This window comes from Kitasatospora saccharophila (assembly GCF_039529925.1).
Lineage (GTDB): Bacteria > Actinomycetota > Actinomycetes > Streptomycetales > Streptomycetaceae > Kitasatospora > Kitasatospora saccharophila.
Genome location: NZ_BAAANS010000041.1, coordinates 1 through 55310 on the forward strand (window position 1 = coordinate 1; position 55310 = coordinate 55310).

Consider the following 55310-nt stretch of genomic DNA (forward strand, 5'->3'; position numbering starts at 1 on the left):
GGAAAGTTGCACTCGCGTCACGGAACACGGTCTACCGGATCAGGCCGCGCCGCGAGGGCAACTTCCCAGAATGATCACAACAGAATACGAGCCCTAGCGTCACCTCCCGCAGCGGACGACGGCCCCGCCCCGGAGCCGCGCCCTCGCCCCGTCCTACTGGGGCTGGCCGGCGGGGGTGGACGCCCACTGGTGCACCGTGCCCTGGTGCAGGGCCGCGTGGACGCGGTCGCGCAGCAGGTTGGCGTCCGCGTCGGTGAGGGTGCGTTCCAGTGGGCGCAGGATGACCTTGACCAGCAGGTTGTGCTGGTCGGGGCGGGCGCCGAGCCGGGCCAGCGCCTGCGGCGGGAGGTCGCGGCAGGGGGTGGCGGAGAGGATCTCGACGCTCTCCACGCAGTCCGCGTCCGCACCGAGGGCGTCCCGGACCCGGTCGCCGAGGTCCTCGGCGAGGTCGGCGCCGTCCACCGCGACGGACAGGTCGCGGCGGACCGCGGGCAGCGCCGAGACCGGCCGGTACGGGGCCAGGTCGGTGAGTTGGGCGGTCACGGCGGGGTCGGCGGAGCGCAGCAGCCGGATGTCCGGGACGCCCTTGAGTAGCATCAGCACCCGGTCCAGGCCCATGCCGAGCGCCAGCCCGCTCCACTCCGGCCCCAGCCCGGCCCCGGCCAGCACCCCGGGGTGCGCGAGCCCGCACTCGGCGACCTCCACCCACGCGCCGTCGTCCCCGCCCGCCGCCACGTCCAGCTGGCGCCCCGCCAGGGTGTACGGATGGACGCGTTCCTCGGTGCGGTACCCGGCGCCCGGCAGCAGCGCGCCCGCGAGCGCGGCGATCATCCCGGTCAGGTCCTCCGGTCCGGCCGGGACCGGGCCGCGGGTCAGGTACCACAGGTCCAGCTGGTGCGGGGTGCCGCTGTGCAGCCGGTCGATGCTGTCGCGCCGGTACACCAAGCCGGGGCAGACCAGCAGCACGCGCTCCGGCGCCCCCGCCCCCTCGGCCGCCAGCGCCCGCAGCGCGCCCGGCACCAGCGCGCTGGAGTGGCTGCGCAGCATCCGCCGACCGTCGACGTAGCGGGTGTAGCGGGCGTCCCGAGTGACGTCGTCCGCACGGTAGTTGAGGTGGTCGTAGTTGTCGGCGACGCTCACCACCCGCTCGCCCCGGTGCACCCGCACCGGGCAGTCCCAGCGAGCGGCCAGCGCCGCCACCGCGCGCTCGACGACCAGTTGCAGGGCGTGCGGCCCGGCGGCCGGGTCGGTCAGGTCGCGGACGGCGAGGTCACGGGCGAGCTGCTCGGGGGAGAGGAGGCGGACGGCGGCGGCACCGGCGGCAGGAAGGACGGACATGGCGTGCTCCAGACGGGACGGATCGCGACGGGGTGGTAGAGGGGGACACCACACCCCCCGGCCCCTGGGCACGACCCGCCGCCGGGTCGACCCGATCCGCCGAACTCCCTACCGGCGCGACCGAACCCGCCCCCTGCGGCACCCATCGGGAGCCGGGGGGCCGGTAAATCGGCGAGAGATCGCGACGACGGCCATGCCCGGAGTCTAGGCACCCCACCCCGTCCACCCGCAACACGTTTTCGAGCCCGCCCGCAGCTGTGGTTGGCTGGGGCCTCCGGAACGCGGGCGCGGCGGTGACGGCGGGAGTGACGGCGGGGATGACGACAGGGACGGCGGGTGACGGGGCCGGGCCGACGCATGACGGGGCCGGGCCGACGCGCGGCGGCAGCGGCCCGGTGCGCGACGAGGTCGGACCGGCGTACGACGAGGTGGCGGAGCTGTACGCGACCCTCTTCAGGGGTGAACTCGCGGGCAAGGAAGCCGAGTTGGCGGCGATCCGGCAGCTGGTCGCGGCGCCCCCGGTGGCGGAGCGCGGCCTGCCGGTGGGCGACCTCGGCTGCGGCCCCGGAGAGGCGACCGAGCTGCTCGCCGGGCTCGGCGTCCGCGCGTTCGGGCTGGACCTCTCCGCCGGCATGCTGGCCCAGGCCCGCCTCGCCCGCACGCAACACCCCTTCCTGCGGGGCACGTTGACGGCGCTCCCGCTCGCCGACGGCAGCCTCGGCGCGATCCTCGCCCGCTACTCGCTGATCCACCTCCCGCCCGTGCAACTCCCCGCCGCAATCGCCGAGTTGCGCCGCGTCCTGGCCCCGGGCGGCCTGCTGCTGACCGGCTTCTTCGCCGCCGACCCCGCCCTCGGCGACACCGACCGCCCCGTCCCCTTCGACCACAAGGTCGCCACCGCCCACCGTTGGCCGGTGGACACCCTCGCCGGGCTCTTCCGCGCGGCCGGGCTCACCGAGACCGCCCGCACGCTGCGCGCCCCGCTCCCCGGCGAACGCTTCCCGCAGGCCACCCTGCTGCTCGGCTGAGCCCGCCGACCGGGCGCGGCCCCGCCGACCGGGCGCGGCCCCGCCGACCGGGCGCGGCCCCGCCGACCGGGCGCGGGCGGTCAGGCCCCCGGCCAGGGGGCGAACCGCTCGGCGGCCAGCGCGGCCACCGCCGGGGCGTCCCGGCTGCCGTCCACCTCGATGACGGGCAGGCCCGGTCGGCGGGCGGCGCGCACCGGGGCCTCGGCCACCAGTCGGTCGCGGGCGACCCGGTTGGCCTCCCCCCGGGCCGGACCGGGGCGCGCAGCGGGGCGTCCGGCGTTCCGGCCTCCGGCGCGGTGCGCAACTGGTGCTGCCGGAACTCCTCGGGCGGGACGAGGGCGACCATCCGCCGCGGCGAGCCGACCAGTGGCCCGACCAACTCGGGCCGCGGGCCCCGGCCTTCGGCGAGCACCGGGCGGGCGGCGAACAGGACGCGCGGGTCGTACGGAATCAGGGGGCGGACACGTCGCGCAGCAACTCGGCGATCAGGCGGTGCAGTTCGGCCGGCTGATCCAGGTGCACGTCGTGGCCGGCGGCCAGCAGGCTGACCGCCCGGACCTCCGGGCGCAGGGACAGCATCCGGTCCGTCTCGGCGGGCGGGATGATGCCGCGGCGGCCGAGCACCAGCAGGGTCGGGCAGGTCAGCGCGGCCCAGTCGTCCCAGTGGTCGCGGGCGGCGATCGGGGCCATCGAGTCGACCATCACCTCGGGGTCGAAGCGCGGCCACCAGCCGTCCGGTCGCTGCTCCAGGCCGTCCGCCCAGGCTTCGCCGGCCGGTCCGCCGCCGAAGAACCCGACTGCCGCGGACCGGTCCGGGAAGGGCAGCGGCCAGTCCCGCAGCAGGCCGCCGATCTGCTCGGGCGCGTCCGCGGAGCGTCCGGCGGCGGCCTCGACCAGCACCAGGGCGCCGAACCGGTCCGGGTGCGCGGCGGCGGCCAGCAGCGCGGTGTGGCCGCCGAGCGACTGCCCGACCAGCAGTGGCCGTTCCAGCCCGAGCCGGTCCGCGACGGCCAGCGCGTCGGCCACGTACGCCTCCCGCCGCACGCTCGCCGGGCGCCGGGTGGAACGTCCGTGCCCGCGCTGGTCCACCGCCACCACCCGGTGCCCGGGCGCCAGCGCCCCCGCCAGCGCGTCCCACTCACCCGCGTGCCCCGCCAGGCCGTGCAGCAGCAGCACCGGCCGCCCGGCCGGATCGCCCGCCCAGTCCCGGCAGTGCAGTTCGACGTCCTCCCGGACCACCGTCCGCGGCTCCCAGCCCGTACCCGTCACCCGTCCCCCTCGCCGGCTCCGGCCGCCGCGGGCGCGACGGCTCGACCGGAGAGGATCGCACGCGGACCGGATCATGATCAATACCCGGATCGGACCGGTCCGGCCTCGGCCCGCAGGGGTACGCCCGCCGCCCCGGATCCTCCCGTGGGCGGACGGAGCGGCCCGGCCGGTGCGACAGCATGGGGCTGATCACCGTACGCAGGAGGGGTTTTGAGAAGACGGACGTTGCTGGGGGTCGCACTGGCCGGGGCGGTCGGGGTCACCGTCGGGCCCCGGGCGGTCGGGGCCGCCCTCACGATGGCCCTGCCGAGCGGTTACGGGGCGCGCGAACGGGCGGAGAACGAGCGGCAGTTCGAGGAGACCGGTTCGAGCCTGGTCTCCACCGGCGTGCGCACCGACACCGAACCGATGGCCCGGCTGTTCGACCGGCTCGGGACGATCGAGGAGGCGCACTGGGTCCTGGAGGCCCCCGGCCCCGCGCACCCGGCGCTCCGGGCGCCCGGCGAGGCCATGGCCTACGCGCTGCTGCGGCTGCCCGCCGGGCAGGTCGCGCAACTGCTCCTCGGCAAGGAGGTCGTACCCTCCGGGCCGCCGCCCTTCCGCGACCACGACCGCCCCGTCGCCGACAGCCGCACCCCGCACGCGCTGGCCGCCTTCGCACCGGCCGGAGCGACCTGGGAGAGCACCCGGGACTACTCCTGGACGTCGAACGCCGAGGGTCACGGCGTCCGCTTCGACCGCTCCTCCGGCACCGTCCACGTCACCGCCCACCAGCCGCGGGTGCCGCTGATCTGACGGCCCGCCGCCACCCTCACTCGTGCGGGTGGCGCACCACCAGCACCGCCTCGACGTCCTGACCCACCGCCTCGTAGCAGTGCGACACGTCCGCCGCCCAGGTGTGGTGCCCGCCCGCGGTGACCGTGACGAGTGACGTCGCGGGACCGACCAGCGCGGTGCCCGAGAGGACGATCAGGTGCTCCACCGTCCCCGCCGGGTGCGCCGCCGACCGCCGCACCCCGCCGGGCCGGATCCGGATCCGGTACGTCTCCCACACCGCCGCCGCGTCCTCGTACTGCTCCAGCAGCACGGCGTCCAGCAGTTGCCCCGAGATCCCGGGCCCGCGCTCGGGCTCCTGCAGCGCGGTGCTCAGCGGCAGGCCCAGCGCGGTGGTCAGGGCGTACAGCGTCTCCAGGGTCGGATTGCGCGAACCCGACTCCAGCCCCGACAGGGTGGCCTTGCCGACGCCCGAGAGCCGGGCCAACTCGGAGAGGGAGAGGCCGCGGGTCGTGCGCAGCTCGCGCAGGCGCAGCCCGATCCGGGCGGAGAGCTCCCTGCTGGTCGGCGCCGGTTGATCTGTTGCTCGCATGCGGGCTATCGTTCCACAGGTGGAACGTTCCATATATGGAACAGGTCGTCCATGGAACGCGCGCAATCCGATGCCACCCCGAGGAGTCCCCGTGGAACCAGCAGCGTCCCCCGCCGTCACCCTCCCCGCCCGCAGCGCCCAGGTCGCCGCCGCCCTCGCCGCCGCCGGGATCCCCGGCACCGTCCGCGAGCTCTCCGACTCCACCCGCACCGCGGCCGAGGCTGCCGCCGCGCTCGGCTGCGAGGTCGGCGCGATCGCCAACAGCCTGGTCTTCCTCTCCGACGGCGAGCCCGTGCTCGTCCTCACCAGCGGCCGTCACCGGGTGGACACCGCGGCCCTCGCCGCCCGCTGGGGGCGCGGTCCGCTGCGCCGGGCCACCCCCGAGCAGGTGCGGGAGGCCACCGGTCAGGCCATCGGCGGCGTCGCCCCCACCGGCCACCCCCGCCCGCTGCCGACCGTGGTCGACCAGGCGCTCACCGACTACCCCCGGGTCTGGGCCGCGGCCGGCACCCCGCACACGGTGTTCCCCACCACCGCCGAGGAGTTGCTCCACCTCACCGGCGGCACCCTGCTCCCGGTCGGCCCCTGATCGCCTTCCCCGCTCCTGATCGCCGTCCCCGCTCCGGATCCGGGGTGCGCGCCGACGCGACGGGCGCCGTCGGCGGCATCTTCGGCGCAGGGGAGCCGCGCCGGGCTCAAGCGGCCGGCCCCGCCCGAGGGGGGTCGGTTCACTCCGGCTCGCGGCCGATCCGTCCGTGCAGGTCGGAGAGCAGGCGGTCGAGGAGGGTGGCGAGCGCGGTGCGTTCGGAGGGGGAGAGGCCGGTGACCAGTTGGGCCTCCCGGCCCAGGACGGCGTCCACCGAGTGTTCGACCAGGGCGTGGCCCTCGGCGGTCAGGGCGACCAGGACGGCCCGTCCGCCCTCCGGGGCGGGGGAGCGGCGCACCAGGCCCTCCCGTTCGGCCCGGGCCACCCGTTGCGAGATCGCTCCGGCGGTGACCAGCGTCCGGCGGGTCAGCTCGCGGGTGGTCAGTTCGTAGGGGGCCCCGGCGCGGCGCAGGACGGCCAGCAGGTCGAGCGTCGCCGCGTCGATCCCGGCCGCGCGCAGGACCCGGTTGCGGTCGTCCGCGAAGAGCTTGGCGAGCTGCCAGACGGGCGTGACGATCTCGATCGAGTCGGTCGGCGTCCCGGGCCGCTCCCGCTGCCAGGCGGCGGCGATCGCCGCCGCCGAGTGCGCCTCCGGCGCCCAACTCCCGCCCCCGGCCTCGCTCCCGGCCCCGGCCCTGCCCCCGGCCTCGCTCGCGCCGTCGCCCCCGCTCGCGCCGTCGCCCCCGCTCGCGCTGTCGTCCTCGTCCCCGCCGGTCGGTTCGGCCATGGGCTTGCCTCCTGCTGCTCCTCGACCGTGTTTAGTGCTAAACGTAGCAGTCGCAACCGCAGGAGGACGCAGTGACCCGTACCGTGCTCCTCACCGGAGGGGCCAGCGGCTCCGGTCGCGCCCGCGCGGCCCGAAACGCCGCGCTGTCGGCCGAGTCGGCGCCCCGCGGGGTCAGCCGCGACGTCATCGCGGCGGCCTGCGTCGAGGGCACCGGCCTCTTCGGCGGGGGCCTCCCCGCGGAGCGCCGCCGCGCCCTGATCGAGGAGACCCGTGGCGGCCGCCCCGGCACGGTCGAGGACGTCGCCGCCGCCGCGCACTTCCTCGCCCCGCCCGGGGCCCGCCACCTCACCGGTCAGACCCCGCACGTCAACGGCGGTGCGCACACCACGCGTTGACGTGCGGGGCGGTGTCAGGCGTCCCGCCCCAACTCCTTCTCGCGGTCGCGCAGCAGATCCGCGGCGTCTTCGAGATGGGTGCGTGCCGATCGGGTGAACCGGTTGTTGTACTGACGCTCGACGACGGTGTCCGCGAGTTCGTGCAACGACTCCACCAGGGCCGCCAGCGATCCCAGCAGGGAGTGCTCGTCAGCCTCCGGGAGCCTGCTCCGTCCGGCCCGCAGCGGGGCGACCACCTCGCCCCGGAGCTTGTCCCGCGTCTCGTCCAGCCCGGTGACGGCCTTCTGCACTTCGGCGTCCATGCCCGCTCCTCTCCGTCGCGGACGGCCGGACGCCGCCCCCGTCCGGACGATCTACCCGTTCCACCCGTTTCCGGATCATCGCATCCGGGGGAAAGGTCCCCCGCCGCCCCCGCGTCCCTCCCGGGCACCGCCCCCACCCGCCGTTAGCCTGGCCCGATGAGCAGCGGGCAGGGCGGTGGACAGAGCGGCGGACAGGCGGGCGGGCAGGGCGGACCGGGCTGGCAGGCGGACGGCCGGCGCGGCGCGCAGTACCCCGGCGCGCGCCGGAGGCCGCGCTACCGGGCCCTGTCGCCGCTGCGCGAGCACCTGCGCGAGGCGTTCTGGTTCGCCCCGCTGCTGACCTGCGTCGGGGCGGTGCTGCTCGCCGGGCTCACCGACCTGCTCGACCGGGAGATCTTCGCCGAGGCGTCCGCCGCGCAGACCGCCGACACCCTGCTGTCGTTCAGCTCGGCCGCCAAGAGCGTCGTCTCCACCGTCAGTTCGGCGATGCTGACCTTCATCGGCGTGGTGTTCTCCATCTCGCTGGTCTCGCTGCAGATGGCCGCGAGCCAGTTCAGCCCCCGGGTGCTGCGCCTGTACGTGCGCAGCCGCCTGATCAAGGCGACCTTCGCCACCTGCCTGGCCACCTTCGTCTACACCCTGCTGGTCCAGCTCGGCTACGACGACACCAGCGACCCGGCCCGCGCCGTCTCCGTCCCGATCGTCTCCACGATCGTCGCGCTCGCCATGGTGATGCTCAGCCTGGCGCTGTTCGTGCTGTACGTGCAGGCCACGATGCGCCTGCTGCGCGTCCCGCACGTGATCGACCGGGTCACCCGGGAGTCCCTGCAGGTGCTCCAGGACTACCGCTGGCTGGCCCCCGAGCTCGGCCCGACGCCCGGCGCGGTGCCCGAGGGGCCGACGCTGCTGCACGAGGGGCGCGGCGGCGTCCTGCGGGACGTCAACATCCGCTGGCTGATCCGGGTCGCCCGGCGGCACGACGCGGTGCTGTACCAGGTGCCGCGGATCGGCGACTTCATCGCGCCCGGCACCCCGACCGTGGTCGTGGTCGGCGGCAGCGCGCCCCGGCCGCGCCGGATCACCACCGCGCTGAACGTCGGCGTCGACCGCACCATGCACCAGGACCTCAGCTTCGGCTTCCGCCAGCTCGTCGACATCGCCATCCGGGCGCTCTCCCCGGCGATCAACGACCCCACCACCGCCGTCCAGGCCGTCGACCGGATCCACCAGCTGCTCGCCGTCCTCGCCCCCGTCCACCTCGGCGAGCTGCGCCACCGCGACAAGGACGGCGCGGTTCGGCTGGTCCAGCCGGTGCCGGGCTGGGAGGCCACCGTGGACCTGGCCTTCACCGAGGTCCGGATCTGCGGCGCCGGCCAGCCCCAGGTCACCCGCCGCCTCGCCGCCGCCCTCGACGACCTGCTGCGGATCACCCCCGAACGGCGCCGCGCCCCGCTGCTGCTGCAACGCGCGCTGCTCGAACGCGCCGTCGCCGAGTCCGTCCGCGACGAGGACAACCGCGCCTTCGCGCTGACCCCCGACCGCCAGGGCATCGGCTGACCGTCCCGCCCGGAGGCGAAACCCGCCCCGAACCCGCAACCCACCCGGGAACGCGCAACCGCCCGGAACGGGAGCCGTTCCGGGCGGTTCGCGGTTCGCGGTCGCCGTGCCGTACGGGACTACCCGGCGGTCCGGTTCGCGGTCTTGTCCAGCGAGGCCAGGTACTGGTTGTACGCCTCCAGCTCGGCGTCGCCGTCGCGGTCGGCGGCCCGGTCGCGGCGGCGGGCCTGGCGCTCCTCGGACTTGGCCCACTGCAGGGTGAGCGCGATCAGCACGATCGCGGTGGGGATCTCGCCGAACGCCCAGGTGATGCCGCCCGCCAGCTGCTGGTCGTCGTGCAGGTTGGTGCCCAGCGGGGCCATTTCGGAGGTGAAGGTGGAGACCAGCTGTCCGGAGGCCATCATCACCGCGACGCCGAAGAAGGCGTGGAACGGCATGCCCATGAACAGCTCGATGATCCGCATCACGAAGCCGGGGCGGTGCGGGCCCGGGTCGACGCCCATGATCGGCCAGAAGAACAGCAGGCCGACGGCGAGGAAGTGCAGCATCATCGCCAGGTGCCCGAGCCGGTACTGCATCAGGAAGTCGAACAGCGGCGTGAAGTACAGCACGTACAGGCTGGCGATGAACGCGGGGATGGTGAACGCCGGGTGCGAGATCACCCGCACGTAGGTGGAGTGCAGCAGGGCGACCAGCAGTTCGCGCGGGCCCTTGCCGCTGCCCTTGCGGGCCGGGCGCAGGGCGCGCAGCGCGAGGGTGATCGGGCCGCCCAGCAGCAGCAGGATCGGGGAGAGCATGGACAGCACCATGTGCTGCATCATGTGGGCGCTGAACAGCACCATGCCGTAGTCGTTCAGGCCGGTGTTGGTGACCAGCAGCACGGTGCCGACGCCGGCCGTCCAGGCGATCACCCGGCCGACCGGCCACTTGTCGCCGCGCCGCCACAGCCGGACGGCGCCCGCCAGGTACAGGCCGAGGGCGAGCGCGCAGAACACCAGGTAGGGCCAGTCCGGCGACCACTCCAGGGCGCGGGAGAAGGAGAAGGGTGGGAGTGGTCCGCCTCCGTGGTGGTGCATCCCCGTCATGCCGTCGCCCATCGGGCGGCCCCGCTTTCGTCCATGCCGAGCCTTCGTCCGCGCCGACCGGGGCCGCGCGAGCGGCGGTCCGGGTGCGGTCCGGGGGCGGCCCGGTCCGGTTTGGTCCGGTTTCGTTCGGGCCAAGCCTAGGCGGCGCTTACCGCGCGCCGGTGAGCGCCCCCGGCCCGGCGGGCCCGAACGGCCCGGACGCTCAGGCCGCGGCGGGCTCCCCGCGCTCGGCGCGGGCCACCAGCAGCCAGGCGAACGCGGAGCCGAGCACGTACACCGCGCCGATCAGCAGGAAGCCGACGCCCACGCCGGTGCCCCAGTCGGAGGTGGCCTGCAGCACCACCCCGACGGCGGCGATGCCGACCAGCGAGCCGATCTGCCGGTTGGCGTTGAGGACGGAGCCCGCGGTGTTGGCGTGCGCCGGGCCCGCGGCGTCCACCAGGGCGGCGGTCATGCCGGGCGAGACGATCCCGGAGCCGAGGTTGGCCAGGCCGATGCCGACGGCGATCAGCCAGTAGGGCGTCGAGGGCGAGATCGCGGTCATGACCAGCGAGGAGACGCCGGCGACCAGCAGGAACACGGTCAGCAGCGGGCCGTTGGCGAACCGGCCGGAGATCCGCGCGTACACCACGTTCGCCAGCGGCGACAGGACCGTGATCGGGAGCAGTTCCAGGCCCGCGACGAAGGGGCTCGCCCCCCGGGCGTGCTGGAAGAACAGCCCCAGCAGGAAGATGCTGCCGAACAGCGAGAAGTTGAAGCAGAAGCCCACCAGATTGGCGCCGGAGAAGCCGGGGGAGACGAACAGGCGCCACGGCATCACCGGGGTGCCGGTGCGCCGCTCCCGCAGCACCAGCGCCGCGGCGGCGACCGCGGCGACGGCGTACGCGGCGAGGACCGGGCCCGCCGCCCAGCCGAGCTGCGGGCCCTCGATCAGCGCGAAGCTCACCGCGGCCAGGCCGACGATCCAGAGCAGGTGGCCGGGCACGGTCACCTTCATCGGCTTGGGCCCGGTCGCCGCGATGAACCGGCGGGTCATCAGCATGCCCAGCACGCCGATCGGCAGGTTCAGCAGGAAGACGCTCTGCCAGCCGAGGGTGCTCACCATCAGGCCGCCGAGGGTCGGGCCGATGCCGGAGGAGGTGGCCACGATCGCCGACCAGAGGCCGAGCATCCGGGTGCGCTGCCGCTTCTCCGGGAAGGACGCGACGAGCAGCGAGAGCGAACTGGGCATGAAGAGTGCCGCGCCCGCCCCCTGGAGCATCCGGGCCGCGATCAGGAACCCCGCCGAGGGGGACAGGGCGCAGGCCAGCGAGGCGAGCACGAACAGGCCCATGCCCCAGGTGTAGACGGTCTTCGCGCCCCGGCGGTCGGCCAGGCCGCCGGCCAGCATCAGCAGCGAGGCGAAGGACAGGAGGTAGCCGTCCACGATCCAGGTCAGCTGGGTCAGGCCGGCGTGCAGCCGCTCCTGCAGCGTCGCCCCGGCGACGTTGACGATCGTGACGTCCAGGGTGGCCATCACGAAGCCGGCGGCCAGCGCGACGATCTTCAGGCCGCTCGACGCGTTCGGCGGGCCCGCCTCGGCGCCGGCGGCCGGCACCGTGCTGGTCTCGGCAGTTGCCATCGCTGATCGATCTCCTCGTGGAGGCCCGAGTGGGGCGGGGCGGGTACGGGGCCGGGCCGTGGGCGCACGACTGACGGAGCGTCACATCGCTGCGGAGAGGGCGAGTTGGCCGCCCCGCGTCTCCACTGAAGCCGATATGACGATGACTGTCAAACGTTGATGGTCATCGTCATAAGGAGCGGCCGTAGGATGGACCGCGAGTCGAACAGGGAGGCACGAAGTGGCCGCGCGGAGCAGCGAGGAACGCATCACCGACCACCCCGAGGCGCGGGACATCACCCTGCAGGGCGTCCTGGAGGCCCTGGCCGACCCGGTGCGGCGCAGCATCGTCCGCCAGATCGCGGGCGCGCCCGGCGAGAAGGCCTGCGGCACCTTCGACATCACGGTCACCCGCACCACCGGCACCCACCACTTCCGGGTGCTGCGGCAGTCCGGCGTCATCCGGCAGTACTACGAGGGCACTTCGAAGATCAACACGCTCCGCCGGGACGAACTGGAGCTGGCCTTCCCCGGCCTGCTCGACGCCGTCGTGCTGGCCGCCGACCGCGAGGCCGCCCGGGCCGCCGCCGTCCGGGACTGAGCCGCCGTCCGGGCTCGCGGACGGCGGCCCCGGCCGTCAGTCGTAGTGCTTGAGCAGCGGCCACAACTCCTCCCAGGAGTACTTCTGCCCGGTGCACACCAGGATCGGCAGGCCCTGCTCGATGTTGGGGACGCCCCGGCCGTTGTCGACGTGCCCGGCGACGACGCAGCTGTCCCAGTACGGTTGCAGGGCCTGCGGGCCGTAGCCGACGGCGATGGTGGTGCCGGAGACGCCGGTGGGCCGGCCGAAGTGGCGGTACCCGTTGTGGTCGGCGTAGACGGTGGGCAGGCCGAGGGCGGGACCGTAGTGGGCCAGGGCGCCGGCCTCGCCGTAGTTGACGGCGAGCAGGGTGGCGCCGGGGTGCCGGCGTTCCACCGCGGCCACGTCCCGGGCGAGCCGCTCCCAGCCGATGGAGTCGGCGTTGAAGGGGTTGACCGCGGTCAGGTGCCGGTAGACGGACACCGGCAGCAGCGGCGGCCCCAGCGCGAGGGTGACCGCCGCGGCGGCCGCGGCGGAGGCGGCGAACCACCGCCGCCCGGTCGGCCAGCGGTCGGCCAGCCGGACGGCCCCGGCGCCGAGCAGCAGCGGGTACCAGCCCATGGGGTAGTAGAAGTTGCCGCCGGAGACCACCACGATCGCCAGGGTCACCGCGTACCCGACGGCCAGCAGCCGGTAGCGGGCGTCCCGCCAGGTCAGCCGCCAGCCCACCACCCACAGCCAGCTGAGCGCGGTGGCGGCCTCCAGTTGCAGCGGCAGGGCGGTGAACCGCTTGGCCCAGGTGGACAGGTGGCCGGCCATCGTGAACTGCGGCCAGCCGTGCGCGGCCTGCCAGACCAGGTCCGGCGAGGCGATGACGAGGGCCAGCAGCACGGACAGCCAGACGGCGGGCTCGCGCAGCAGCCGGGCGCGGCCGGTGAGCGGCGCGGCGACCAGCAGCGACAGCGGCACCATCACGATGGTGTCGTTGTTGAGCATCCCGAGGCCCAGCACGGCGCCGAAGCCGTACCAGAGCCGGCGGTCGCCGGTGCGCAGGAACCGCAGCACCAGCCAGATCGCCGCCGACCAGAAGAACAGGCCGGAGGTGGCGGTGGTGAACAGGTGCCCCTCGACGAGCACCAGCACCGAGGCCGAGACGGCGATCGCGGCGATCTGCTGGGCCCGGTGCGAGCGCTCCTCGTCCGCCCCGGCCAGCTCCCTGGCGCACAGCACCGACATCAGCGCGGTGCCGACCGCGAACAGCATCGGCGCGATGCGCACGACCCGCACCGAGTCGCCGCCGAGCCAGGTCTCGGCGGCGACGATCAGCGGCACCAGGGGCGGCTGGTCGTCGTAGCCGGCGGCCAGGTGGCGCGCGGAGGCGAGCCAGTACAGCTCGTCGCGGAAGTAGCCGTACCGGCCGGCGGTGGCCAGCAGGACGGCGCAGGCGCACAGCAGCGGCGCCAGCACCCGCCGCCACGGGATCCCGGGCAGCGCGGGCGGCCCGGCCGGCCGGCGGCGCAGGTGGGCGCGGACGGCGACCGCGGTGTACAGCGCGCCGACGATCCAGCCGAGGTCGACCGCCCACATGACGCCGTCGGCGCCGTGCCGCACCCGCAGCAGGTACGACAGCGGCAGGCGCACGGCGACGAACGACACCAGGGTGCACACCAGCGGCACGACGGTGCGGCCGGCGCCGTTGAGCGCGCCGTGCACGACGGCCGTGACGGCGTACAGGGCGAAGCACGGGTAGGTGACCAGGACGTAGCGTTCCACCAGCTCCCGGGTGACGGGATCGGTGGTGGCGGCCGCGGCGATCACGGGGCGCAGCAGGACGACGGCGAGGCTGACGGCGAGCGCCAGCGCCAGCGTGAAGGGCAGCGCCCGGCGGACGGCGCGGCGGACCCGGTCGGGCCGTCCGGCGCCGAGGTTCTGGGCGACGAAGACGGTGAGCGCGCCGGACAGGTCGAGGAACGCGGTGGCGGCGAAGAACTCCAGCCGGCCCACGACGGTGACCGCCGCGAGCAGCGACGGGCCGAGCGGGGCGACGATCCGGATCAGCGCCACGATGCCCAGCGCGATCAGCAACTGCTGGGCGGCCCCGGGCAGGCCCAGGCGCAGCCCGGCCACCGCCTCGGCCCGCACGCCCGCCCGGCCGAGCGAGCGGCGCGGGGACAGCCCGCCCCGGCGGCGGAGCAGCAGCAGCCCGGTGACGGCGGTGCCGGTGGCGGCGGTGACCGTCGCGAGGCCCGCGCCGGCCACCCCCAGCTGGAGCACCACGACGTAGAACCAGGCCAGGACGGCGTTGGCCAGGCTGCTGCCGATCATCAGCCGCATCTGGGCGCGGGAGTCGCCCAGGCCGCGCAGCAGCGCGAAGACGGCGGAGACCGCGAACACGGACGGGAAGCCGTAGCCGAGCGTCGACAGCAGCACCCCGGCGTCGTGCAGGACCGCGCCGCGCGCCCCGGTCAGCCGCAGCAGGGTGTCGCCGGCGCCCTGGACCACCAGGAAGCACAGCGCCGCCCACACCGCCGTGGCCAGCGCCAGGGCGGTGGCGGCGGTCGCGGGGCCGCGCCGGGAGCGCTCGCCGGTGAAGCGCGCGAGGCGGATGGCGAAGCCGGTGGTCAGGCCCAGGAAGACGCCGTCCGCGAGGAGGTAGACCGGCTGGACGACACCGGCGGCGGCCAGGGCGTCGACGCCGACCCAGTGGCCGAGGACGGCGCCGTCGGCGAGCAGGTAGGTCTGCTGGAGGAGGTTGGACAGGGTGAGGGGCAGGGCGAAGCCGAGGACGGCGCGCAGCACGGGGCCGCGGGTGAGGTCCGGGCGGCCCCGGCCGGTCCCCCCGGCCGGAGGGGCGGCGTGGGCGTCGGCGTCGGTGTCGCCGTCGGCCCCGGCCGGAGGGGCCTGCGCGGTGCGGGCGCCGCCCGGGGGCGCGGTGCCCCCGGGCGGCCCGGTGCGGGTCATCTCGCTCATCCGGGCAGGCCGTCGCTGCCGCTGGTGCCGCTGGTGCCGCTGCCGGTGCCGTGGCCGCGCTCCTCGGCGATCTTGGCCTGGGCGGCGACCGTGCGGTCCACCAGCAGGTCGCTGCTCTGCATCTCGACGCCCAGGACCGAGGCGACGGTGGCCACCAGCGACATGCCGGTGATCGAGTCGACGCCGAGGTCGAAGAGGTCGGCGTCGACGTCGATGCTGGTGAACCCGAAGACGTGGGCCCAGCAGCGGGCGATCGTCAGCTCGGTGTCGGTGTACCGGCCGTCGGGGCGGCCGGTCAGCTCGACGGGCAGTTCCTCGATCTCCTTGCGGACCTGCCCGGCGGTCCGCTCGCGGTGCGCGGCGCGGCGGCGCGACGCCTCCGCCAGCTTGCCGGCGATCGTCGGTTCGAGGGCGATGTGGTAGCCCGGGAGGGCGTCCGCGTAGTCGCCCTCGTAGTGCAGTTCGCCGCCGAACACCCGGGCCCGGTCCGAACGCAGGCCGGTGTCCGCGATCGAGAGGCCGAGCGCGGTGGGCAGCGCCTTGAAGGTGGTGTCGACGTTGGCGTGGCTGCGGACGGCCATGCCGGTCTCCTTCCACGACACCCAGTCGAAGGTGATGACGTGGCAGTCGGGGTCGGTCTCCGACTCCGCCAGGGTGTCCAGGAACTGGTTGGCGGAGGCGTAGTCCGCCTGCCCGATGGCGGGGAACACGGCCGCGACGGAGGAGAAGTGGACGACGAAGTCCGGCCGGTCCCCGCGGGTCAGCAGGTCGAGGACGAACGCGCCGTGGACCTTGGGCCGCACCACCGACTCGAAGTCCGCCAGCGAGCGCTGGGTGATCACCTCCCCGCCGGGTATGCCCGCCGCGTGCACGATGCCGTCGATCCGGCCGAAGCGCTCCCGGACGGTGGCCACGGCCGCCGCCAGCGCCGAGGGGTCGCCCGCGTCGGCGGCCAGCACCAGCACCTCCGCCCCCAGGTCGCGCAGCTCCCGCAGCGCGGCCCGCAGCCGGGCCCCGGGCGAGTCGCCGTCGCCGGCCGGGTCCCCGTCCGCCTCGGCGCCGGCGGCACCGGAGCGGCTGAGCAGCACGAGGTTGATGCCGGGCCGGGCGGCCGCGAACTCGCGGCACAGGGCCAGGCCCAAACCGGCGGTGCCGCCGGTGACCAGGTAGGTGCCGCCGGGCTTGAGGTACTCGCCGCGGTCGGCGATCTCGGCGTCCGGCAGTTCGGCGAACGTCTCGTGCAGGCGGGCGCCCCCGCGCAGCGCGACGACGGCGGCCTCCGCGCCCAGGACCTCGTCGAGGACCGTGCGGGCGGGCGTGGCGCCGTCGGTGTCGACGACGGAGACGGTGAGGTAGGGGTACTCGCGGCTCACGCTCTTGGCCATGCCGGTCAGCGTGGAGTTCTCCACGACGACGCCGGGCTCGGCGCGGCGGGAGGCCAGCGCGGTGCGGGTGAGGACGGCCAGGTGGAGCTGGGCGCCCTCGCTGATCAGGGCCTTGGAGAGCCGGAAGAGGCCGTAGAGGTTCTTCTCCAGCCGGGCGTCGAGGGTGGCGACGTCCCGCGCCCGGTCGGCCTCGAAGCCGAGGGCGTGGACGAGGTGGGTGACGCCCTCGTCGACGGCGCGCAGGGCCAGGTCCTCGTAGAAGGCGTCGGCGTCCGGGCCGGTCAGGGCGTCGGGCAGGCGCACGAACTGCTCGTCCGTCAGCCCGGCCTCGCGCAGCAGCCCTTCGGCGCCGGTGGAGCCGTCGACCAGGGCGAGCACCCGCGCCCCGGGCTCGGCGGCGGGGGCCGGGCCGGCCGCGGGCCGGAAGACCACCTGGTGGGTGGCGGGCCCGGCGGACGCGGGCGCGCCGAGCGCGAGGGCCTCCCGCCAGTCGGTGGGGAAGTCGATCCAGGCGCGGCGCTCGTCGAACTGGTAGGGCGGGAGGTCGACCGGGCGCACGGCCGGACCGGCGTCCGGTGCCAGCTCGGCCCCGGCGACCCAGGCGGCGGCCCGGGCGTCGGCGTCCGGATCGGCCGCCCCGGCCGGGTCGGTCGCCCAGAACGCCCAGTCCGGGTGGCTGGAGCGGAACGGCGCGGCGTCCACCAGCCGGTTCGCGGCCAGCGCCGCCAACCGGGAGCGCAGCTCGTCGAGGTCGGTGACGACCAGGGCGAGCCGGTGGCGGTGCCCGGCCCGGGAGCGGCGGACGCCGGCGCACAGCTCCGCGAGGCCCACCCCGTCGAACAGGCCGCGCTCGAACCAGTCCGCGTAGGCGCGCAGCAGCAGCCGCAGCGACTCCTCGCTGTGCGCGCTGAGCGTGAACAACTGCGGCGCGGACCCGCCGGCGGCGGGCGCCGGGGCCGGCGCGGCGTACTCCTCCAGCACCACGTGGCAGTTGGTGCCGCCGAGCCCGAACGCGCTGACGCCGCACCGCAGCGGGCCGTGCTCGCTGCGCCACGGCTCGGCGGCGGTGGGCACCCGCACCGGCGAGTCGTCGAAGTCGATCCGGGTGTTGGGCCGCTCGAAGCCCGCCAGCGGCGGCAGTTCGCGGTGGCGCAGGACCAGCGCCGCCTTGATCAGGCCCATCACGCCGGAGCCCTCGAAGAGGTGCCCGATGTTGGCCTTGACCGTGCCCACCGCGCAGAACCCGCGGTCCCCGGTGTGCGGGGCGAACGCCCGCCGCAGGCCCTCGATCTCGATCGGGTCCCCCAACGTCGTGGCGGTGCCGTGCAGTTCGACGTAGCCGATGCTGCGCGGGTCGACCCCGGCGTTCGCCCAGGCGGTGTTCAGCAGGTCCGCCTGCGAGGCGGAGTCGGGCGTGGTGACCCCGCCGGCGACGCCGTCGTGGTTGACGGCGCTGCCCTTGATGACGGCGTACACCCGGTCGCCGTCGGCGAGGGCCCGGTCCAGGCGCTTGAGGACGACGGCGCCCGAGCCCTCGCCGTAGCCCGTCCCGTCGGCGCGCTCGTCCAGGGTGCGGGTGCGGCCGTCGGACGACTCGATGCCGATCCGGGTGTCCGGGTGGTCGATCGGCGCGCTGACGATCCGCGCCCCGGCGACCACCGCGGTGTCGCAGTCGCCCAGCAGCAGCGCGTTCTTGGCCTGGTGGACGGCCACCAGCGAGGCGGAGCAGGCGCTGTCCACCACCATGCTCGGGCCGCGCAGGTCCAGCAGGTGCGAGAGCCGGTTGGCCATCATGGTGGGCACGTTCCCGGTGAGCGCCGGCTGGATCAGCGACCGGTCGATCTTCGACAGGTACTCCAGGTACGCCGAGCCCGGGTTGACCGCGAAGCCGACGAAGACGCCGGTGCGGCTGCCGCGCAGCCGGGACGCCTGGTAGCCCGCGTCCTCCAGCGCCAGGTACATGGCGCGCACGGCGTGCCGCAGGTGCGGTTCGGTGGTCGCCGCCTGCTTCGGCGTCATCCCGAAGAACTCGGCGTCGAAGTGCTCCGGGTGCTCCAGGTAGGCGCCGTCGCGGTAGGCGATGGTGGCGTCCGCCGGGGAGCGCACGGTGGTGTCCATGACGTAGCGCAGGTAGTCCTCGATGCTCCGGGCCCGGTGCTCGGGGAAGCGGCCGGTGAGGTTCCTCCCCCCGGCGACGAGGTCCCAGAATCCGGGGACGTCCCGGACCCCGGGTACTTCCACCGACATGCCGACGATTGCGATGTCCGAGCTCAAGGTCTTCTCCTTCGGGGGCGGGCAGGCGGACGCGGCGCGGCGCGGCGCCGTCAGGCGATGGCGGGCAGCAGGGAGGTCAGCGTGGTGCCGTTGGCCTCGTCGAACCGGGTGACCCCGACGGCCCGCAGCGCGCGCACGGTGCGCACCCACTCCACCGGGGCGGTGATCTGCGCGGCCAGCAGCGCGGCGGCGCGGGCCGGGTCGAAGGGCGCCGCCGTGACGCCGGAGAACACCGGCACGGCCGGAGCCCGGAACTCCGCGCCCGCCAGGGCCGCCGTGAACGCCCGGGCCGCGGGCGCCATCAGCGGGGTGTGGAAGGGCCCGCTGACCGGCAGCGGGACCACCGCCCGGGCGCCCGCCCCCCGCAGCGCGGTGGCGGCCCCGGCCATCTCCTCCCGGTCGCCGGCGACGACGGTCTGCCGGTCGGAGTTCCGGTTGGCCACGTAGACGTTGCGCACCCGCGCCCGGCGCAGCACCGCCGCCACCTCGTCGGCGCCGATCCCCGCCACGGCCGCCATCGCCCCGCCGCGCACCGCGGCCATCGCCTCCGCCCGCGCCCGCACCAGGCGCAGGGCGTCCAGCAGGTCGAGGCAGCCGGCCGCGACCAGGGCGTTGTACTCGCCCAGGCTGTGGCCCGCGTAGTAGGCGACGGGCTCGGCCCCGTCGCCCTCCTGCGCCCGGCGCCGCCGGGCGTCGAGGGCGTTGACGAGGAGGACGGCGGGCTGCGCGTAGCGGGTGTCGCCCAGCCGTCCCTCCGGGTCGTGCAGGCACAGCTCCCGGACCGAGTAGCCGAGCACCGCGTCGGCCGCCTCGACCTCCTCCGGGAACAGGTCGAACAGTTCGGCGCCCATGCCGCGGCGTTGGACGCCCTGGCCGGGGAAAACGAGGCAGCGCACGGCGCGCCCTCCCTGAGTGTCGTGGTGTGAAGGTTCCGCGCCGCGCGGCGGCGCCCCGCCCGCGGGCGGTCAGAGCGAGGTGAAGCGCGCGGCCGAGCCGCTCTCGCGCAGCCGCGCGCGGGTCAGCGCGGCCGCGGAAGCGCCGGGGCCGAGGTCCAGGACCAGCTCCGGGTCCAGTTCCGCCATCGCGGCGTCGACGACCGCCGGCCAGTCGAAGGGGCGGCACATCTGCTGCTCGGCCACCTCGTACAGCACGTGGGGCGAGGAGCGCAGGTCGGCGGGCGTGCCGGTGCCGTAGACCGGCACGGTCAGCTCGTCGCCCTTGACGGGCTGCCAGTGGCGGTCGACGTCGCGGCCGATCAGCGGCATGGCGGGGGCCAGCACCGGGCTGTGGAAGGGCGCGGTGGCGCCCAGGTAGCTCCAGCGGGTGCCGGGCCGTTCGAACAGCCCGCCCTCGGCGAGCCGCAGCCGCATCAGCGCCTCGGCGCCGCCGGTGAGGACGTGGAAGGTGGGCGAGTTGACCAGGCCGATCCCGGCGCTCCCGCCCGGGCCGTCGCCGCTGCGCGAGATCGCCTCGTCGAGCGCCTCGCGCTGCGGGCCCACGACGGCGGCCATCGCCCCCGGCACGCCGGCCGCCGGCCCCAACTCGGCGTGCCGGCGCAGCAGTTCCGGATCCGGCTGCCGGGCCGCCGGAGCGACCTGGTGGCAGCGCAGCAGCGCCACGGTGACCTGGGCGACCGAGCGGCCCGCGGCCGCCGCGTACTCCCGGCGCCCTTCGACGGGCAGGGCCGCGAACATCGCCGCGTAGCTGCCCAGGCTGTGTCCGACCGCACCCACCGGTCGCAGTCCCCCCGCCCGGGCCAGCGGATTGCCGGGGCCGGGCTGCAGGACGCACAACTGGTAGAGGTGCAGCAGCACGCCCTCGGCCACCGAGCCGCCCGCGGCGGGCACCGGACGCTCGCCGGGGTCGGCCAGCCAGTCGCGCACCGGCAGCCCGCCGGGCAGGAAACGGGCGCACTCCTCGCGCCCCACGATCTCCAGCGCCGCCTCGACGCCGGCGAGGGCCGCGGCGAAGAAACGGGAATTGTGCTGCTGTCGGAACAGTTCGCGGAGCCTGCCCGTCAGCGGACCCCCGGGATCACCCAGCCCGCCGAAATGAAGTAACACCCGCACAGGTACGTCCTCACCGGTAGTAGGAGCGCGCCGCCCGGAGCGGCGCCCGCACCGCGGCCCGCCGGACGGCTGCGAATCCTGCCCGCGGCTGGTGGAAGTCCTGACCGGCCACTCGGGCAAGCAATATGCAACCGCCCGTGATTGCCGGTCAAAGCCCGATGAAACTTACATTCGGGCCCGTCCCGCCGGGCCGAGCGGTGTGCCCCCGGACGACTCGGGGCTCCTTGACGGTGTCCGCCCCTGAGGCCAAGATTCCCCACAGCCGCCTGTCTTCGTCCGCCATTGCCGTCGGGCGCTGAAACGGAGGACTGCCCCTGACCTGCACGTGTGAGGGAAGGAAAAACGGTGGCGCTCACCGACCGCGCGATCCGGATCCCGGACGCCGAACGGATCCGCAACCAGGATCCGAACAACCACCTGCATTGCCGGAAATCGCAACTCCTGGCCCACGTCGCGGCCAGGACCCCGTGGTCCGACCTCCTGATGTACCGGGCGCTGGGCTCGACCGCGGCCGTTTACCGCCACTGCCACCTGCGCGGAAAGGACCGCTGGGCGTTCGAGGCGCCCTATGTCACCGACGGCGATCTGCGCCTGCTCGGGTTCGAACTGCTCTCCGCCGGCACGGTGGACATCGACCGCTTCGAATCCGACCTGCCCGGGATCCTCGCCGTGGGACAACCGGTGTTCTTCTACGCGCCCCGGCACCATTTCCCGCACTGGGTGGAGTTCATGCAGCGGGTCGGCACCGTCCCCGAGGAGCGCCGGCTGCCGCACTCCTTCCTGGTGTGCGGGGCGGACGACACCGGGGTGGTGGTGCTCGACAACACCGCCGACGACCACGAGTACTTCCCGCTCGCGGTGGGCTGGGACGTGCTGCGCGAGGGGTACGCCCGGGAGCCGGAGCGCTGGTTCGTCGACTGCTCCACCGTGGTGCCCGGGACCGGGCCCGACCTGGACGGGTTCGAGTCCGCGTACCGCGCCTTCCTGGCCCGGTTCCGCGACGGCTTCCAGATCTACGACCTGATCGGCGAGAACCTGGCCGCCGAACGCGGCTCGGTCGACGCCGTGTACCGGGCGCCCGGCGTCAACAGCATCGCCCTGCTGGCCGGTTCGCGCACCCTGTTCCGCCGGTTCCTGGAGCTCACCCGGCACGGCGAACCGGTCCGGGCCGCGTACGCGGACGTCGCGCGGCTGGCCACCACGCTCTCGGAGCAGATCAACGCCTTCCACGCCGGGACGCCCACGCTGTCCGCGGACCGGATCCGCGCCGCCCTGGCCGAGTTGAGGACGCGCGAGCAGCGCGCGGCGGCGCTGCTCACCGACGAGGCGGCCCGGCTGCCGCGCATCCTGCCCACCGACCCCGACGGCCGCTGACCCCCGCCCGCGGGCGCGGGCCGACCGCCGTTCCCCGGCCGGACCGCGGTCCGACCGGCCGGGCCCGACCGGGCCCGGCACCCGCTACCCCGTGGAGGAGTCCGTGCCCTTACTCGCCGATGCCGTCGCCGACCGGCCCACCCTCGCCGACGTGGCCCTGCGCGCCGGAGTGTCGACCGCCACCGTGTCCCGGGTCCTCACCGGCTCGGCCCGGGTGAGCGAAGGCACCAACCGCCTGGTCCAGCAGGCCATCTCGGAACTCGGGTACGTGCGCCGCCGAGCGCCCTGGACGCACCGGCCGACCGGCGGATCGGTCGCCGCGATCGTCACCGAGTCCAGCGAGCGGTTCTTCTCCGACCCGTTCTTCGCCCGCCTGCTGCACGGCGCCTCGCGGGCCCTCGTCCCGGTCGGCTACCAACTGGCGTTCGTCGCGGTCCGCGACCGCAGCGAGTACGCGGCGGCGGCCCGCTTCGTGCGCCGCGGGGTCGACGGGGTGCTGCTGGTCTCCTCGCACGGCCCGGACCCGCTGATGCCCCTGCTGGACACGGCGGGCGTGCCCACCGTGCTGTGCGGCCGCCCGCTGGCCGAACACGGCGCGCCGTACGTGGACACCGACAACTACGGCGGCGCGCAGGCCGCCGTGCACCACCTGCTCGCGGCGGGCCGCCAGCGCCTCGGCACCATCGCGGGGCCGAGCGACATGGCCGCGAGCCAGGACCGGCTCAGGGGTTTCACCGAGACCCTGGCGGCCACCGGCCTGGAGCCCGTCGCCGAACTCGGGGACTTCTCCCTCGAATCCGGCGAACGCGCCATGACCAGGCTGCTCCGGCGCCGGCCCGACCTCGACGCGGTCTTCGTCGCCTCCGACCTGATGGCGGCCGGGGCCCTGCGCGCGCTGCGCCGGGCCGGGCGCCGGGTGCCCGACGACGTCGCGGTCATCGGCTTCGACGACGACCCGGTGGCCCAGCACACCCACCCCCCGCTCAGCACGGTCCGCCAGCCCGTGGAGGAGCAGGGGGCGACGATGGCCCGCCACGTGCTCGCGCTGATCGGGAACGGCACGGAACCGGGCCGCAGCACCCTGCTGCCCACCACCCTGGTCCGCCGCGAGTCGGCCTGAGCCGGCCCGGGCCGGCGGGCCGCCGCCGGTCAGCCGGCCGGGACGAGGGTGTTCTCGTTGGTGCGGCCGAGGGCGAAGTCGTCGATGTTGCGGGCGGTGGCGTCGATGATCTGGCCCACGGCGGTGCGGGTGAAGTACGCCTGGTGGGAGGTGACCAGGACCTGGGGGAAGCTGATCAGGCGGGCGAGGACGTCGTCGGTGATGCCCTGGGCGGAGCGGTCGGTGAAGAAGACGTCGGCCTCCTCCTCGTAGACGTCCAGGCCGACGCCGGCCAGCCGCCCGGCCCGCAGGGTCTCGACCAGGGCGCTGGCGTCGATCAGGCCGCCGCGGGAGGAGTTGACCAGGATCGCGTCGTCCTTCATCAGGGCGAGCGCGGCGCGGTCGATGACGTGGTGGGTGGAGTCGAGCAGCGGGACGTGCAGGGAGACCAGGTCGCTGTCGGCGAGCAGTTCGTCCTTGCCGACGTAGCGCATGCCCAGGGCCTCGCACTCGGGATTGGGGGCGACGTCCCAGCCGAGCAGGGTGGTGCCGAAGCCGGCGGCGATCCGGGCGAAGCACTCGCCGATCTTGCCGGTGCCGAGGACGCCGACGGTCAGGCCGTGGATGTCGCGGCCCATCAGGCCGTCGAGGCGGAAGTCGAACTCGCGGGAGCGGTTGACCGAGCGGATCAGCCGGCGGTTGACGGCGAGGGCCAGCGTCCAGGCGTGTTCGGCGACGGAGTAGGGCGAGTAGTAGGAGACCCGGGCCACGGTCAGCCCGAGCTTCGCGGCGGCGTTCAGGTCGATGTTGTTGAAGCCGGTGGAGCGCTGGGCGATCAGCTGGGTGCCGCCCTCGGCCAGGAGGGTGAGGACTTCCGAGTCCAGGGCGTCGTTGACGCTGCTGGAGACGACCGGGAAGCCGGCGGCGAGCGGGGCGGTGTCGGCGGTGAGGAAGACGTCCAGCATGCGCAGCTGGTGCCGCTCCATGGCGGCGTCGAGCAGCGGGCGCTCGTCGGACTGGACGCCGTACGCGAGGATCTCCATGCGGCGAGGCTATCGCCGGGCGCCGGACGGCGGGGGCATGACGCGCCCCCCGGGCGTGGTCCGGTCGCCACGGGGGGACGCCCGGGTCTTCGGTGCCTCGGGGGGCGGGGAGGTGCGCGGGGCGACCGGCCGTCAGATGACGGTCTCGGCCTCCCGGTAGCGCTCCGCCGGAACGGTCTTCAGCTCGGCCACGGCCTCGCCCAGCGGGACCAGCTTGATCTCGGTGCCCTGCAGGGCCGTGATGTGGCCGAAGGCGCCCTTGTGGGCGGCCTCCACCGCGTGCCAGCCGAAGCGGGTGGCCAGGACGCGGTCGTAGGCGGTCGGGGTGCCGCCGCGCTGGGTGTGGCCGAGGATGACCGGGCGGGCCTCCTTGCCGAGGCGGTGCTCCAGCTCGCGGGAGAGCTGGGTGGCGATGCCGGTGAACCGCTCGTGGCCGTACATGTCCTTGGTGCCCTCCTCCCACGGCATGGTGCCGGGCTCGGGCTTCGCGCCCTCGGCGCAGACCACGATCGCGAACTTCTTCTGCCGGTCGAAGCGCTCGCGCACGACCTCGGTCAGCTTGTCGATGTGGAACGGGCGCTCCGGCACGATGATGGCGTGCGCACCGGCCGCCATGCCCGCGTTCAGCGCGATCCAGCCGGTGTGCCGGCCCATCACCTCGACGACCATGACCCGCTGGTGCGACTCGGCGGTCGTCTTCAGCCGGTCCAGCGCCTCGGTGGCCACCGAGACGGCGGTGTCGAAGCCGAAGGTGACGTCGGTGCAGGCGATGTCGTTGTCGATGGTCTTCGGCACGCCGACGACCGGCAGGCCCGCGTCGCTCATCAGCTTCGCGGCCTTCAGGGTGCCCTCGCCGCCGATCGGGATCACCGCGTCGATGCCCAGGTCCGCACAGTGCTGCTTGGCGCGCTCCACGCCGTCCCGCAGGTGGCTGGGCTGCACCCGGGAGGAACCCAGGATCGTGCCGCCCTGGGCGAGGATCCCGCTCACCGAGTCGAGCGTCAGCGGACGGTGCACGCCCTCCAGAAGACCGCGCCAGCCGTCCTCGAAGCCGATGATCTCGTCGCCGTGGTCGACCACCCCCCGGTGGACCACGGAACGGATGACGGCGTTCAGGCCGGGGCAGTCACCGCCGCTGGTCAGGACACCAATACGCATTGCTTTGCCAACTCCCGAGCAGGATCGGACGGCCGGACTGGTGGGTGGGAATCGGACGAAACGCCCGAAACTGACCTGCTGCACAGCATACGGTTCCTGCGTCCGGCCGAGCCGAAACCGACGCGGGGGCGGCTTCCTCGACGCACCACGCGTAACTGCGACCCGACCGCCGAGGAGGGTGTTGCGCCCGGGCTCTCCTATTCTCCTACGAACTCGCCCCGCGACGGGAAGGCTGACCACATGGCGGTCAGCCGTCCACCGTCGTGACCTCGGATGACGTGCGGATGAACGCGAGCCGAGGCGGTGCGGGCCCGCTACGCGGGACGGGCCGCGGCGATCCGCTCCGCCCGCAGCGCGTCGTACCAGGTGGTGTCGGCCGGCGGCAGCGCGTTCACGTCCAGCGCCAGCTTGATCAGCAGGTCGGCGACGGCGGGGTTGCGGGCCATCACCGGGCCGTGCAGGTAGGTGCCGAACACGGTCTCGCGCCAGGCGCCCTCGGTGCCGTCGCCGGTGCCGTTGCCCCGGCCGACCTGCACGGTGGCGAACGGGCTGACGCCCTCGCCGAGGTGGGTGACGCCCTGGTGGTTCTCGAAGCCGGTCAGCTGCGGCAGGTTCAGCTGCGGGTTCACGTCCGCCAGCACGTCGCCGACGCAGCGCGCGCCCTCGCCGCGGACGGTCCACACGTCCAGCAGGCCCAGGCCCGGCTCGCGCTCGCCCAGGTCGTTGATGAACTCGTGGCCGAGGATCTGGAAGCCCGCGCAGACCGAGAAGATGATCGCGCCGTTCTCGGCCGCCCGGACCAGCCCGCCGTCGTTGCGCAGCCGCTCCGCCGCGAGGCGCTGCGGACGGTCCTCGCCGCCGCCGATCAGGTAGATGTCACCGCTGGTCGGCACCGACTGGTCCGAGCGCACGTCGATCCGCTGCACCCCGAGGCCGCGCTGCCGCGCCCGCCGCTCCACCACCAGCGCGTTGCCGCGGTCGCCGTACGTCGACAGCAGGTCCGGGTAGACCCAGACCACCCGCAGGCTGCTCTCGCTCATCCTCGAAGACCTCCCGAACTGCTGCTGGGGCGCGGGCTGCTGCGGAGCGTCCCCGCCGTACTGCTGCTGGTGCTGCTGCGGGTCGCCGTACGCCTGCTGCTGGTGCTGCTGGTGCGGCTGCTCGTACTGGCCGTACTGCTGCTGCTGCCCGTACTGCTGCTGGTGCTGCGGGTCGCCGTACTGCTGCTGGTCGTACTGCTGCCCGGGGTAGGGCTGCTGCTGTCCGTAGCCGCCCTGGTCGCCGAACTGCGGCTGCTGCCCGTAGTACTGGTCGCTCATCAGGCCACCACGGCCTTGCGCAGCTGCTGGAAGGCGGTGTAGTTGGCGATGGCCTCGATCCGGCCCGCCGGGGCTGCGTCCACCGCCTGGGCGAGCGAGTCGACCACCTGGAACTGCAGGTTGGCGACCTCCAGGCGGACCGCGAGGTCCAGCTTGCGCTGGCCCATCACGAAGATCGGGTGCCCGGACAGTCGCTCGTAGTCGACGTCCCACAGCCAGGAGGTGTCGGTGCCGTCGGCGTCCATCGCGTTCACCGACAGGACCACCGGCGCGGGCGGGCCGTCGATCAGCGAGAAGGTCTCCAGCCAGCCGGCCGGGTTCTTCGCCAGCAGCAGCCGGACGTCCCGGCCGCGGTACTGCACCACGTCGTAGCGGCCCGCCACCGCGGCCACCGACTGCATCCGCTGCAGCGCGACCTGCGGGGCCACCCCGAAGACCGCCGCGACGGCGGCCGAGCTGGTGGCGTTCGCCAGGTTGGCGCGGCCCGGCAGCTGGAGCTGGATCGGCCAGGCCCCGCGGTGCGGGTCGATCACGTGGGTGCCCTGGAGCGCCCAGTGCGGGTTCGGACGGCGGAAGCCGCACTCGCCGCAGAACCAGTCGTCACCGGGACGCTGCATCACGCCGCCGCAGGCCGGGCACGACCAGGCGTCCTCCTTCCACGCCTGCCCGGCGGCCACCCAGACCACCTTCTTGCAGGACGAGGCGGCCCAGGTCACCAGCGGGTCGTCCGCGTTGGCGATGATCACCGCGTCGGTGTCCTTGAGGCCCTCGCGCCACTTCTCGGCCATCATCCGGGTCTCCGCCGCGCGGTCCAGCTGGTCGCGGGAGAGGTTCAGCAGCGCTATGGCCTTCGGCCGGGTGTCCCGGGCGACCATCGGCAGGTACTTCTCGTCCACCTCGATCACGCCGAAGCGGGCGCTGGTGCTGTTGGCCAGCGCGCCCGTGATGCCGGCCGGCATGTTCGCGCCCAGCGCGTTGGAGACCACCGGGCCCGCCGCCCGCAGCGCCTCGGCGATCAGCCGGGTGGTGGTGGTCTTGCCGTTGGTGGCGCTGACCAGGACCACGTCCAGGTGCTCGGTGAGGGTCGCCAGCAGGTCCGGGTCGAGCTTGAGCGCGACCTTGCCGCCGATCACCGAGCCGCTGCCTCGGCCCGCCTTCTGGGACAGCGCGGCGGCCATCTTGCCCGCCGTCACGGCGATCTTCGCGCGGGCGGGCAGCGAGGCGTCGCGCGGGGCTTCCGAATCGGTGCCTGGCATGCTCAGGGGTTCCTCCTTGCTGCGGCACCGCCCTGGCCGTTCGACGACCCACGGGCGGCGGGGACGGGGCCAGCCTACCGACTCCCGCCCGCACACTTGAGCAGGGGCGACAACCTGCTGCGCGAGCTCAGCCCTTCGGCAGAGGAGGAGCACCGACAGGGGCTCGGGGAACGGCGAGCCCCGGTCTGCTGACGGTTCACTGCCGGAGCGCCCATCGGCTTCGGGTTCCTGTCACTGCACGCAGCAGCACGAACCTCCGATGGGCTCCGACCGTCAGCAGCACGGACTCGCCGTTCCCCGAGCCCCTGACGGGGCCGATGCGCAGCACGGACTCGCCGTTCCCCGAGCCCCTGAGGCGGCTCCCTAGCGGGTCGGCCAGGGGGCCGGGAGCTTCTCGGTGGCTTCGGCCAGGTGGGCGGTGATGACCAGGGTGCCGTCCTCGACCTGGTAGTCGAGGGGGGCGGAGAGGCGCCGCATGGTGGAGATCAGGCCGGTGTTGGCGGAGGTGGTGACGGCGTAGACGGTGCGCACGCCGGCCTCCAGGGCGAGGGCGGCCATCCGGCGGACCAGGTCGACGCCCAGGCCGCGGCGCTGCCAGGCGTCCTCGACCAGCAGGGCGATCTCGGCGCCCTCGTCGTCCCACATCAGGTGGGCGAGGGCGACCAGGCGGCCGTCGGCGGTCTCGACGGCGAGGGTCTGGCCGTGCCGGGGGTCGAGCAGGTGGTCGAGGTAGCGGTCGGCGTCCTTGACCGGGCCGTGGTAGCGGCGGCGCAGCGACTCCGCGGAGCAGCGGGCGTGCATGGCGAGGGCGGCGGGCTTGTCCTCGGGGGTGGCGCGGCGGACGGTGAGCTCGTCGTCCGGGTGGTCGATCCGGGCGGCGACGGCCGGGACGCGCGGGCCGAGGACGGTGTCGAGCTCGACCAGCGCGCGGGCGCGGGCGAACTCGGTCGGGGTGAAGGGCAGGTGGGGCCGGGAGAGTTCGAGCAGGTCGCCGCCCGGGAGGGGCAGTCGCATCAGGTGTCCTTCCAGGCCGGCCGGGGTGCTGTCGCCGCGGCCGGGGTACTGCCGGATGGTCGCGCGTCCGAACAACTGGCGCAGGGCGACCGGGAGTTCGGCGGCGTCGAGGGCGGTGCGGGTGGCCAGGGCGAGGACCTGGCGGGGGACGTCGACGAGTTCGTGGGCGTCGGCCCGGTCGGTCCAGATGTCCCAGCCGCCGCCGGCCGCGACGGCGGCGGCGAGGTCGGTGCGGGGGAGCGCCCCGGGGGCGCGGACGATGAACTCGTCGACGGTGCAGTCGGGCAGCGGGTGGGCCTGCATGGAGACGATGTTGACCCGCAGCTCGGCCAGTGCCGTGCACACCCGGGCCAGGCTGCCGGGGGCGTCGGAGACGCTGGTGCGCAGCCGCCACAGGACGGTCGGCTCCTCGGGGGCGCTCACCGCAGGCCCGCCCGGCGGTGCGGCCGGTTCGCCGGGCGGCCCGTGCTGGTGCCGGTGGGCGAGCCAGCCGCGGAACAGCGCGGTGGCGAGCATGGCCGCGGCGGAGGCGACCAGCAGCACCGGTCCGTCGTGGCCGTGCACGACGACGTTGGCGACCAGGTCGGCGGCCGCGACGGCGGCGAAGACCGCCGCGAGCTCGACCGTCTCCTTGCGCCAGCGGTGCCCCCGGCTCCGCCGGTCCTGCCGCTCGTCGGTGACTCTGCTGTGGGTGTACGCCATGTTGTCCATGCCTGCATGGTGGCGCTCCGCTGTTTCGCGATCACGAATCCCCCGTGACCTGACGGTAAATGTCTCCGCGGGCCCCCGTCGGATCGGCGCTGATCCGCTCCCGCGATCAGTTGGACGTACGGCACCGGTCCAGGAGTTCCGTGCCGGCGGACTTCACCTCGGCCAGCAGCAGCCGCAGGTCGGCCTCGGTGGTGGTGGCGTTCAGCAGGCAGGCCCGGAGCATCTCGCGGCCCCGGTACACGGCGCCGGTGACGAAGACCTCGCCGCGCTGCTGGACGGCCACCGGGAGCAGCGAGTTGAGCCGCTGGAGCCCGGCCTCGTCCAGGCCGGCCGGGCGGTGCCGGAAGGCGACGATGGAGGTCTCGACCGGTGCGACCAGCTCCAACTCCGGGTCCTGCTCGATCCATTCGCCCAGCTGCCGGGCCTGCTCGGTGCAGTGCGCGATGTCCCGGGCGACGCCGGAGCGGCCGCGGTGGGCGATGGACGCCCAGACCTTCAGCGAGCGGAACGGGCGGGTCTGCTCGGTGCCGTACTCGGAGAACCAGCCGAGGTCGCCGGCCGCGTCGTCGCGCAGGTAGGAGGGGACCAGGCTGAAGGTGCCGCGCAGCTCCTCGGCGTCGCGGACCAGGGCGCAGCCGCAGTCGACCGGCACGCCCAGCCACTTGTGCGGGTCGAGGGCGAGCGAGTCGGCCCGCTCCATGCCCGCGTAGCGGTGCGCGATCGCCGGGTCGAGGACGCCGAAGGCGCCGTACGCGCCGTCGACGTGGAACCACAGGCCCTCGCGCTCGGCCAGGTCGGCGATCGGTCCGAACGGGTCGACGGCGCCGGTGCCGACGGTGCCCGCGGAGGCGACCACCAGGAAGGGGAGCCGGCCGGCCGCCCGGTCCTCGGCGATCGCGGCCTCCAGCGCGTCCAGGACGAGGTGGCCGTCGGCGTCGGAGGCGACGGTGCGCAGGTGCTTGGAGCCGAGGCCGAGCAGTTCGGCGGCCTTGCGCACGCAGCTGTGCGCCTCGCCGGTGACGTAGCCGACCAGCGGGGGCATCCCGGCCAGGCCGTCCTCGCGGACGTCCCACCCGGCCCGGCGGGCGGCGCGGCCGCGGGCGGCGGCCAGGCAGACGATGGTGGCCATCGAGGTGCCGGAGGTGAGGACGCCGCCGCCGGGCGGGTGCGGGAAGCCGACCAGTTCGGCGATCCAGCGCACCACGGCGCGCTCCAGGTGGACGTCGGCGTGGTCGCCGCCGGCCGAGCTGGGGTTCATCGCGCTGGCGGCCAGGGTGGCGAGCACCCCGGCGGGCTGCGGGGCGGAGTTCACCCAGCCGAAGAAGCGCGGGCTCCCGTTGCCCATCGGGTGCGGCATGATCCGCTGCTCGACGGCCTTCAGCAGCTCCTCCAGCGGGGCGCCGTCCTCGGGCAGCGGGAGGTCGAGCAGGGCGGCCCGCTCCGCCGGGTCCATCGGCTGCCACACCGGGCGGTCGGGCACCGCTTCGAGGTAGTCGGCCACCAGGTCTGCGGCCGTCCGTGCGGCCCCGCGGAAGTCGTCGTTCACAGGGGCATCGTATGCGCAGGTGGGCCCGGTCCGACCGGGCCCACCTGGGGGAACGCAGCCGGGGGTCAGTCCAGGGTGCCGGACAGGCCGCCCGCCGAGCGGCAGTACCCCTGGATCTGCTGGTCGGTGATCTGGGCGCACAGGCGCCCGGCGGCGCCCGCGCTGGTGTCGTTGACGGTGTAGTAGCTGACCAGGCCCTGGGTGCAGGCCTGGCGCTGCCAGGTGTCCTTGGGGGTGGCGCACTGCTGGGCGGCCCAGTCCGGGCGGTCCAGGTTGTACTTCATGATGCGCGAGCCGGCGCCGCGCGAGCAGTCCTGGGCGCCGCCGCTGGCCTGCGCGTTCAGGCACCACTGGAGGGCCTGCGGGAACGCCTCGGGGTGGTTGGCGTAGTCGTGCGAGGAGAGGAAGAAGGTCGGCGCGTAGAAGAAGCAGGCCGACTGGTAGAGCGCGGGCTGCTCGGGGCACGGGTAGAGCGGTTCGGCGGCGAGCTTGTCGGCGGGGAGGTTGGCCTTGGCCTTCTCGTCCTCCTCGTCGGGCGCGAACAGCTGCATGAAGACGCCCTCGGAGCAGGTGATCCGGCGGCTCTGGCTGGGGAACTTGTCGCACAGCGCGCGGGCGGCCGGGATGTCCTGCTTGGTGACGAACATGATGCCGTGGCCGACGCCGTGGATGCACGGGCCGGTGTTGGCCGGCGCGCACAGGGTCAGGATGTCGCTCTGCGGGTCCTTGGAGTTGGCGAGCATCTCCTCGACCGCGCCGTGCAGGTAGCCCGCCGCGCAGGTCTCGTGCGGGAAGGAGATCACCTTCTGGAAGTCCTGGTGGTAGCGCTGCACCGCGGCGTGCCCGAGCTCGTGCGCGATCGGGTGGCAGAACCGCACCGTGTACGGCTTGTCCTTGGAGATCTTGTCGAGGTCGGCGAGGGCGACGCCGGGGTCGGTGGCGTCCATCTCGGCCATCAGCTTGTTGCGCAGCGTCGAGCGGGTCCACACCGCCGGGTCGCCGGTGGGGGAGGGGGAGGGGGACGCGGGGGTGTCGGGCACGGCGCCGGGGCGCTGGCCGCCCGCGTCGGCGGTGGCTGCGGCGGTGGCGGACTTCGGTGTCCAGTCGGTCACCAAGACCGACCCGAGGCCGAGCGCGGCCAGCAGGACGGCGGTGACGACGGCGAACACGCGCGGTTGCATGACGGACGTTCCCCCTGTGATCGACACGGACAGTACGCGGCCCATCCTGCGGGGTGACCGCCGGAAACCCGGCCAGGGACACCGCCGACGGGGTCAGATGCCCGCCACGATCACCCGAACACCGTCCGCCCACCGTCCTCCAACGACGGCCCCACATCATAGGTGGCGCTCAGGCCCGCCCGTGCCCCGCCGGGGCGCGCCGCCGGGCGGCCCCCCGTCCGGCCGCCACCGCTGGCAGTCCTGCCCGAATTCGGGCAGGATCTTTGGCAAATGCACCCTTCACGCCTAGGCTCCCCGATCGTGCCTGCCTCACCGCACCCTCATGACGACCTGCTCGCCCACCTCGCCAGGACCACCCCACTGGCCCCGGGGGAGGCCGCGCGGGTCGTCGCGGAAGTGCTGGCGTACTTCGCGGAGAGCACCGAGGAGTACGTCCGCCGCCGCCACGGTGAGCTGCAGGCCCGGGGGCTGACCAACGAGCAGATCTTCACCCGCCTCGGCGGGGAGCTGGCCGCCCGCCGGGTGGCCGCCCCGCAGCTGTCGGTGCGTCAACTGCGGCGGATGGTCTACGGCTGACCCGGCCCCCGGACCACCCACGACTGACAGAGGAGCCCACGTCATGTGCGGAATCGTGGCCTACATCGGCCCCAAGGACGCCTCGCCCTTCCTGCTGGAGGGGCTGCAGCGACTGGAGTACCGCGGGTACGACTCGGCGGGCGTCGCGGTGGTCGCGCCCGCCACCAAGTCCGCCCCCGCCAAGCTGCGGGTCTGCAAGGCCAAGGGCCGGGTCGCCGACCTGGCCGCCGCGCTGCCCGCCCGCTTCAAGGGCACCGCCGGCATCGGCCACACCCGCTGGGCCACCCACGGCGTCCCCTCCGACGCCAACGCCCACCCGCACACCGACAACGAGGGCCGGATCGCCGTCGTCCACAACGGCATCGTCGAGAACGCCGACGAACTGCGCGCCAAGCTCGCCGCCGACGGCGCCGTGTTCCGCTCCGAGACCGACACCGAGGTGCTCGCCCACCTGATCGCCGCGCACCGCGCCGACGGCGGCGGGCTGGAGGAGGCGGTGCGGGCCGCGCTCAAGCTGGTGGTCGGCACCTACGGCATCGCGGTGCTGGACGCCGAGCAGCCCGACCGGATCGTGGTCGCCCGCAACGGCAGCCCGATCGTGCTCGGCATCGGCGAGAAGGAGATGTTCGCCGCCTCCGACGTCTCCGCCCTGGTCCGCTACACCCGGCAGGTCGTCCACCTGGAGGACGGCGAGCTCGCCACCGTCCGCGCCGACGGCTTCCGCACCTTCACCGAGGACGCCCGCACCGTCACCCGCAAGCCCTCCACCGTCGACTGGGAGGTCGGCTCCTACGACACCGGCGGCTACGCGCACTTCCTGCTCAAGGAGATCCACGAGCAGCCCGGCGCCGTCGAGCGCACCCTCTCCGGGCGACTGAACGAGCGCTTCGCCACCGCGCACCTCGGCGGCCTCAACCTGGACGCCCGGGAGTTGCGCGAGATCCGCCGGGTGAAGATCCTCGGCTGCGGATCCGCCTACTACGCGGGCGAGATGGGCGCCCAGCTGATCGAGGAACTGGCCCGGATCCCGGCCCACTCCGAGCCCGCCTCCGAGTTCCGCTACCGCAACCCCGTCATCGAGGCCGACACCCTGTACGTCGCGGTCAGCCAGTCCGGCGAGACCTACGACACGCTGGCCGCCGTCCAGGAGGTCAAGCGCAAGGGCGGCCGCGTCCTCGGCGTGGTCAACACCGTCGGCTCGGCGATCGCCCGCGAGTGCGACGGCGGCCTCTACCTGCACGCCGGCCCGGAGATCTCGGTCGCCTCCACCAAGGCGTTCACCTCCACCGTGGTCGCCTTCGCGCTGCTCGCCCTGCACTTCGGCCGGATCCACGACCTCTCGCCCGCCGACGGACGCCGCATCGTCGCCGGTCTCAAGGCGCTGCCCGACCAGATCCGGAAGGTGCTGGAGCAGCAGCAGGAGATCGAGGCGCTGGCCGCCGAGTACGCCCACAGCCGGGGCATGATGTTCATCGGCCGGGTCCGCGGCTACCCGGTGGCCCGGGAGGGCGCGCAGAAGCTCAAGGAGATCTCCTACGTCCACGCCGAGGCGTACCCCGCCAGCGAGTTGAAGCACGGGCCGCTCGCGCTGATCTCCCCCGAACTGCCGACCGTCGCGCTGGTGCCCGACGACGAACTGCTCGACAAGAACCTCACCGCGCTCGGCGAGATCAAGGCCCGCGAGGGCCGGGTGCTGGCCGTCGCCCACCGCCCGGTGGAGGCCAAGCTCGCCGACCACTGCCTGGTCGTCCCGAAGAGCGAGCCCGAACTCGACCCGCTGCTGCTCAACATCCCGCTCCAACTCCTCGCCTACCACGCCGCGGTGGCCCTCGGCCGGGACGTCGACAAGCCGCGCAACCTGGCCAAGAGCGTCACCGTGGAGTAGCCGCGCGGAAGGCCCGGACCGCGCGCCGAGGCGCGGTCCGGGCCGGTGGGGTGCGGGTCAGACCCGGGAACGGGACCAGAACGGGGTGACCAGCAGGATCAGGACGGCGGCGGCGCCGATCTGGAAGAAGTGCCGGATCCAGTCGATGCCGTCGGTGTCGGCGACGCCGAACGCGCTCGCCAGGAAGTTGCCGATGATGCCGCCGACGATGCCCAGCAGGATGGTCAGCCATAGCGGGATCGGCTGACGGCCGGGGATGACCAGCTTCGCCAGCAGGCCGATGATCAGACCGGCGATGATCGCCCACAGGATCGACACGGGTTCCTCCTCGTCTCGCGGATGTCGCGGCCCCGGTGGCGCCGCACCACCCGCCTGCCCGGCGAACCGCCGGTAATGCCTGTCAGTTCCCTGAACGCCGCGCCGGACGCCGCGCCCGGCCCGCCCGGCATGGATCCCCGCCCCCCGGGCAACCGCCCCGGGCGGCCGGGGGCGGAACGTCCGCCCCGCCGGGGCCGCCCGAGCGGAAGGAACAGCGCATGAGCGAGCAGCGGCGCGACGTCGACGTCTGGACCTACCGGGACGCGTCCGGGCACCGGGTGGGCGTCGACCTGGTCGGGTTCCACGTGGAGGCCGAGGACGGGGCGATCGGCAAGGTGGACCGGATGGCCGAGGACTTCGGCCCGCAGTACCTGGTGGTCGACACCGCGCCCTGGATCTTCCACCACCGCGTCCTGCTCCCGGCCGTGACGGTCCGCGAGGTCGACCTGGAACGGCGCGCCGTCCGGGTCGACCGCACCAAGGAGGAGATCGGGGCCGCCCCGCCGCTGGTCGCGGCCGAACGGCACACCGACCTCGACCTGCGGGCCGAACTCGCCCTCTACTACGCCCCGTTCTACGGCAACCGACTGCCCTGAGCGGCCCGCTCCGGCCCGGGCCCGGCGGAGCCTGGTGGCCGTCGGGTCCGTCGGCTCCGTTTTCGAAAGATTCGAGAGTTTTTCCGAACGGACGGGGTCCGATCCCGTCCGAACTCGGTTACGCTACCGCCCGTCCGCAATGCAAACCCATGCCCGGCAGGGTTCGAAACTTTTCGATCCGGCCTCGTGGAACGCACGCCGCCCGGCTGGTACGGGGGCACCACGGCCGTGCCGGGCAGGACCGGGAGAGGGCCGTACGTGAAGACAACCGCACTGCGCCGCTGGACGACGAGCACGGTGGCCGTCGCCGCCACCGTGACCCTCACCGTGACGGCCGCCGCGTTCGGCGGGTCCCTGGCCGACCGCGCCGGAGCGGCGGCGCCCGCCGACGCGCGCCCCGCCGCCGCGGCGGACGCGGCGGGCCACGGGCACGAGCACTGGGTCGACACCTGGACCTCCATGCCGCAGCTGACCGAGCCGGGCAACATGCCGCCGGCCCCGTACACGCAGGACGGCGCCGTGTTCGCCGACACCACGCTGCGGCAGACCGTGCACGTCACGCTCGGCGGCCCCTCCCTGCGGCTGCACCTCTCCAACGCGTTCGGCGGCGCCGCCCTGCCGGTGACGGCCGTGTCCGTGGCTCGCCCGGTCGACGGCCGGTCGGGTGCGCGGGCGATCGTGCCCGGCAGCTCGCGACCGGTGACGTTCGGCGGACGGCCCGGGGTCACCGTGCCGGTCGGCGCGCAGATGGTCACCGACCCGCTGGACTTCCCCGTCGCCGCGGGCGAGACCCTCACCGTCACGGTCTACCTGGCCGCCGGCCAGCAGTCGACGAGCATCACCTCGCACCCCGGCTCGCGCACCACCTCGTACATGCTGCGCGGCGACCACCTCGACGACGCCGACCTGGACGGCGCGGCCCAGGTCAACCACTGGTACTTCCTGAGCGCCGTCGAGGTGCGGGCCGCGGCCGCCGACCGGGCGACCGTCGTCCTGGGCGACTCGCTCGCGGACGGCCGCGGCTCCACCGACAACGGCGACGACCGCTGGCCCGACCGGCTCCGGGCCCGGCTGGCCCAGCACGCCGACACCGCGGGCACCGCGGTGCTCAACCAGGCCGCGGGCGGCAACCGCGTCCTCAACGACGGGCTGGGCCCCAACGCCCTGTCCCGCCTGGACCGCGACGTGTTCGCGCAGCCCGGCGCCGGCTCGCTCGTCGTCTCCGAGGGCGTCAACGACATCGGCACCGCCGACGCCACCCCGGCGGCCCAGCAGGCCGTCACCGCGGACCTGATCAACGCGTACCGGCAGATCGTGCTCCGCGCCCACGCGCAGGGCCTCCCGGTCTACGGCGCCACCCTCACCCCCTTCGGCGGCAACCAGTACGACGACGCCGCGGGGCTGCGCGAGGCGTCGCGGCAGGCGGTCAACGACTGGATCCGCACCAGCGGGGAGTTCGACGCGGTGCTCGACTTCGACCGCGCCGCCCGCGACCCGCAGGCCCCCCGCCGGCTCCGCCCCGACCTGGACGTCGGCGACCACCTGCACTTCAACCCGGCCGGCTACCAGGCCCTCGCCGACTCCGTCCCGCTCCGCCTCTTCGGCCCCGGGGCCCGCTGACCCGTCGGCCGGGCACCGGAGCACGACCCGGGAGGGCGGCGCGGGCCGCTCCCCGGGTCAGGGGCTGACCGCGAGGACCAGGTACGCGCCGAGGATCGCCAGGTGGACGCCGCCCTGCAGCGGGGTGGCGCGCTTGGGGATGACGGTCAGGGTTCCGACGGCGACGGTTAGCGCGAGCAGGACCATGTGGTTGGCGCCCAGGCCGAGTTCGAGCGGGCCGGACAGCCAGGTGGAGGCGATCGCCACCGCCGGGATGGTCAGGCCGATCGAGGCCAGCGCGGAGCCGAGGGCCAGGTTGAGGCTGATCTGCACCCGGTTGCGGACCGCGGCCCGGACCGCGGCGATCGACTCCGGCAGCAGCACCAGCAGGGCGATCACCACGCCCACCACCGCGTTGGGCAGGTCGGCGGCGGCCACGCCGCGCTCGATGGTCGGGGAGACGCCCTTGGCCAGGCCGACCACCGAGACCAGGGCGACCGACAGCAGGGCGACGCTGACCAGCGTCTCCTTCATGGTCGGCGGCTCGGAGTGCTCGTCCATCGGGTCGACCACCTCACCCGCCGGGGTGACCGGCAGGAAGTAGTCCCGGTGGCGGACCGTCAGGGTCGAGACGAACAGGCCGTAGATGACGATCGAGGCGGTCGCGGCGAACACCAGCTGGGTGGTGGAGAACCGCGGCCCCGGCTCGGACGTGGTGAAGGTCGGCAGCACCAGGCTCAGCGTCGCCAGGGTGGCGATCGCGCCGAACGCCGCGCCGGTGCCCTCCGCGTTGAACACCGCGACCCGGTACTTCAGGGCGCCGACCAGGATGGACAGGCCGAGGATCCCGTTGCAGGTGATCATCACGGCGGCGAACACGGTGTCCCGGGCCAGCCCGGCGCTCTTGTCCCCGCCGTCCGCCATCAGCGTGACGATCAGCGCCACCTCGATGATCGTGACGGCCACCGCCAGCACCAGCGAGCCGTACGGTTCGCCGACCCGGTGCGCGATCAGTTCCGCGTGGTGCACGGCGGCCACCACCGACACCGCCAGGAAGCAGGCCACCAGCGTCACCACCGGCCACGGCAGGTCCCGGTGCCAGGTCGCCAGGAGCAGCAGGAACGCCAGCACCGGGGCGACGGTCGTCCACTGCAGGTAGTGCGGTCGAGGGGAGGAAGCCATACGGCCGAGCTTGGCAGATGGCACCGGCCCGGCCCGGAAGTGACACTCGTGGCGGTGGTCCCGGCGCACGGCGAGGAGCTGCGGAGATGGTCGGACGGCGGACGGTAGTGGCGGCGGCGCTCGGACTCGCGGCGGCGGCCTGCGCGGCGCCGCGGCGGGCGGCGCCTCCCGGAGCACCGGCGGGCCCGTCGGCCCCCGCCCCGGCCCCGTCCGGGGCGCCGGACCCGGCCCGGCCGCCCGCGCCGCCGTCCCGGGAGCAGGTGCTGGCCCGCCACGCCGGGCAGCTGCCGCAGCAGTGGGGCACCGACCTGCCGGGCGTGGTGGCGGACGTCCCGGGCGGGGCGCTGGCGCTGACCTTCGACGCCTGCGGCGGCCCGGGCGGGAACGGCTACGACGCCGCGCTGATCGGCACCCTGCGCCGGCTGCGGGTGCCCGCCACGCTGTTCCTCAACTCCCGCTGGGTGGACGCCAACCCGGGCCCGTTCGCGGAACTGGCCGCCGACCCGCTGTTCGAGCTGGGCAACCACGGCACCGCGCACCGCCCGCTGTCGGTGACCGGCCGTTCGGCGTACGGCATCACCGGGACGGCCGATCCGGCCGCCGCGTACCGGGAGGTGGCGGACAACCGGGCGAAGCTGGCCGGGCTGCTCGGGCGGGCACCGGGCTGGTTCCGCTCGGGGACGGCGCACTACGACGAGGTCGCGGTGGCGCTGGTGGGCGAACTCGGCGAGCGGGTCGCCGGGTTCGCGGTGAACGGGGACGGCGGGGCCACCTTCACCCCCGGGCAGGTGGCGGCGACCCTGGCCGCCGCCCCGCCCGGATCGATCGTGATCAGCCACTTCAACCACCCGGACGCCGGAACCGGCGAGGGCTACGCCCGGGCCCTGCCCGCGCTGCTCGACGCGGGGCGGCGCTTCGTCCGGCTGTCCGACTAGGGTCTATGCGCTCCGCCCGGCGGCCCGGAGCACCTCGTAGCCCGCTTGGACGAAGCGTCCGTTCAGGGTCGGGCCGGCGTTGGCGAGGGCGGCGACCGCGACCGGGCCGTCGGGGGAGAAGCCGACGAAGGCGGTGCAGCCCCGGGTGCCGCCGGAGTGGAAGTAGACGTTCCGTCCGGCGGAGCGGCGGCGGTTCCAGACCAGGCAGAGCAGGTCCTCGGAGCCGGGCAGGCGCAGCCGGGGGCGTTGGACGTCGCGCAGGGCGGCGGCGAGTTCGGCGGGGGCGGGGTCGAGGTGGGCGCGCAGGTAGCGCAGCAGGTCGGCGCCGCCGGCCCGGACCGCGCCCGCGGCCGGGAGGGCGGGGATCCGCCAGGGCGGGAGCGGGCGGCCGTGCCGGTGGCCGGTCGCCCGCCGGGGCCCGTCCGGGGCGCAGGTGGTGGCGGTGAGGCCGAGCGGGGACAGGACCCGGTCGGCGAGCAGGTCGCCGTAGGGCAGGCCGGCGCGTTCGGCGAGGGCCCGGCCGAGCAGGCCGACGCCGTAGTTGGAGTAGCGGTAGTGGCGGCCGGGGGCGGTGCGCACGGTGGTCGCGACCAGGGCGGCGGGCAGCCGCTCCTCGCCGAAGGCCGCGTACGGGTTGCTGTTCCAGGCCGGGAGGGCGCTGGCGAGCAGGCCGGGCGGGAGCCGGGGGAGGCCGGAGGTGTGGGTGGCCAGGTGCAGCAGCCGGACCGGGCCGGCCCCGGCGGGGCGGACGGCCGGGGCGGGCCAGTCGGCGGGCAGCAGGTCGTCCACCGGTTCGGTCAGGGAGAGTTCGCCGCGGGCCGCCATCGCGGCGAGCAGCAGGGCGGTGAACGTCTTGCTGACGGAGCCGAGTTCGAAGACGGTGTCCGGGGTGCAGGCGGGCGCGTCCCGCCCCCGGCCGGTCCGGCCGGAGCAGCGGACCTCCGCCCGGTCGCCGGTCAGCACGGCCACCGTGACGGCGGTCGCGGCGGACTCCCGGGCCGCCCGCACCGCCGCCGCGAGCGCGGCCTCCAGCCCGCTCACCCGGCGGCCGTCGCCCGCAGGGCCCGGGCGAGCGTGACGTCGCCGGCCACCACCGCGACGACGGCGGTGTGCTGGTGGTCCAGGAAGACCCGCTCGCGGTCCCCGTCGACCGGGTCGCTGTCGCGCGGCAGCAGCCCGTCCTCGTGCTGGACGGCGGCCAGCGCGTCCCAGCCCTGGCGGCCGGTGGTCGGTTCGCCGCAGCAGGCGTCGACCACCAGCAGTTCCGCGACCAGGTCCCACTGGCCGACCTCGGCCCACACGTCGAGCCAGACCGGCAGCCAGTCCCGGACGTAGTCGCGCATCGGCTCGGGGAGGCCGTCCGGGCGGGCGCCCCAGTCGGTGAGGTGGAAGACGGTGTGGGTGATGTCGTACCCGGTCATCCAGTTCACCGCCCAGGGCTCGGGCCGGGCGCCGAGCCAGGTGCCGAGGGCGAGCGCCTCCCAGTCGGGCCGGTGGTCGAGGCCGACGACCCGGCGGGCGTTGGCGACGCCGAGGCGGCGGTTGGGGCGGATCTCCTCGGCGTGGGCGGCCCGCAGTCGGGCGAGCGAGTCGAGCAGTTCCTCCAGCCGCGGGTGCCGGTAGCCGGCCCGGGCGAAGTGGCCGTAGGTCTCCAGCGGGTCGGTCATGGTGAAGTGGTGCAGCTGGCGCTCGTACAGCAGGTCGCCCTCGCGCAGCTGGGCCCAGCAGCCGTCGAGCAGTTCGCGCGCGGTCCGGGTGTCGGCGGGGCCGCTGACGCCGTCGCGCAGCACGAGGGAGGCGGCGAGGGCGACCTCGCCGAGCGGCTTGTAGGCGTTGTCGGCGTCGGCGAAGTCGATCAGGGTGTTGTCCGGGATCCGGCCGAGGCCGTCGCGGTGCGCGGCGTGCAGCCAGGACAGCGCGCGGGAGCCGAGCCGCTGGGCGGTGCCGAGGACGTGGGTGTCGGTCATGCCGTGCGCCTTCCGGGGCCGGGGGCCGTGCGCGGGTGCGGGCGGCGGGCGGGGACGAGGGGCGGCGTGCCGGTCACGGCGCGGGCCTCCCCCCGCCGGGGGCCGCGAGCAGGCGGTGGGCGATGGCGAGGCCCAGCGCGGTGCGGGCGCTGCCGTCGCCGGCCAGCCGGATCCGGTCGAGCACGGGGGCGACCTCCAGGCGCGGGGCGAGGCCCTCGGCGTCGGTCCAGGCGAGCCAGCGGGCCAGCCGGGCCGCGGTGGTCTGGTCGCGGCGGAGCAGGGCGCGGACGGTGCCGCGGGCGAGGGACAGCGCGTGGGTGCGGGCGCTGTCGTGCACCGGCCCGTCGAGGCCGGGCAGCGCGAGCCCGGACAGCTGGGACATCCGCACCGACCAGGTCTGCCAGCCGCTCTCCCCGGGGGCGGGCGGCGCGGGCGGCATCGGCGCGCCGTCCCCGTACGGGGTGCGGGCGAGGAGCCGTCCGGCGGCCCAGTCCTGCCAGGCGATCACCAGGGCGGCGCCCGCGGACGGGGCGGCGGGGGGCGGGAGGGTGCGGCGGGCCTCGGCGAGCAGGGCGGCGGTGGGGCCGTCGGGTCCGGCGCCGGCCAGCAGCCGGGGGGCGAAGAGGTCCGGGCCGAGGACGCGGGCCGCGGCCAGCAGCGGCCGGTCGGCTCCGGGGGCCTCCGGGGGCGGGGCGGCGTCGTCGTGGAGGGCGTCGAGGGTGCGGCGCGCCAGGTGCTCGACGGCGGCGGCGTACTCGTCGCGCAGCGGGGTCTCGGCGAACGGCATGGCGGGGGCTCCTCCTGGTGCGGGGCCGGGCCGGTCCGCGGGGGCGGACCGGCCCGGTCGTCAGGCCGTCCCGGTCACCGGGTCGGCTTGGCTTCCTTCGGGGGCTTGGGCGAGAGCAGCAGCCCCAGCACCAGGAGCCCGGCTCCCACCGCCTCGGGCGAGTACGTGGGCGCGTCGGACACGGCGGCCTCGTCCTCCACCATCAGGCTCGCCAACGCGGCGGCTTCGGTCGACGTCGCCGTGCGTGACGGCGGCGCCGTTTCGGTCCGGAACTGAGTAAGCATCAGGTGTGCCTCCTCGTCTGGATTTCATCGCCCGTTCGGGTGACGCCCCCCTTTCGACGGTACGAGCACGAACGGACCTTTGCACCCGCAGCGGGGTTCAGGCGGCGAGGTCGGTCAGGTCGCGGGCGCCGCGCAGCCGGGAGGAGAGCAGCAGGACGGGGGAGAGCACGGTCAGCGCGCAGGCCAGGGCGAGCGCGGTGCGCGGGCCCCAGAACGAGGCGGCGCCGCCCGCGGCCAGCGCGCCGACCGGGATGGCGCCCCAGGAGACGAAGCGGACGGTGGCCATCACCCGGGGCAGCAGCGCGGCCGGGGTGGTGGTCTGCCGGTAGGTGCGGGTCAGGATGCTGAGCACCACCACGGAGGCGCCGAACCCGGCGTTGCCGAGCGCGAACAGCAGCAGGCCGGCGCCGCCGGGGGCCAGCGCCATCAGCGGGGCGGTCAGCACGCCGAACAGCGAGCCGATGACCAGGGTGCGGGCGGTGCCGAAGCGGGCCGCCAGTCGGGGGGTGAACGCCGCGCCGACCAGGCTGCCGGCGCCCTCGGCGGCCATCAGCACGCCGACCAGCCCGGCCGGGGCGTGCACGGCGCGCACCAGGAACACCGGGACCACGGCCATCAGCGCGCCGCAGACGAAGTTGCAGGCGGTCGCCTCGGCCAGGCACGGGCCCACCACCGGGTGCCGGGTCGCGTACCGCCAGCCCTCGCGGATCTGGGCCCGGAAGGACGGCCGGTCGCCGTTCGGCGCGGGGCGCTCGGCGGCGGCCCGGGGCAGGGTGCGCAGCAGCGCGGCCGAGCAGAGGAAGCTGACCGCGTCGGTCACCAGCGCCGTCGCGGCGCCCAGCAGTTGGACCAGCAGGCCGCCGAGCGAGGGCCCGGCGAGCTGGTTGGCCGCGTGGGTGGCGGAGGTCAGGCTGTTGCGGGCGGTGAGCTGCCCGGGCGGCACCACGGCGGGCAGGAAGGTGGAGTTGCCGACGTCGAACACCACGCTCGCGAAGCTGACCACCAGCGCCGCCGCGACCAGGTGCGGCAGGCCGAGCACGCCGAACGCGGCGGCCAGCGGGACGGAGGCGATGGCGGCGGCGCGCAGCAGGTCCATCGCGATCTGGGTGCCGCGCAGCGGCAGGCGCTGCACCAGGACGCCGGCCGGCAGGCCGATCACCAGCCAGGCCACGTACCCGGCGGCGGTGACCAGGCCGACCTGGAAGCCGCTCGCGTGCAGCACGGTGACGGCGGTCAGCGGCAGGGCGACGGCGGTGACGGCGTCGCCGAGGCCGCTGACGGTGGTGGCCGTCCAGTAGCGCCAGAAGGAGCTCGCCGGGGCGGTGGCGGGTGCCCGCAGTGGTCGGTCGGTGCTGGTGGTGCCGGTGGTGCTCATGCGGTGTCGTCCCTGGTGGCAGCTAGTGAGTTCCTTTGGGGAACTCACTATAGGCGGTGCGGGTCCGGCAGTGGCAAGGTGGTCGCATGCGCTACACCGACGTCGGCGACACCGACTGCTCCATCGCCCAGGCGCTGTCCGTGGTCGGCGACTGGTGGACCCTGCTGCTGGTGCGCGACCTCGCGGGCGGCACCCACCAGTTCGACGCCCTGCACGAGTCGCTCGGCATCAGCCGCAAGGTGCTCACCGCCCGGCTGCGCGCCCTGGTCGAGGACGGCGTGGTCGAGAAGCGCCTCTACCACGCCCACCCGCCGCGCTACGCCTACCACTTGACCGACAAGGGCTGGGGGCTGCTGCCCGTGCTGGTCGCCCTGCAGGACTGGGGCGGCCGCCACCTGCTCGGCGACGGGACGCTCACCGCCACCGCCCGCCCCGACTCCGCCGAGGCCCGCCGGGTGCACGCCCTGGTCGGCACCCGGATCCCCGAACTCGCCCTGCCCGCCGCCTCGGAGGGCACCCGTCCGCCGCTCACCGACCCGGTCGCCCGCACCCCCTGGACGGTGCTGTACTGCTTCCCCGGCGCCTACGCCCCCGGCAGCCAGGGCTACCCGCCCGGCTGGGACGACATCCCCGGCACCGCCGGCTGCACCCTCGAATCCTGCACCTACCGCGACCGGTCGGACGCCTTCGCCGAGCGCGGCGCCACCGTGCACGGCGTCTCCACCCAGCGCCCCGACCAGCAGGCCGCGTTCGCCGCCCACCAGCGCATCCCGTTCCCGCTGCTCTCGGACGCCGCGCTGCGGCTGGCCGGGGCCCTGCGGCTGCCCACCTTCCGGGCCGGCGGCGCCGACCGGCTCAAGCGGCTCACCCTGGTGGTCGACGCCGCCCGCACCGTGCGCGCGGTGCTCTACCCGGTGCCCGACCCGGGCGGTTCGGTTGCCGAAGTCCTGGCGCTGATCGACCAGTTGAAGTCCGACCAGCGGTAGAGCAGCACCGAGGCGAGGGCGGCCAGCGCGCACCAGGTGGAGACGAACGCCAGCCGCCACAGCAGGCCGCACAGCAGCGCGCCCAGCCCGGCGACCCCGCCCAGCAGCCGCAGGTACCGGTCGCCCGAGCACAGCAGCGCGCCCAGCACCGCCACCAGGTACCCGGCCAGCAGCAGCCCGGGCACCGGCACGCCGACCGCGTACCCCAGGGTGTGGCCGTGCCGGACCACCGCCACCGGGCGGCCGGCCAGCGCGAGCGCCAGCGGCCCGGCCACCGCCGCGCCCAGCAGGGTGAACCACCCGGCGCCGCGGCGGCGGGTCGCGCACCACACCGCGGCCGGGACGTACAGCGGCAGCAGCGGCAGCGCGATCACCGCCCAGGCCGTCCGGGCCCAGGCCCAGCCCGACCAGACGCCCGCCTCCAGCAGCTGGTGCGCGCCCAGCAGCAGCGGCAGCGCGGCCAGCGGCAGCCGCCGGGTCGGCCCGGCGCGCAGCACCGCGCCGACGCCGACCGCCGCCACGACGGCCCCGGCGGCCAGGTCGGCCTCCGCGCTCCAGCACATCCGGCCAGCGTACGAGCCCACGGGCAGTCAGTACGACTGGAACTCGATCAGTCGGCCCTCCGGGTCGCGCAGGTGGGCGGTGCGCGTCTTCTCGCCCCACTCCGGCCGGTCGGTGGGCGGCAGCACCGCCGCGGCCCCGTTGCGGACGGCCAGCTCGTAGGCGGCGTCCACGTCCGGGACCCGGCAGACGAACGCGTCGCCGCCGGGCGGGCCCGGGTCCGCCCCGAGCGTGCGGGCCATCACGGCCCGGTCGAACAGCACCAGCACGGCCTCGGTGCCGACGTCCCAGTGCGCGTACGGGCCCCGCGCGGAGCCCTGGACGCGGTGGGCGCCGAGCAGCGGCGGCAGGACGGCGTCGTAGAAGGCGAAGCAGGCGGGGAAGTCGGCGACGAGCAGGCGGGGGTGCAGTGCGTCCACGGGGGCCTCCAAAACAGTGGGTTCGCACCCACTATAGGGCCGAACCTATGATTGCTCCATGGCCGATCCCACCGAAACCCCGCCCTCGCTCCGCGAACTGACGACCTATCTGCTCTCCCGCACCGGCAAGGACGCCCGCACCCGCCTCGCCGAGAGCCTCGCCGCCGACGGGCTGCGGCTGTACCACCACGCCGCCCTCGCCGCCCTCGCCGACCTCGGCCCGCACACCCAGCGCGAACTCGCCGCGCGCCTGCGCCTGGACCCCAGCGACCTCGCCAAGGCCGCCGACCTGCTCGCCGCCCGCGGCTGGATCGACCGCACCCGCGACCCCGCCGACCGCCGCCGGCTCACCCTCACCCTCACCGCCGCCGGCCGCACCCGGCTCGCCGGCCTCCAGGCCGAGGCCCGCGCCCTCCAGGACGCCTTCCTCGCCCCGCTCGACCCCGCCGAACGCGCCGTCCTGCACGGACTGCTGCTGCGCCTGCACGCCGGCGCGGCGCCGCAGTAGCGCGGCGGCCGGCACCGGCGCGAGCCGAACGGGGGTGGGGACGACGGGCGACGGCGGAACGGACCGCCGGAGGGCTCAGGAACCCTCCGCCGGGGCGTCGGCCCCCGGTGCCCGGCCGGCCTGCAGGCGCAGGCCGGCCAGGGTCAGGTCGAGGGCGGCGAGGAACTGCGCCTTGTCGTCGTGGCCGTCGAACTCGTCGACGACGTCGTGCAGGAACGGGTACTCCCCGGGGTCGAGCGCGCGCCAGACGGTGGCGTAGCGGCCCAGGTACTCCTCGCGCTCCACCAGGCCGTCCACCACCGCCTGCGGCGGCTCCTGGCCCAGGTCGGCGGCGGCGCTGACCACCACGCCGAGCACCGCCGTCACGGCGTGGAAGCGCTGCAGCGGGGTGAGGTCGAGCCGCAGCAGCTGCCGCCCCAGCTCCTCGTAGAGCCGCAGCGAGTTGCCCTCCGCGTCGATGCCGCGCATGAAGCGCGAGCCCAGCCAGGGGCGGTCCACCACCGCCTCGAACAGCGTGACGGCCATCGCGCGCAGCTCGTCCACCGGGTCGCCGGTGCGGGGGTGCCGCTCGAACTCGGCCAGCACCCCGCCGAGCACGTGGTCGACCGCGCGGTCCAGCAGGTCGTCCCGGCCCGACACGTACCAGTAGACGCTGCCGACGCCGGTACCGAGCCGGCTCGCCAGGCCGCGGATGGTCAGGGCGGGCTCGCCCGCCTCGTCCAGCAGTTCCACCGCGGCGCCGAGGACGGCCTCGATGGAGTGCGAGGCGCGCCGGCGCTCCCGGGACGGGCGGTCGGCGGGGCGCTGGCGCGGAGGTGTCATGCCCTTCATCCAACCACATTTGCCAGATTATCGAACGTGGTTCTAGTATCGAACTCGGTTCGATAATGTGTGACACCCGCCCCGAGAGGAGGCCGCCATGAACGGCACCGCAACCACCGCCGCCGCCCCAGCGGCACCGCGCACCTATCCGTCGCTGCGCGCGGCATGGATCCCGATGGCCGCGCTCTGCCTGGCCTTCTTCGTCGAGATGGTCGACAACACGCTGCTGTCCATCGCCCTGCCCACCATCGGCCGCGACCTCGGCAGCGGCACCACCGCGCTGCAGTGGGTCACCGGCGCGTACTCGCTGACCTTCGGCGGCCTGCTGCTGACCGCCGGATCGACGGCCGACCGGCTCGGCCGCCGCCGCGTCCTGCTGGCCGGCCTCGCCGTGTTCGGCCTGCTCAGCCTGGGCGTGGCCCTGGTCACCGGCGCCGGGCAGCTGATCGCCCTGCGGGCCGGCCTGGGCGTCGCCGCCGCCGCGATGGCGCCGATCACCAACTCGCTGGTGTTCCGGCTCTTCGACGACGCGGCGCTGCGGATGCGCGCGATGACCGTGATGATCGTCGTCGGCATGTCCGGCTTCGTCCTCGGCCCGCTGCTCGGCGGCACCGCGCTGGCCCACGTCAAGTGGCAGTGGCTGCTGCTGGTCAACGCCCCGATCGCGCTGATCGCCGCCATCGGCGTGCGCCTCGGCGTCCCCGCCGACCGGCCCGAGGACCTCACCCGCGACCGGCTCGACCTGCCCGGCGCCGTGCTGAGCGTCGCCACCATCGGCCTCGCCTGCTACTCGCTCACCAGCGGCGTCGACCACGGCTGGACCTCCGCCGCCACCATCGGCTCGATCCTCGGCGCCCTGCTGGCAGGTGTGGTGTTCGTCCGGCACGAGCGCCGCACCGCCGCCCCCATGCTCGACCTGAAGCTCTTCACCAGCGGCACCGTCCGGGGCGCCGCCATCGCCCAGATCGGCACCGCCATCGCGATGGCCGCCGTCATGTTCGGCCTGATCCTGCACTTCCAGTACGCCTACGGCTGGAGCCCCGTCAAGGCCGGCCTGGCCAACCTGCCGATCATCGTCACCATGCTCGCCGCCACCCCGCTGTCCGAATGGCTCGCCAAGCGCTTCGGCCACCGCGTCGCCTGCCTGGTCGGCGCCGCCTGCCTGGCCGGCTCCCTGGCCGGCCTCGCCTGGGGCGTCTCGCACGGCTACGCCGTCATCGCGCTCTGCATGGTCGTGATGACCATCGGCCTGCGCACCGTCATGACCATCTGCGCGATCGCCCTGGTCGAGGCCGTGCCGGAGAACCGCACCTCGATCGGCACCGCCCTCAACGACACCGCCCAGGAGGTCGGCAGCAGCGTCGGCACCGCCGTCGTCGGCACCCTGATCGCCGCCCTGGTCACCACCCAGCTGCCCGCCGGCACCTGGGACAGCGGCCTGGTCAGCTCCTTCTTCCACGGCGAGCGGATCACCTACGCCGTGCTGGCGGTCATCGTCGGCCTGGTCACCGCGGGCGGCGCGCTCACCCTCACCGACTCGCACAGCACCGAGGAGCACCCCTCCTAGAGCCCGGCTACCGTGGAGGGGAGAAGGGGCCGCCGGCAGCGGGAGGGGACGGCGGTCCCGCGGAGTTGATCACCCGTCAGGGCGCCCTCTTGTAGGGTGCGTTCGAATCGACGACGAGTCGACGATCTGACGCGGGGACGGAGCAGGCGGATGCGGATCGGAATCATCGGCACCGGAACGGTCGGGCAGACCCTGGGCGGCAAGCTGGTCGCCCTCGGTCACGAGGTCACCCTCGGCTCGCGCAGCAAGGGCAACGCCGCGGCGGAGGACTGGGCGGCCCGCTCCGGCCCGCTCGCCCGCCCGGGGACGTTCGCGGAGGCCGCCGCCTTCGGCGAACTCGTCGTCAACGCCACCGGCGGCACCGTCGCCCTCGCCGCGGTCGAACTCGCCGGGGCGGAGAACCTGGCCGGCAAGACCCTGCTGGACGTCTCCAACCCACTGGTGTTCTCCCCGACCGGCGAGGTCACCCTCGACCCGGTCAACGACGACAGCGTCGGCGAGCGCCTGCAGCGCGCACTGCCCGCCACCCGGGTGGTCAAGGCGCTCAACACCGTCAACTGCGAGGTCATGGTCGACCCCGGCCGGGTCCCCGGCGAGCACCAGCTGTTCGTCGCGGGCGACGACGCCGGGGGCAAGGCCGAGGTGGTCGCCCTGCTCACCGAGTTCGGCTGGCCCGCCGCCGACATCCTCGACCTCGGCGGGATCGACGCCGCCCGCGGCCTGGAGATGCTGATGCCGTTCTGGCTGCGGCTGATGCGCCACTACGGCCACGCCGACTTCAACTACGCCATCCGCACCGCGCGCTGACCCCGCCCGGCAGCCGGGGGGCGGGGCCCGAACGAAAGGCAGCACACCATGAGCGACCGCACCGACCGGGCCCCGCTCCCGTACCAGCCGCTCGACGAGGACTGGGACACCGCGCTCGCCGTCGTCGCCCACCCGGACGACATGGAGTACGGCGCGGCCGCCGCCGTCGCCCGCTGGACCGGCCAGGGCAAGCGGATCAGCTACCTGATGGTCACCAGCGGCGAAGCGGGCATCGACGGCACGGAGCCGGAGCTGTGCCGCCCCGTCCGCGAACGCGAACAGGTCGAGTCCGCCCGGATCGTCGGCGTCGACACCGTCGAGTTCCTCGGCCACCCCGACGGCACCGTCGAGTACGGGCTGCCGCTGCGCCGCGACCTGGCCCGGGCGATCCGCCGGCACCGCCCCGACATCGTCATCACCACCAACTTCCGCGACACCTACGGCGGCGTCCTCCCCAACCAGGCCGACCACATCGCCGTCGGCCGGGCCGCCCTCGACGCGGTGCGCGACGCCGGGAACCGCTGGGTCTTCCGCGAGCTCACCGCCGAGGGCCACCAGCCCTGGAACGGCGTCCGCCAGCTCTGGGCCGCCGGGTCCCCCGACGGGCTGCACGCCGCCGACACCACCGACACCTTCGCGGCCGGCGTCGCCTCGCTGGAGGCCCACCGCGCCTACCTCGACGGCCTCGGCGGCGACATGGCCAACGCCGCCGAGTTCCTGGAGGGCATGGGCCGGGCCGCCGGGGCCCGGCTCGGCACCCGCTTCGCGGCCGCCTTCGAGGTGGTGAACTTCCGCTGACCGGCGCCCGGCCCGCCGGGGCCCGGACCGGCTGCCCCGGACCCTCAGGGCCGGCCGTTCCCGTCGGTGTCGGGGTCGGCGTCGGCATCCGTGTGGGCGTCGCTGCCGGTGCCGGGGTCGGGGTCGGGGTCGGCGCCGTCCGGGTCGGCCTGGTGCGGGATGCGGCCGGCGGCGGCGTCCCGGGGCGGGCGCCGGCGGCGGCGCAGCCAGGTGCGGGCGACCAGCAGCAGGACCAGGACGGCCAGCACCGCGAACAGCAGGACCTGGTAGCGGACGGCCTGCCGGTAGAGGGCGTCGATGTTGCTGCCCGCGAAGTAGCCGACCGCCGTCCACACGCCCGCCCACAGCGCCGCGCCCAGCGCGTTGGCCGGCAGGAAGCGGCGCCAGGGCATCTCGGTGGTGCCCGCGATCAGCCCGTTGGTCTGGCGCAGCACGTCGACGAACCGGGCGCCGGTGACCACCAGCGCGCCGCGGCGGCGGAAGAAGGACTCGGCGCGCTCCATCCGCTCGGGGGTGAGGCGGACGTACCGGCCCCAGCGGTGGACGACGGCCAGGCCGCCGGTGCGGCCCAGCACGTACGCGAGGGTGTTGCCTGCGGTCGAGGCCAGGAAGGCGACCAGCAGCAGCACCGGCAGCGAGAGCTGCCCGGCGCCCGCGTACACCGCGGCCAGCACCAGGATGGTCTGGCCGGGCACCGGGACCACGCAGCTGTCGAGGAACACCAGCACCCCGACCGCCAGGTAGCCGTAGTCGTCGAGCAGCGGGGCGAGGTGGGCCAGCGGGCCGGGCAGGGGCGGCGACAAGGTCGGGCACTCCTCCTACCGGGCCCGGCGGGGCCCGGGGGTCAGCGCTGCTCCTCGCCGAGGCGGTGCTCGACGACGCAGTCGGGGCCGGGGTAGACGAGTCCGGCGTGGCCGTCCTCGAAGCGGACCAGGTACGGCGGTTCGCCGTCGGTGCCGCGCACCTCGACGATCTCACCCCTGCGGTCGGTCATGCCGACCGACCTGCTGTACATGTGGACGTGGTCACCCACCGTGGCTTGCATCGGACACTCCCGCGGGCGGACGGACAGGGCACTGAGCTTCCCCCTCCACTGTGCGGCGGGCACCCGGACGGCGCAAAGGCGGGCGGCGCGGCGGCGGGCGGCGGGCGCGCTCAGGGCGGGGGCGCGGGCGGGGCGTCGGCCAGGTAGCCGTGCAGCAGCCGCTTGCACTCGGCGATCAGCACCGGGTCGCCCGCCGGGTCGGCCCGGAAGGCCAGCTTGAGCACCGCGTCCGCGCACTCCATCGCCACCCGCAGCACCAGCGCGTACCCGGGGGCCGCGAACAGTTCGCCGCCGATCGTGCGCAGCCGGGCGGCGACCGCCGCGTTGTTGTCCAGTTCGGCGTCGAGCAGGTGCAGGTCGTCGACCTCGGCGGGGACGGCGTCGACCAGGCCGAAGTCCAGGTGCCCGAAGCCCGTCACGGCGCGCTTCATCGCCACGAACTCGTCCACCGCGTGGTCGGCGAAGGCGGCCGGGCCCGGCGCGCCCGGACCGGCGGCGACCCGGCGGGCCAGGCCGTCCAGGAAGCGGGCCAGGTTGCGTTCGGCGAGGGCGGCCAGCAGGCCCTCCTTGCCCGCGAAGAACTGGTAGAGGGTGCCGATCGGCACCTCGGCGCGCAGCGCCACCTCCTTGGTGGTCAGCCCGGCCGGGCCCACCTCGTCCAGCAGCCCCGCGCAGGCGTCCAGCAGCCGCTCGTACCGCTCCTGGCTGCGCTGCTGCACCGGTCGGCGGCGGGCCCCGGCGGCCGGGGCGGCCGGCGCGCGGGAGGCGGGGGCGGCGGACGCGGCGCGCTGCGGGGTCATGGCGCCACTCTGCCGCATCCGGTCGGACCGGGGCGAATCCCGACCGGACCGGTGTGGTTGGGTGGCGGACCATGAACGAGCAGCAGGTGGTCAGGGTCCAGCGGGCGGGGCGGATCGAGGACGGGGCCTGCCGGCACCTGCTGGTCTGGCGGGCCGGTCCGGGCTGGCGGATGGCCGGTTCGGGCGTCCTCGGCGGCGGGCTCGGCGAACGCCACTGGGTGCTCAACGCGCAGGTGCGGGCCGGGTACGGGCGGATGGACCCGGCCGAGCACCTGGCCGAACTCGCCGCCGCGCAGGGCCTGTCCGGGCCCGGCACGGGACTGATGACGGCCGCCGAGGTGGACGCCTGCACCTGGGCCGAGGACGGCGGCGCCACCGCCGTGGTCACCACCGGCATCGGCGTCCCGACCTGGGCCGCCGCGCCCGACCTCCCGTCCGGGTACGTGCCCGGCACCATCAACATCCTGGCGGTCGTCCCCGCGCCGGTCTCCGACGCCGGGCTGGTCAACCTGCTCACCACCGCCACCGAGGCCAAGGTCCAGGCCCTGCTGGAGGCCGGGTACGACTGCTCCGGCACCCCCTCCGACGCGCTCTGCGTCGCCGTCCGCACCGCCCTCCCGGGCCGGGACCCCGAGCCGTTCGGCGGCCCCCGCTCGCCGTGGGGCTCCCGGCTGGCCCGGGCCGTCCACCGCGCCGTGCTGGCCGGGGCCCGCGCCGACCGGGAGCGCCGGGCCGGGTGGGACGGTCCGCCGACCCACCCGGCGACGCTGCCGGGCTGCGCGTGCGGGGACGTGCTGACGGCCGGGACGATGGCGGTGGCCTGACGCGCCCTCAGGTGCCCGGCAGCCGGTCCTGGTCGATGGCGTAGACCCGGGTCGGGGCGGGGGCGTCGGCGCAGTGGCGGCCGAGCTCCTCCCAGCGGGACTCCGGGTTGCGCAGCGGGCGGTGGCAGCGGCGGCAGCGGACCACGGGGGCCGGGCGGCGCTCGACGGCCGTGCCGGGGATCGGGGGTTCGCTGCTGCGGGGCTGGTCGCTCACCGTCCCAGTTCACCACCGGGCGGTAGCGGCCGCGACAGGGGGGTGCCCGGCCGGGCCCGGTGAGCGGCCGGCCGGGCTCGGCGAGCGGCCGGTCGGGCCCGGTGAGTGCCCAGGGACCTCCAGCTTTCGTCCAGGCGATCTTCACCGGTCCGTCCGGTCGGATCGTACGACTGTTCACCGGTTGTCTGCGGGCGAGTCATCTCCGGGGATGAACCTCCATCAGGCGAAGGCGAGGTTCCGCTTCCGCACCACCAGAGACCAGCTAAGGGGAAATCCCGTGGACCTTCCCGGCTTCCGGGTGTCGCGCCGCCGGGCCGACGAGATGACCATCGCCGAGCAGTACGAGTACTGGCAGGACGTCCGCAGGGGCCTGTCGCGGCGCAGCGTGCTGCGGGCCGGCATCTTCGGTGCCGCGGCCGCCGCCGCCGGGCCGATGCTGCTCAGCCGCACCGCGTACGCCGACACGCCCGGCTCGGCCGTGGTGCCGTTCGGCCGGCACCTGGCGTTCGGCAACGACCCGGCCACCCAGATGCGGGTGGGCTGGCAGGTGCCGTCCGCCGTCGCCAACCCCGTCCTGCGGGTGGGCACTTCGCCCACCGACCTGAGCCAGACCGTGCAGGCCGAGATCCGCAACCTGCACAGCGACTACGGCACCGGCGCCCCGCTGGAGCAGTACTACGGGCACGCCGCGCTCGACAAGCTCTCGCCGGACACCACCTACTACTACGCGGTGGGCCACGACGGCCTGGAGGCCGCGTCCGGCCCGGTGAACTCCTTCACCACCGGCCCCGCGGGCAGCGGCTCCGCGCTGAAGCCGTTCACCTTCACCGCGATGGGCGACCAGGGCGCCAGCAGCCAGGCCGCGCTGGAGAACGCGCAGATCACCGCGCAGAACCCGGTCTTCCACCTGCTCGCCGGCGACATCTGCTACGCCGACTCCAGCGGCCAGGGCAAGTTGACCGACAGCTACAACCCCGGGGTGTGGGACAGCTACCTGAAGCAGATCGAGCCGGTCGCCCGGTCCGTGCCGTGGATGGTCGCCACCGGCAACCACGACATGGAGTCCTGGTACTCGCCCAACGGCTACGGCGGCCACGCCAAGCGCCTGGACCTGCCCACCAGCGGCCCCACCGGCTGCCCCAGCGTGTACGCCTTCACCTACGGCAACGTCGCGGTGCTGTCGCTGGACGCCAACGACGTCTCCTACGAGATCCCCGCCAACCGCGGCTACTCGGGCGGCGCCCAGACCAGCTGGCTGGAGAAGACCCTCGCCGACCTGCGGGCCACCCCGACGATCGACTTCGTCATCGTCTTCTTCCACCACTGCGCCTACGCGGTGACCACCAACCACGTCTCCGACGGCGGCGTCCGGGAGAAGTGGGCCCCGCTGTTCGACACGTACGCGGTCGACCTGGTCATCAACGGCCACAACCACATGTACGAGCGCACCGACCCGATCCGCGGCGGCAAGCCGACCCGCACCGCGGCCGTCGGCGACAGCGTCGACCCCGTCACCGACGGCACCACGTACATCGTGGCGGGCGGCGGCGGCGCCAGCCTGTACAGCCTGCCCGCGAACGGCGCGGAGAGCTACGCGGGCAACGTCAAGGACGTCTCCGGCGTCACCGCCGGGTACTTCGGCTCCGGCGGCAAGGTCACCGAGGCGGTCGACTGGTCCCGGGTGCGCTACCGCGGGCACAACCTGCTCGCCGTGGACGTCAAGCCCGCCGCCCCCGGCGGCACCGCCACGCTCACCGTGCGCGGCATCTCGGTGGAGGGCGCCAAGGCCGGCACCGAGATCGACCGGATCACCATCACCCGCACCGCCGCCACCGTCGACACCCCCGCCTTCGGCTCCGGCGCGCTGCTCGCCGGCGCCGCGCTCGCGGCCGGCGCCGGGTACGCGGGCTACGCCGCCTGGCAGAAGCACCGCAGTGGCCTCGACCTCCCCGTCGCCTGACGGATCGGACCGGCTGACCAACCGATGAACGCCGCACACCGGCGGACCCCGGCCGGGACCACCCGTCCCGGCCGGGCCCCGCAGCTCACCGTCTTCGCCGGCACCCGCCCCGAGATCGTCAAACTCGCCCCCGTCGTGCACGCCCTGCGCACCGCCGGGGCCGGCGTCCGGGTGATCGCCACCGGCCAGCACCACGACCGGCG

The 55310-nt window shown here is 74.9% G+C and carries 54 protein-coding genes (1 of these 54 running past the window's edge); 21 read left to right on the forward strand and 33 right to left on the reverse strand.

Annotated elements, in window-relative coordinates; all coding sequences use genetic code 11:
• Positions 1–153: 153 nt before the first annotated feature.
• Complete coding sequence (gene srmL, locus ABD345_RS26590) at positions 154–1338, reverse strand: PheS-related mystery ligase SrmL (RefSeq protein WP_344555366.1); 1185 nt, start codon at positions 1336–1338, stop codon at positions 154–156.
• A 317-nt stretch (positions 1339–1655) separates the two neighbouring features.
• On the opposite strand from srmL, the gene ABD345_RS26595 reads away from it, so the two are divergent.
• A complete protein-coding gene (locus ABD345_RS26595) occupies positions 1656–2366 on the forward strand; it encodes a class I SAM-dependent methyltransferase (protein ID WP_344555368.1) in 711 nt (236 codons plus the stop codon).
• Between the two features lie 80 nt (positions 2367–2446).
• Here ABD345_RS26595 and ABD345_RS26600 read toward each other — a convergent pair whose 3' ends face one another.
• A complete protein-coding gene (locus tag ABD345_RS26600) occupies positions 2447–2575 on the reverse strand; it encodes a hypothetical protein (protein WP_344555370.1) in 129 nt (42 codons plus the stop codon).
• A gap of 241 nt (positions 2576–2816) precedes the next feature.
• Positions 2817–3635, reverse strand: a complete 819-nt coding sequence (locus ABD345_RS26605) for an alpha/beta fold hydrolase (protein WP_344555372.1) — start codon at positions 3633–3635, stop codon at positions 2817–2819.
• Between the two features lie 225 nt (positions 3636–3860).
• Between ABD345_RS26605 and ABD345_RS26610 the strand changes: the two genes are divergently transcribed.
• Entirely contained in the window at positions 3861–4430 is a 570-nt protein-coding gene (locus tag ABD345_RS26610; protein WP_344555374.1) for a hypothetical protein, read from the forward strand.
• A gap of 16 nt (positions 4431–4446) precedes the next feature.
• Here the strand turns inward: ABD345_RS26610 and ABD345_RS26615 are convergent, their stop codons facing one another.
• Complete coding sequence (locus tag ABD345_RS26615; RefSeq protein ID WP_344555376.1) at positions 4447–5001, reverse strand: helix-turn-helix domain-containing protein; 555 nt, start codon at positions 4999–5001, stop codon at positions 4447–4449.
• Between the two features lie 91 nt (positions 5002–5092).
• Here ABD345_RS26615 and ABD345_RS26620 point away from each other — a divergent pair, with 91 nt between their 5' ends.
• Entirely contained in the window at positions 5093–5590 is a 498-nt protein-coding gene (locus tag ABD345_RS26620; RefSeq protein ID WP_344555378.1) for a YbaK/EbsC family protein, read from the forward strand.
• A 139-nt stretch (positions 5591–5729) separates the two neighbouring features.
• Here the strand turns inward: ABD345_RS26620 and ABD345_RS26625 are convergent, their stop codons facing one another.
• Entirely contained in the window at positions 5730–6374 is a 645-nt protein-coding gene (locus ABD345_RS26625) for a MarR family winged helix-turn-helix transcriptional regulator (RefSeq protein ID WP_344555380.1), read from the reverse strand.
• 71 nt (positions 6375–6445) lie between these two features.
• Here ABD345_RS26625 and ABD345_RS26630 point away from each other — a divergent pair, with 71 nt between their 5' ends.
• Entirely contained in the window at positions 6446–6769 is a 324-nt protein-coding gene (locus ABD345_RS26630) for an SDR family oxidoreductase (protein WP_344555382.1), read from the forward strand.
• Positions 6770–6783: 14 nt separating this feature from the next.
• On the opposite strand, the gene ABD345_RS26635 is transcribed toward ABD345_RS26630, so the two are convergent.
• Positions 6784–7071: a hypothetical protein gene (locus ABD345_RS26635; protein WP_344555384.1), complete on the reverse strand. Its 288-nt coding sequence runs from the start codon at positions 7069–7071 to the stop codon at positions 6784–6786.
• Between the two features lie 156 nt (positions 7072–7227).
• Between ABD345_RS26635 and ABD345_RS26640 the strand changes: the two genes are divergently transcribed.
• A complete protein-coding gene (locus tag ABD345_RS26640) occupies positions 7228–8628 on the forward strand; it encodes a DUF2254 domain-containing protein (protein ID WP_344555385.1) in 1401 nt (466 codons plus the stop codon).
• 119 nt (positions 8629–8747) lie between these two features.
• Here the strand turns inward: ABD345_RS26640 and ABD345_RS26645 are convergent, their stop codons facing one another.
• Together ABD345_RS26645 and ABD345_RS26650 are read right to left on the reverse strand one after the other, a co-directional pair.
• Positions 8748–9704: a cytochrome c oxidase assembly protein gene (locus ABD345_RS26645; RefSeq protein WP_344555389.1), complete on the reverse strand. Its 957-nt coding sequence runs from the start codon at positions 9702–9704 to the stop codon at positions 8748–8750.
• Positions 9705–9915: 211 nt separating this feature from the next.
• On the reverse strand, positions 9916–11334 hold the full coding sequence (locus tag ABD345_RS26650) for an MFS transporter (protein WP_344555391.1): 1419 nt from the start codon (positions 11332–11334) through the stop codon (positions 9916–9918).
• A gap of 220 nt (positions 11335–11554) precedes the next feature.
• Between ABD345_RS26650 and ABD345_RS26655 the strand changes: the two genes are divergently transcribed.
• Positions 11555–11914 (forward strand): ArsR/SmtB family transcription factor, encoded by a 360-nt coding sequence (locus ABD345_RS26655; RefSeq protein WP_344555393.1) that lies wholly within the window; start codon positions 11555–11557, stop codon positions 11912–11914.
• A gap of 36 nt (positions 11915–11950) precedes the next feature.
• Here ABD345_RS26655 and ABD345_RS26660 read toward each other — a convergent pair whose 3' ends face one another.
• From ABD345_RS26660 to ABD345_RS26675, 4 genes are all read right to left on the reverse strand, one after another.
• Positions 11951–14863 carry an MATE family efflux transporter gene (locus tag ABD345_RS26660; protein ID WP_344555395.1) on the reverse strand — a complete coding sequence of 971 codons (2913 nt, stop codon included), beginning with the start codon at positions 14861–14863 and terminating at the stop codon, positions 11951–11953.
• Complete coding sequence (locus ABD345_RS26665; RefSeq protein ID WP_344555397.1) at positions 14860–18522, reverse strand: SDR family NAD(P)-dependent oxidoreductase; 3663 nt, start codon at positions 18520–18522, stop codon at positions 14860–14862. Before ABD345_RS26665 ends, ABD345_RS26660 begins: the two co-directional genes overlap by 4 nt.
• A gap of 50 nt (positions 18523–18572) precedes the next feature.
• Positions 18573–19418, reverse strand: a complete 846-nt coding sequence (locus tag ABD345_RS26670) for an ACP S-malonyltransferase (RefSeq protein ID WP_344555398.1) — start codon at positions 19416–19418, stop codon at positions 18573–18575.
• 69 nt (positions 19419–19487) lie between these two features.
• Complete coding sequence (locus ABD345_RS26675) at positions 19488–20585, reverse strand: hypothetical protein (protein WP_344555400.1); 1098 nt, start codon at positions 20583–20585, stop codon at positions 19488–19490.
• Positions 20586–20936: 351 nt separating this feature from the next.
• On the opposite strand from ABD345_RS26675, the gene ABD345_RS26680 reads away from it, so the two are divergent.
• Positions 20937–21965, forward strand: coding sequence for a hypothetical protein (locus ABD345_RS26680; RefSeq protein WP_344555402.1), 1029 nt, complete (start codon positions 20937–20939; stop codon positions 21963–21965).
• Positions 21966–22056: 91 nt separating this feature from the next.
• On the forward strand, positions 22057–23085 hold the full coding sequence (locus ABD345_RS26685) for a LacI family DNA-binding transcriptional regulator (protein WP_344555404.1): 1029 nt from the start codon (positions 22057–22059) through the stop codon (positions 23083–23085).
• Between the two features lie 29 nt (positions 23086–23114).
• Here ABD345_RS26685 and ABD345_RS26690 read toward each other — a convergent pair whose 3' ends face one another.
• From ABD345_RS26690 to ABD345_RS26720, 7 genes are all read right to left on the reverse strand, one after another.
• Positions 23115–24107 carry a 2-hydroxyacid dehydrogenase gene (locus ABD345_RS26690; protein WP_344555406.1) on the reverse strand — a complete coding sequence of 331 codons (993 nt, stop codon included), beginning with the start codon at positions 24105–24107 and terminating at the stop codon, positions 23115–23117.
• Positions 24108–24239: 132 nt separating this feature from the next.
• Complete coding sequence (locus tag ABD345_RS26695; protein ID WP_344555408.1) at positions 24240–25265, reverse strand: 6-phosphofructokinase; 1026 nt, start codon at positions 25263–25265, stop codon at positions 24240–24242.
• 314 nt (positions 25266–25579) lie between these two features.
• On the reverse strand, positions 25580–26305 hold the full coding sequence (locus tag ABD345_RS26700) for a type 1 glutamine amidotransferase (protein ID WP_344555501.1): 726 nt from the start codon (positions 26303–26305) through the stop codon (positions 25580–25582).
• Between the two features lie 278 nt (positions 26306–26583).
• Complete coding sequence (locus ABD345_RS26705; protein ID WP_344555410.1) at positions 26584–27840, reverse strand: MurT ligase domain-containing protein; 1257 nt, start codon at positions 27838–27840, stop codon at positions 26584–26586.
• 363 nt (positions 27841–28203) lie between these two features.
• Entirely contained in the window at positions 28204–29565 is a 1362-nt protein-coding gene (locus ABD345_RS26710; protein WP_425556876.1) for a GNAT family N-acetyltransferase, read from the reverse strand.
• Between the two features lie 106 nt (positions 29566–29671).
• Positions 29672–31111: a pyridoxal phosphate-dependent decarboxylase family protein gene (locus ABD345_RS26715; protein WP_344555411.1), complete on the reverse strand. Its 1440-nt coding sequence runs from the start codon at positions 31109–31111 to the stop codon at positions 29672–29674.
• A gap of 65 nt (positions 31112–31176) precedes the next feature.
• Complete coding sequence (locus ABD345_RS26720; RefSeq protein WP_344555412.1) at positions 31177–32292, reverse strand: hypothetical protein; 1116 nt, start codon at positions 32290–32292, stop codon at positions 31177–31179.
• Positions 32293–32562: 270 nt separating this feature from the next.
• On the opposite strand from ABD345_RS26720, the gene ABD345_RS26725 reads away from it, so the two are divergent.
• Both ABD345_RS26725 and glmS read left to right on the forward strand, forming a co-directional pair.
• Entirely contained in the window at positions 32563–32868 is a 306-nt protein-coding gene (locus tag ABD345_RS26725) for a hypothetical protein (RefSeq protein ID WP_344555414.1), read from the forward strand.
• 43 nt (positions 32869–32911) lie between these two features.
• Positions 32912–34753 (forward strand): glutamine--fructose-6-phosphate transaminase (isomerizing), encoded by a 1842-nt coding sequence (gene glmS / locus ABD345_RS26730; protein WP_344555416.1) that lies wholly within the window; start codon positions 32912–32914, stop codon positions 34751–34753.
• 57 nt (positions 34754–34810) lie between these two features.
• On the opposite strand, the gene ABD345_RS26735 is transcribed toward glmS, so the two are convergent.
• Positions 34811–35071 carry a GlsB/YeaQ/YmgE family stress response membrane protein gene (locus ABD345_RS26735; RefSeq protein WP_344555418.1) on the reverse strand — a complete coding sequence of 87 codons (261 nt, stop codon included), beginning with the start codon at positions 35069–35071 and terminating at the stop codon, positions 34811–34813.
• A 218-nt stretch (positions 35072–35289) separates the two neighbouring features.
• Here ABD345_RS26735 and ABD345_RS26740 point away from each other — a divergent pair, with 218 nt between their 5' ends.
• Both ABD345_RS26740 and ABD345_RS26745 read left to right on the forward strand, forming a co-directional pair.
• Entirely contained in the window at positions 35290–35667 is a 378-nt protein-coding gene (locus ABD345_RS26740) for a PRC-barrel domain-containing protein (protein ID WP_344555420.1), read from the forward strand.
• Between the two features lie 258 nt (positions 35668–35925).
• Positions 35926–37287 (forward strand): SGNH/GDSL hydrolase family protein, encoded by a 1362-nt coding sequence (locus ABD345_RS26745; protein ID WP_425556877.1) that lies wholly within the window; start codon positions 35926–35928, stop codon positions 37285–37287.
• Between the two features lie 57 nt (positions 37288–37344).
• On the opposite strand, the gene ABD345_RS26750 is transcribed toward ABD345_RS26745, so the two are convergent.
• Entirely contained in the window at positions 37345–38448 is a 1104-nt protein-coding gene (locus tag ABD345_RS26750; RefSeq protein ID WP_344555422.1) for a calcium:cation antiporter, read from the reverse strand.
• A gap of 86 nt (positions 38449–38534) precedes the next feature.
• On the opposite strand from ABD345_RS26750, the gene ABD345_RS26755 reads away from it, so the two are divergent.
• Positions 38535–39383, forward strand: coding sequence for a polysaccharide deacetylase family protein (locus ABD345_RS26755; RefSeq protein ID WP_344555424.1), 849 nt, complete (start codon positions 38535–38537; stop codon positions 39381–39383).
• A gap of 3 nt (positions 39384–39386) precedes the next feature.
• Here ABD345_RS26755 and ABD345_RS26760 read toward each other — a convergent pair whose 3' ends face one another.
• The 5 genes from ABD345_RS26760 to ABD345_RS26780 all read right to left on the reverse strand — a co-directional run bounded on the left by ABD345_RS26760 (position 39387) and on the right by ABD345_RS26780 (position 43796).
• On the reverse strand, positions 39387–40424 hold the full coding sequence (locus ABD345_RS26760) for a serine hydrolase domain-containing protein (RefSeq protein WP_344555426.1): 1038 nt from the start codon (positions 40422–40424) through the stop codon (positions 39387–39389).
• Entirely contained in the window at positions 40421–41350 is a 930-nt protein-coding gene (locus ABD345_RS26765; protein WP_344555427.1) for a DUF6895 family protein, read from the reverse strand. The genes ABD345_RS26760 and ABD345_RS26765 overlap by 4 nt, the downstream gene beginning before the upstream one ends.
• 73 nt (positions 41351–41423) lie before the next feature.
• Entirely contained in the window at positions 41424–42137 is a 714-nt protein-coding gene (locus tag ABD345_RS26770; RefSeq protein ID WP_344555429.1) for a hypothetical protein, read from the reverse strand.
• A gap of 74 nt (positions 42138–42211) precedes the next feature.
• Positions 42212–42421 (reverse strand): hypothetical protein, encoded by a 210-nt coding sequence (locus tag ABD345_RS26775; RefSeq protein ID WP_344555431.1) that lies wholly within the window; start codon positions 42419–42421, stop codon positions 42212–42214.
• Positions 42422–42518: 97 nt separating this feature from the next.
• Positions 42519–43796, reverse strand: coding sequence for an MFS transporter (locus tag ABD345_RS26780; protein ID WP_344555433.1), 1278 nt, complete (start codon positions 43794–43796; stop codon positions 42519–42521).
• 86 nt (positions 43797–43882) lie between these two features.
• Here ABD345_RS26780 and ABD345_RS26785 point away from each other — a divergent pair, with 86 nt between their 5' ends.
• Positions 43883–44782: a winged helix-turn-helix transcriptional regulator gene (locus ABD345_RS26785; RefSeq protein WP_344555435.1), complete on the forward strand. Its 900-nt coding sequence runs from the start codon at positions 43883–43885 to the stop codon at positions 44780–44782.
• On the opposite strand, the gene ABD345_RS26790 is transcribed toward ABD345_RS26785, so the two are convergent.
• Complete coding sequence (locus tag ABD345_RS26790; RefSeq protein ID WP_344555437.1) at positions 44704–45345, reverse strand: DUF6629 family protein; 642 nt, start codon at positions 45343–45345, stop codon at positions 44704–44706. The two genes, ABD345_RS26785 and ABD345_RS26790, sit on opposite strands and share 79 nt — an antisense overlap.
• A gap of 27 nt (positions 45346–45372) precedes the next feature.
• Positions 45373–45762, reverse strand: coding sequence for a VOC family protein (locus ABD345_RS26795; RefSeq protein WP_344555440.1), 390 nt, complete (start codon positions 45760–45762; stop codon positions 45373–45375).
• Between the two features lie 58 nt (positions 45763–45820).
• On the opposite strand from ABD345_RS26795, the gene ABD345_RS26800 reads away from it, so the two are divergent.
• A complete protein-coding gene (locus ABD345_RS26800; RefSeq protein WP_344555442.1) occupies positions 45821–46270 on the forward strand; it encodes a MarR family winged helix-turn-helix transcriptional regulator in 450 nt (149 codons plus the stop codon).
• Positions 46271–46345: 75 nt separating this feature from the next.
• Here the strand turns inward: ABD345_RS26800 and ABD345_RS26805 are convergent, their stop codons facing one another.
• Positions 46346–47026, reverse strand: a complete 681-nt coding sequence (locus tag ABD345_RS26805; RefSeq protein ID WP_344555507.1) for a TetR/AcrR family transcriptional regulator — start codon at positions 47024–47026, stop codon at positions 46346–46348.
• Between the two features lie 163 nt (positions 47027–47189).
• On the opposite strand from ABD345_RS26805, the gene ABD345_RS26810 reads away from it, so the two are divergent.
• The 3 genes from ABD345_RS26810 to ABD345_RS26820 all read left to right on the forward strand — a co-directional run bounded on the left by ABD345_RS26810 (position 47190) and on the right by ABD345_RS26820 (position 50264).
• Positions 47190–48659 (forward strand): MFS transporter, encoded by a 1470-nt coding sequence (locus ABD345_RS26810; RefSeq protein ID WP_344555444.1) that lies wholly within the window; start codon positions 47190–47192, stop codon positions 48657–48659.
• A 150-nt stretch (positions 48660–48809) separates the two neighbouring features.
• On the forward strand, positions 48810–49466 hold the full coding sequence (locus tag ABD345_RS26815) for an NADPH-dependent F420 reductase (protein WP_344555446.1): 657 nt from the start codon (positions 48810–48812) through the stop codon (positions 49464–49466).
• A gap of 48 nt (positions 49467–49514) precedes the next feature.
• A complete protein-coding gene (locus ABD345_RS26820; RefSeq protein ID WP_344555448.1) occupies positions 49515–50264 on the forward strand; it encodes a PIG-L deacetylase family protein in 750 nt (249 codons plus the stop codon).
• 44 nt (positions 50265–50308) lie between these two features.
• Here ABD345_RS26820 and ABD345_RS26825 read toward each other — a convergent pair whose 3' ends face one another.
• The 3 genes from ABD345_RS26825 to ABD345_RS26835 form a co-directional block, all read right to left on the reverse strand.
• Positions 50309–51067 carry a DedA family protein gene (locus ABD345_RS26825; RefSeq protein WP_344555450.1) on the reverse strand — a complete coding sequence of 253 codons (759 nt, stop codon included), beginning with the start codon at positions 51065–51067 and terminating at the stop codon, positions 50309–50311.
• 41 nt (positions 51068–51108) lie between these two features.
• Positions 51109–51309 carry a DUF1918 domain-containing protein gene (locus ABD345_RS26830; RefSeq protein ID WP_285740487.1) on the reverse strand — a complete coding sequence of 67 codons (201 nt, stop codon included), beginning with the start codon at positions 51307–51309 and terminating at the stop codon, positions 51109–51111.
• Between the two features lie 110 nt (positions 51310–51419).
• Positions 51420–52109, reverse strand: coding sequence for a TetR/AcrR family transcriptional regulator (locus ABD345_RS26835; protein ID WP_344555454.1), 690 nt, complete (start codon positions 52107–52109; stop codon positions 51420–51422).
• A gap of 71 nt (positions 52110–52180) precedes the next feature.
• Between ABD345_RS26835 and ABD345_RS26840 the strand changes: the two genes are divergently transcribed.
• The gene (locus ABD345_RS26840) at positions 52181–52933 is read left to right on the forward strand and encodes an adenosylcobinamide amidohydrolase (protein WP_344555456.1); all 753 of its coding nucleotides are present in this window, start codon (positions 52181–52183) and stop codon (positions 52931–52933) included.
• 7 nt (positions 52934–52940) lie between these two features.
• Here the strand turns inward: ABD345_RS26840 and ABD345_RS26845 are convergent, their stop codons facing one another.
• Positions 52941–53147 (reverse strand): DUF6011 domain-containing protein, encoded by a 207-nt coding sequence (locus ABD345_RS26845; RefSeq protein ID WP_344555458.1) that lies wholly within the window; start codon positions 53145–53147, stop codon positions 52941–52943.
• A 277-nt stretch (positions 53148–53424) separates the two neighbouring features.
• On the opposite strand from ABD345_RS26845, the gene ABD345_RS26850 reads away from it, so the two are divergent.
• Complete coding sequence (locus ABD345_RS26850; RefSeq protein WP_344555460.1) at positions 53425–55107, forward strand: purple acid phosphatase family protein; 1683 nt, start codon at positions 53425–53427, stop codon at positions 55105–55107.
• Between the two features lie 24 nt (positions 55108–55131).
• Positions 55132–55310, forward strand: partial view of a non-hydrolyzing UDP-N-acetylglucosamine 2-epimerase gene (gene wecB, locus ABD345_RS26855; RefSeq protein WP_344555462.1) — the 5' portion only. Its footprint extends 985 nt past the window's final position; only the first 179 of its 1164 coding nucleotides appear in the window; the start codon lies at positions 55132–55134; its stop codon lies beyond the right edge, outside the window.

What these genes read in the sequence shown, in the direction of transcription:
- ABD345_RS26750 (WP_344555422.1), bottom strand. Translation starts at nt 38,448, where the DNA reads ATGGCTTCCTCCCCTCGACCGCACTACCTGCAGTGGACGACCGTCGCC.
- ABD345_RS26785 (WP_344555435.1), top strand. Translation starts at nt 43,883, where the DNA reads ATGCGCTACACCGACGTCGGCGACACCGACTGCTCCATCGCCCAGGCG.
- srmL (WP_344555366.1), bottom strand. Translation starts at nt 1,338, where the DNA reads ATGTCCGTCCTTCCTGCCGCCGGTGCCGCCGCCGTCCGCCTCCTCTCC.
- ABD345_RS26640 (WP_344555385.1), top strand. Translation starts at nt 7,228, where the DNA reads ATGAGCAGCGGGCAGGGCGGTGGACAGAGCGGCGGACAGGCGGGCGGG.
- ABD345_RS26800 (WP_344555442.1), top strand. Translation starts at nt 45,821, where the DNA reads ATGGCCGATCCCACCGAAACCCCGCCCTCGCTCCGCGAACTGACGACC.
- ABD345_RS26840 (WP_344555456.1), top strand. Translation starts at nt 52,181, where the DNA reads ATGAACGAGCAGCAGGTGGTCAGGGTCCAGCGGGCGGGGCGGATCGAG.
- ABD345_RS26650 (WP_344555391.1), bottom strand. Translation starts at nt 11,334, where the DNA reads ATGGCAACTGCCGAGACCAGCACGGTGCCGGCCGCCGGCGCCGAGGCG.
- ABD345_RS26595 (WP_344555368.1), top strand. Translation starts at nt 1,656, where the DNA reads ATGACGACAGGGACGGCGGGTGACGGGGCCGGGCCGACGCATGACGGG.
- ABD345_RS26765 (WP_344555427.1), bottom strand. Translation starts at nt 41,350, where the DNA reads ATGACCGACACCCACGTCCTCGGCACCGCCCAGCGGCTCGGCTCCCGC.
- ABD345_RS26690 (WP_344555406.1), bottom strand. Translation starts at nt 24,107, where the DNA reads ATGGAGATCCTCGCGTACGGCGTCCAGTCCGACGAGCGCCCGCTGCTC.
- ABD345_RS26720 (WP_344555412.1), bottom strand. Translation starts at nt 32,292, where the DNA reads ATGCAACCGCGCGTGTTCGCCGTCGTCACCGCCGTCCTGCTGGCCGCG.
- ABD345_RS26820 (WP_344555448.1), top strand. Translation starts at nt 49,515, where the DNA reads ATGAGCGACCGCACCGACCGGGCCCCGCTCCCGTACCAGCCGCTCGAC.
- ABD345_RS26660 (WP_344555395.1), bottom strand. Translation starts at nt 14,863, where the DNA reads ATGAGCGAGATGACCCGCACCGGGCCGCCCGGGGGCACCGCGCCCCCG.
- ABD345_RS26740 (WP_344555420.1), top strand. Translation starts at nt 35,290, where the DNA reads ATGAGCGAGCAGCGGCGCGACGTCGACGTCTGGACCTACCGGGACGCG.
- ABD345_RS26770 (WP_344555429.1), bottom strand. Translation starts at nt 42,137, where the DNA reads ATGCCGTTCGCCGAGACCCCGCTGCGCGACGAGTACGCCGCCGCCGTC.
- ABD345_RS26710 (WP_425556876.1), bottom strand. Translation starts at nt 29,565, where the DNA reads ATGGACAACATGGCGTACACCCACAGCAGAGTCACCGACGAGCGGCAG.
- ABD345_RS26830 (WP_285740487.1), bottom strand. Translation starts at nt 51,309, where the DNA reads ATGCAAGCCACGGTGGGTGACCACGTCCACATGTACAGCAGGTCGGTC.
- ABD345_RS26725 (WP_344555414.1), top strand. Translation starts at nt 32,563, where the DNA reads ATGCACCCTTCACGCCTAGGCTCCCCGATCGTGCCTGCCTCACCGCAC.
- ABD345_RS26810 (WP_344555444.1), top strand. Translation starts at nt 47,190, where the DNA reads ATGAACGGCACCGCAACCACCGCCGCCGCCCCAGCGGCACCGCGCACC.
- ABD345_RS26775 (WP_344555431.1), bottom strand. Translation starts at nt 42,421, where the DNA reads ATGCTTACTCAGTTCCGGACCGAAACGGCGCCGCCGTCACGCACGGCG.
- ABD345_RS26635 (WP_344555384.1), bottom strand. Translation starts at nt 7,071, where the DNA reads ATGGACGCCGAAGTGCAGAAGGCCGTCACCGGGCTGGACGAGACGCGG.
- ABD345_RS26695 (WP_344555408.1), bottom strand. Translation starts at nt 25,265, where the DNA reads ATGCGTATTGGTGTCCTGACCAGCGGCGGTGACTGCCCCGGCCTGAAC.
- ABD345_RS26755 (WP_344555424.1), top strand. Translation starts at nt 38,535, where the DNA reads ATGGTCGGACGGCGGACGGTAGTGGCGGCGGCGCTCGGACTCGCGGCG.
- ABD345_RS26705 (WP_344555410.1), bottom strand. Translation starts at nt 27,840, where the DNA reads ATGCCAGGCACCGATTCGGAAGCCCCGCGCGACGCCTCGCTGCCCGCC.
- glmS (WP_344555416.1), top strand. Translation starts at nt 32,912, where the DNA reads ATGTGCGGAATCGTGGCCTACATCGGCCCCAAGGACGCCTCGCCCTTC.
- ABD345_RS26645 (WP_344555389.1), bottom strand. Translation starts at nt 9,704, where the DNA reads ATGCACCACCACGGAGGCGGACCACTCCCACCCTTCTCCTTCTCCCGC.
- ABD345_RS26780 (WP_344555433.1), bottom strand. Translation starts at nt 43,796, where the DNA reads ATGAGCACCACCGGCACCACCAGCACCGACCGACCACTGCGGGCACCC.
- ABD345_RS26615 (WP_344555376.1), bottom strand. Translation starts at nt 5,001, where the DNA reads ATGCGAGCAACAGATCAACCGGCGCCGACCAGCAGGGAGCTCTCCGCC.
- ABD345_RS26700 (WP_344555501.1), bottom strand. Translation starts at nt 26,305, where the DNA reads ATGAGCGAGAGCAGCCTGCGGGTGGTCTGGGTCTACCCGGACCTGCTG.
- ABD345_RS26790 (WP_344555437.1), bottom strand. Translation starts at nt 45,345, where the DNA reads ATGTGCTGGAGCGCGGAGGCCGACCTGGCCGCCGGGGCCGTCGTGGCG.
- ABD345_RS26815 (WP_344555446.1), top strand. Translation starts at nt 48,810, where the DNA reads ATGCGGATCGGAATCATCGGCACCGGAACGGTCGGGCAGACCCTGGGC.
- ABD345_RS26835 (WP_344555454.1), bottom strand. Translation starts at nt 52,109, where the DNA reads ATGACCCCGCAGCGCGCCGCGTCCGCCGCCCCCGCCTCCCGCGCGCCG.
- ABD345_RS26625 (WP_344555380.1), bottom strand. Translation starts at nt 6,374, where the DNA reads ATGGCCGAACCGACCGGCGGGGACGAGGACGACAGCGCGAGCGGGGGC.